The sequence below is a fragment of the Sphaerospermopsis sp. LEGE 08334 genome (genome assembly GCF_015207205.1).
Classification (GTDB): domain Bacteria; phylum Cyanobacteriota; class Cyanobacteriia; order Cyanobacteriales; family Nostocaceae; genus Sphaerospermopsis.
In genome coordinates, this window is sequence record NZ_JADEXH010000013.1 from 57,672 (window position 1) to 114,417 (window position 56,746).

Below are 56,746 nucleotides of genomic sequence, written 5' to 3' on the forward strand. Positions count from 1 at the left end.
ATTGCTCAATTGCGTGCTTTAGGTGTTGAACCGGAGTAAACTAGATAAGCCAGTGGTTGTTTGAAAGTTTCTGTTCTGACATCACAACTCGCTGTAATAATCGTCAATGAATTGGGTAACAGCAGATACCGAACCTCTTTAAGAAGTCCGGTATCTTTAGCTGATTAACGATAATCCTGACTTTGAACACTCCGCAATTTCGCCGCATCTCTCATACCATAATCAGCACGGGTGAAGCGATTCAATTGCATTTCAAAAAACTCCCGATTTGCCTGTAAATGCTTAGGATTAGGATCATCTAAAGGATATAACAACGCAGTTCTTAAAGCCTGAATTACCGCAGATGTGACATTGTACATTGAACGTTGGAAAGTTACACCCAACTGAATCAACATATCATCTTCACCCCGACAATGTTTTTTGTAATAATCAACTAAATATTGGGGAAGAAAATGCAACATATCCTGCATTAATAATGTGGGTGGAATACCCGCAGTACCTACAGGGAATACGTCAGCGTAAAGAATGCCATAATGGAAGTCTTTTTGGTCTTCTGGTACTTGTCCTGCTTGAGCATTATAAGACTTTGTACCTCTAAATGGTGCAGTCCGGTAAAATACAGCTTCTACATAGGGTAAAGCTGCTTCATATAACCAAGTAAAACCTTTAGATTTGGGAATGACTTCATAACATTCACCATCAACATAAACATGATGATAAATAGGACGACCGGCGATCGCAAAAATACCATTCACTAAAAAATTCATGGCATCAGGAACACCTTTAAAACCGCCTTCATCATAAATATCCGACATTTCAAAAAATACCGGTGCCATTACTTCCCAGAAAAGTCCTAAATTGGCATAATAAGACATCATCCGGCACTGTTCCAAAAACATATCAGGGAACAGTTTATAAAGTCCCAACATTAGGGGATTTTTCTTAAAGTAAGCCTTGATAGCTTTATCAGCATTAGCTTTATATTCATCCGAATCTAAATAGGCATCAAATTGATTTACAGGAGCGTACATTTTCCGATGCCATAACATCGCTTGCATACAAGCTTCCGCAAATTCCATGTTAATTCTGTCATGGAATAAATGATGCCAAATCTTCGGCATTTTGCGAGTTTCGCCTTTTTCCATAAATGCCAAAAGTTCAGGATGTGCTGTCGCTTCACCGCGCCAAATTCTTAAATCAGCATCATCCCCTGCATAATGATTATGTAAGTCTAAATATTCTTGAGGTAAGAAATATTTAAAAGCAGGAAGAGGATTTAAAAAGACTCTTTCCCCAATATAAAGCAAGTCGCGCCAGTAAAAATCCATCGGTACTGCGTAAGCTTTATAAATACCGATGATTTGCATTAAGTTTTCTGGTGTATCTGGCAGCATTGAACCACCAGCTTCTAGACGATGAATGACATCGGCAAATTCGTGATTTGATGGTGGTAGTTTAGTGATTGGTTTATCGGGAGTTTGTACCATTTTGATTTCCTATATTTATGAATTTATCACGCAGAGACGCAGAGGCGCAGAGAGATTTAAGAGGTTAATAAACGTACTAGATTATCTATCTTATTCCTTTTCTTCTTCTCATTCTTCTCTTCCTTCGTGTTCTACCCTTCGGGAACACCTTCGGTGAACGTGCCTTCGTGGTTTTTCTCGTTTTTTTCTCGTTCCCATACAGAGTATGGGAATGAATTTTAAAAGGCTCTGCCTTTTAGTTTTTTGACAGCTTAAAAAATTACTTCAATGGCACTTGAGAAATTACGGTTTTTTCAGGAATAGCAGCTACCATTGCTGTAGTTGTGGTTTCACTCCAGCGCACTAACCAGGTAGGTTGTACTCCCAAGAAAATGATCAGGGAAGCTAATATTAATGCGGGAATTTTTTCTGCCCAAACCACTCTGGGATAATAAGCTAAGTCGTTATTTAGTCTACCGAAACAGGTGCGGTTGAGAAGAATAACGAAGTAAACCGCAGTTAAACCAGAGGAAGCTACACACAATAATGTGGGGATGGGGAAGGTGGAAAAACTACCTTGGAAAACGATAAATTCTGCAATAAAACCTGTTAAACCAGGAATACCGGCGCTGGCCATACCACCTAACACTAGTAAAGCACTGACGATAGGTAAACCGCGAATAGGACTCATTAAACCATTGAGTTTATCTAATTCTCTTGTTCCAACTTTGGTTTCTACAAGTCCAACTAAATGGAAGAGAATAGCCAGAATTAAACCATGACTAAACATTTGCGCGACTGCACCAACTAAGGCCAGGTTGGTACTAGAAGCTGCTGCCAATAAAATATAGCCCATGTGTCCGATTGAACTATATGCTACCATGCGTTTGATGTCTTTTTGGGCGATCGCTACAACTGCCCCATAAATGGCACTAATAGCACCCCATATTGCTAAGGTTGGTGCTACTACATTCCAAGCTTGAGGAAATAAACCTAACCCAAATCTTAATAGTCCATAAGTTCCTAACTTGGCTAAAATTCCACCTAATAAAATGGCAATAGGTGCAGAAGCTTCAACGTAAGCATCAGGTAGCCAAGTATGGAAAGGAATTAAAGGAATTTTAATCCCAAAACCTAAAATTATTCCGATTAATAAAATTAACTGCATTCCCGCAGATAGGTTTTGAGTGTTAACAGTATCTAAGGCAAAACTATGAGAACCACTTAACCAAACTATGCCCAGGAATGTTGCTAAAATAAATGCCCCGGAAACTGCTGTGTAAATCAAAAATTTCATCCCAGCATAGGCGCGTTTTTCTCCTCCCCAAATGGAAATTAATAAATAAAATGGTATTAATTCCAATTCATAGAAAAGGAAAAAAAACAGTAAATTCTGTGCTAAGAAAGCACCAGCAACTCCACCGCTAACTAATAAAATCAGCGAATAGAAAAGTTTAGGACGTTGGGTATTTTCGTTACTGCTGTAAATAGCTATCCAAGTTAACAAGCTATTCAATATCAACATTAATATTGATAGCCCATCAACACCTAATTGATAATTTAAACCCAAGGTTTCATTCCAAGGTAAATACTCTTGAAACTGCATTCCTTGACTATTGATATCAAATTTTAGCAAGATGAAACTATTCCATAACAATGCCACAAAAGCAATAGTTAAAGATACCAGTCTGATTCTATTTTTAGGAATAATTGTATCTGGTAAGATACCGATAATTGCCGCGCCGATAATTGGCAACCAAATTAAAACACTCAACATTTTTTTTGGTAATTGGTAATTGGTAATTGGTAATTGGTGATTGGTGATTGGGAAGAATAAACTCTTGGCTTTTTACTGTCACCTGTCACCTGTCACCTACTGATAGCTTTTATTTAAAAAACTAAATCCATGAACTGCACACCCCAAAAAGGCCATGTTACCCAAGCACCTAAAACGCTAACTCCTAACAAAACAGTGAAAGCGTAAAATTGGGTTTGTCCATTGTTGCTATATTTCAAACCTTCCCCACCTAATAAGGAGAATAAACCGACAAAATTAACAATGCCATCAACGACAAATCTATCTACCATGTCAGCTAATTTAGAAAGTTGGGCAACGCCAAAAATGATGGTCATTTTGTAAAGTTTGGGGGTGTAAAAATCGTAAGCAAGTAAATTTTGTAAACCTTGGAAGGGTAAGCGAACTGGTTTAGGAATAATGTTTCCTAAATAAATTACAGCACTAATACTGCAACCAAAAATACTTGACCAAATAAATAACAATGCCACATCTTTATTTAATGTTGCCCAACTAGGTAATAAAGATAAACTTTCCAACACTAAAGGCAGATGTAAAACGAAGCCAAATAAAACCATCATCGGCAATACCATCAACCAAATAGCTTCCGGTGAACGTTCACTCATTTGTTTGGGTTTACCACCAAAGATTAAACCAAATTCTCTGGTTAAACTAAAGGCTGTAAACACATTGACAGCAATTATTATTCCTACTAACCAAGGGTGTGTTCCCCATAAACCATCAGCTAATTTTACTAATGCCCAAAAACTACCTAAAGGTGGAAAACCAATTAAACCCAATGTTCCCACAATAAATGCTAAACCGGAAATAGGACGACGTGACCATAAACCACCGAGTTGGGTAACGTCTTGGGTGACACTATTCCAAACTATTCCTCCGGTACTCATGACTAAAAGTGCCGTGGATAAAGCATGAGTGAGGACTAATAATAATGCGGCTTCATCCTGTTGTGTGCCTACGGCAATAAACACTAAGCCCATGTAAGCACTGACAGAATAAGATAAGCAGCGTTTGATGTCAATTTGGGCGATCGCAATTAATGAACCACCAATAGCTGTAACTACACCAATAGCTACCATTGCAGAGGAAGCTATGGGAGACAAACTAAATACAGGTTGTAATTTAATCAGCACCCATGCACCACTAGCAACTACCACTGAGTTCCGTAAAATGGTACTGGGAACAGGTCCTTCCATTGCTTCATCTAACCACAAATGCAAGGGAAATTGAGCGCATTTACCCATGGGACCGGCAATTAAAGCTAAACAAACTAAAGTAATAATTGTGGGGTCTACTTGGGCAGTTTGCGCCCAAATTGCTAAATCTTTATAATCCCATGTTCCCGCTAAAGTCCACAGTCCTAAAACTCCCATTAACAGGAATAAGTCACCAACCCGCTTAGTTAAAAACGCATCTCGCGCACCAGTCACAACCAAGGGTTGACTAAACCATAAACCTACCAACAGGTAAGTTCCTAAAGTGAGAATTTCTAAAACTACATAACTGAAAAATAGGTTATTACATAAAGCTAAGGCACATAAACCAGCTTCAAATAAACCTAATAAAGAATAAAATCTTCCCCAACCCCAGTCCATTTCCATATAACCCACAGCATAAATTTGGGCAAGGAAATTTAAACCGGTAATAACCATTAATGCCCCTACATTAATTGCAGAGAGTTCTAAATTAATAGTTAGGTTTAAACCTGCTGTGGATAACCAAGGAATAAATACCTCTTTAGCAGGATGATTCCAAGTAGCCAGAAAGGCTATGGCAGAATGTAAAAACGCCAAAAATGTCATTACTAAGTTGACATAACCAGCAGGTCTAGGTCCGGTTTTCCTGATTATTCCCGGCGACCAAGGTAAAGCTAAAACACCACCTAATAAAGCATAGCAAGGGACCAGCCAAACGGTCTCTAGCAGGTACTGAGACATGAACTCACCTCTATATTTGCACTAAATACTTTTGCTTGTTTGTCAACAAGCGTTGATCCCTGATGATGTTAACTAGGAAGAATAAGGCAATTTTATTTTTGCTTAATATTGTTAGATATAGCTTACCGTTATCTCTGCCAAAAGGGAATTACTTAACTAGATAAATCCACGATATTTTATCTAATTTTTTCTTATAGTTCTATGGATTGGTTTATCTGATAGTATCTATCATATATAATCTATGATTATAGAAAGCAACAGGAAATAGGGGGAGCAAGGTCAAAAACATTAATTCTTGCTCCTGACTCCTGTACAGAAACCGCGCCAGAAAGTTTCTACTGACTTCTAGAAATTTGCAATTCTGATATAATTGGTGCTGATGCGTTTATGTAGCTAATAGGGGCGGGTTGCATATCTCGGTAGTCGAGTATTTGAACGACAATTAGGTAAGCTATAGCTAAAAGTATAGAAATTGCACCTGTAATAATGGCGACTATTTTTGAACGGTTCATCAGAATTTCCTAAAAGTTAAAATTTGATAGTTGATAATTGATAGCCTATTCCTGATCTCCTGACTCCTGACTCCTTGAACTCCTGACTCCTTAATGAGAGTTAGCTGTTTTGTATCGGCTGATGGCAAGGAACACCATCAGAAACACTGAGAGAATTATTGCCTGGAGGTGAAGGAGATTCCTCTGGTGTCATGGGTGCAGCTAACTCTCCAGAAACAGAATTTTCTTGATCATCACTCATGATCGGTGGACGAATGGCGCTAATAACCGTCTTGATGACAACAGCACAAGGAACTGCCACAATCACGCCTAAAAGTCCGCCGATTCTTGCCCCAGTCAAAACGGAAATGAGTATCCAAACTGGATTTAAACCTGTAAAACTGCCTAAAATCCGAGGTGCAATGATATTTTCAAGAATTTGTTGCACGATGACTGCTGCGGCCAAGACTCTAGCACCCATCCAAAAATCTTGTAGGGAGACTAATAAAGTTGTGATAGCGATACCCACAGAACCACCAAAGGGGATAAGCGCCATAATGCCTATAGTTAAGCCAAACAACAACCCAAATGGCACTTTCAACCACAAAAAGGTGGGAATCAGAGCCGATGCCATACAAGTAGATAAAATTAATTGAGTGATAAAAAAGTTTTGAAAACTCAGGCGTACTGTTCTGGAAAAAGGCTCACGAAATTTAGTAGGTAGCCATTCTACCAAGCTTTGCCAAAGTTCACCGCCATGTTGCAATAGATAAAAGGTCAAAACCATCGTTAGCAGAAAGTCTAACAAGCTGGTAAAGGTGACGACAGCGAGATTTAATACTTGTCCGGCTATAGCTTGCAGTTGACTCTTGACGCGATCATTAATTTGCACGACGATAGCATCAAGATTGATTGGTAAGCCCATCATCTCGGCTTTCTCGTTTAAAATCATTAACTGCGATCGCCCAGAGTCAATCAACTCTGGTAAACGGGCTACTAACTGCTGGGCTTGAGTTAGGGCTAGAGGAAAGAGGGTGACACCCAGCGCCAATAAAATTGATAAAGCTGATAAAAATACCAAAATGGCGACTTGTTCTCGTCTTGCACCGTGCTTTTCCATCCAACTTACTGGGTAGTTAAGCAGAAATGCCAGCACTGAGGCTCCGACTAAAATTACTATCAAAGAGTGGAAATAATGAAAAATTGCCGATATCGCCCAACCATTGAGAACTAATAGAGGAGCGAATAGCGCGATCGCCCCGATTCGCGCTACTGGTGTAAATGTTTGCCACCAGTCAAGTAGCTTTCTTGTCTGCATTTTTAGCTGATTGGGGATAGAACTAAATACAACTTAAGCTAAATTCTTGTTTACAGACTATTATCTGCTATATAAAACCTAGACAAAGCTAGACTTTACTTTCTACTTCAACGGGAGCATGGGAGCGGTTATCCCTCAGTAGACTTGCACGCTGTAGCCCAACGCGACTTTCTCAGGTTAAGATTTGGAAACAGACTATCACTATCAATGCTTGGTTTTCGCGTCGGTAATAGTCTGATTCAATACTTGATATCTGAGGATTATATATCAAGTTGGCATTTTTCTGAGCTAACTTATGTCCATTTTTGTCAACATAAGTATATTATTGTCTATAAAATGGTCAACTTAGGACAAGCTCTAACTATATGAATCTTATGTCTTCCTCTAGTTTATGATGAGACCCTCCACAATGGAAAATCTACCACCTATTGATAATTACCCACTTCCTCCAGAAACAGCCACTTCTAAAAGATTGCTGCTGTTATACTTGATTCCTGTGATCGGCTTTTTTCCTTCTCTTTGGACTCTCTATCGCCATGAGGGTAGTCGGGAACAACTGGCCGTGAGTCGTCTGTCCATTACCTTGGGCTTTACATGGATGTTAGGGTACTTGCTGTTAGCAACTGGGGCAGCTACTTCAGATTTTTTTACACTCCGTTTGTTAATTCTTAACAGTTTTCTAACATCTGGTTACTTTTTAGTGAGTGTTTGGTTAATTTTTCGTGTCATTCAAGGCAGGTCTTATCGTTTGCCTGGATTCAGTAGTTTTTCCGAGGGAATACTGCGTAAATAGTAAATTTACATTTGTTCATGTTTTTAACAATCTGAGGATTTATACCAGCATTTATAGGTAATCTACCCACCTAATATCATCAAATAATCAAATTCGGTTGATTATTGCCATACTTCGATAAACTACTTCCCTCAACTTCCCGGATGATCAAAAAATCAACAGAAATGCAGGTAAAGGTCTTGTAGTATCTACGATAGGTAAGTAAGTAGTTAATATTAAGAAGTATCTATCATGGTCTGATTTATCTACATATATTATTGTATTGAGTTTGTATTGAGTCAGCAAATTTACGGTATTTTAGCAGTCAGTGTGAGGAAATCTGTGACTAGTCAAAGAACATCAGCAGCAGGTAAAAAATCAGCGAAAGCTAAAGCTAAAGGCAAAAACTCTCGCAAATCAAAATCAGGTCGCTGGCTATGGTTTGCGGTGGGTATGGGCGGGATAGCAATGGTGTCAGGTATGGCAGGGGCTTTGTTGGCTGTTTCTTGGGATAGTACACCTTTGCAGCAAGCTCAGTTAAGTGCTAAGGAGGCAGCAGTTTTTGATAGTGATCGCATTTCTGGTAATGGCTTCCAATTTTCTCAATTAACTCGCCCTGTGAATATCTTGGTGATGGGGATGAGTGTACTGCCTCCAGATGTCCAAAACCCACCTATTGAAACCCAAGGACTTAGATATTTACCGCAAATTAATTCTTTTGACGGTCTTGCCGATGTGATGCTCTTGATCAAATTTGATCCAGAGACTAAAAAAATTGTTATGCTTTCTATTCCTAGAGATACCCGGACAGAGGTTGAAGGGTTTGGGGTGAAAAAAATTAACGCCGCCAATATTGATGGTGGACCTGCTTTAACTGCTAAAACCGTTAGCAATCTCTTGGGTGGTGTGGGAATTGATCGTTATGTCCGCATTAATGTCTTGGGCGTTGGTAAATTAATCGAAGCCCTGGGAGGAGTAACAGTCTACGTTCCCAAAGATATGAAGTATAAGGATGATTCCCAACATTTATATATTGATTTAAAGGCAGGTAAACAGCATCTTGACGGTAATCAAGCACTACAATTACTCCGGTTTCGTCATGATGAACTCGGTGATATTGGCAGGATTCAACGGCAACAAATGGTATTACGTGCCTTAATTGAACAAAGTCTCAATCCAGCAACATTAGCTAGATTACCTGAAATCCTGGAAACTGTTAGAGAAAATATTGATACTAACTTATCTGTTGAGGAACTTGTGGCGTTGGTTGGTTTTGGGGCGCGAACCAATCGTTCTAATATGCAGATGTTAATGCTTCCTGGTCGTTTTAGTGGAAAACAAGAGTATGAAGCTAGTTATTGGATACCCTATAAACGTTCGATTAATAAATTAATGGTGCAAAACTTTGGTTTAGAATCGACATCATTGTACTCGGAAATAATTGATCCAGCTAGATTGCGTGTAGCAATTCAAGATAGTACAGGAGGCGATCGCTCTCAAATTCGTCCCTTAATTACTGCTTTAGAACAAGCCGGATATCGTAATATCTTTATTTCTCAACCCTGGAGTATACCTTTAGAAACTACTCACATTGTCGCTCAACAAGGTGATAGCGATAGTGCTGAATCTATTCGTAATACTTTAGGTTTTGGCGAAGTGCGGGTTGAAAGCACTGGTAATATCGGTTCTGATATTAGTATTCAGGTAGGTAAAGATTGGTTAATACACAAAGCAGTGTTTGAAAATATGGTTAGGTGATAGGGAATAGGGAATAGGTAATAGGGAACAGGGAACAGGGAACAGGGAACAGGTGACAGAGGGAAGAAAAATTAGTTTTTTCTCCTGAAATCCTGAAATCCTGAACTCCTGCCTCCTGAACTCCTGACTCCCGACTTTTGAGAAAAATCTACCAAGATGCAACTTTACGTCTCTTATAGGGAACGCCGGTAAAAGGTTGAAAACCAGTGACAGGATAAGCGTCATCTGTAGGGCTAAAAATTCGCATGAAGGCTTCAGAAATAAATTGGGTCATACTAGCAAGCATTCTGGAGATAAACATAATCTAAGACTCCTTTTTTATGCCCTTTATCTGAGATATCTATTACTTTAATGCTGATATTTGTTGGTTGCTCATATTTGCAATATATTGATATTTTACGCAATGTTTTTTTAGATAGCTTTGCAATACTTTATCTAATTGAAGATTCAAACTTTTCCATTTAATTCTAATTGTAACTTCTTACCGCCGAATAGGGTATTTTAGAGGCATAATTATTCCTATTACCATTAAAAACTGTGAAATAATAGATATATGAAGATTAATTTGCCTTGATTTGCAAGGTTTTCAGGCATCATATTTTCTATACTTGACATTAATTATGGTATGATTTACCATAATAAGAGAAGCACTCTTAGTAGGACGCTTTCAGATGACAGCTTTTGCAAATGTTGATGATGACAAGTACAGCTACCAAAACCCAGAATTGAATCTTTGTTCTGAAAATTATAGTTTGCTGACAGACCTTTACCAGCTAACAATGGCAGCTTGTTACACAGGTGAAGGAATAGAACAAAAACGAGCCAGTTTTGAACTATTTGTGAGACGCTTACCTGAAGGGTTTGGCTATTTAATAGCGATGGGTTTGGCGCAAGCTTTGGAATATTTAGCTAATTTTCGTTTTAATTCCGCCCAAATTGCCGCTTTACAAAAAACGGGTATATTTGATGATGCACCTGAGCGTTTTTGGTCATTATTATCTGAAGGCAGTTTTACTGGGGATGTGTGGGCAGTACCAGAAGGAACTGCTGTATTTGCTAATGAGCCATTATTAAGAATTGAAGCGCCTTTATGGCAAGCACAAATAGTAGAAACTTATCTTTTAAATACACTCAATTATCAAACATTAATCGCTACCAGGGCGGCTAGATTACGTGATATTGCGGGGGAAAAGGCAAAACTTTTAGAATTTGGCACACGCAGGGCTTTTAGTCCTCAAGGCTCTTTATGGGCTGCAAGGGCAGCTTTAGCGGGTGGTTTAGATGCCACTTCCAATGTGTTAGCAGCAATACAGTTAGGTAAAAACCCAAGTGGTACAATGGCTCACGCTTTAGTTATGGCGTTATCAGCTTTAGAAGGAAGTGAACAACAGGCTTTTACAGCTTTTCATCAATATTTTCCAGGTGCGCCTTTATTGATTGATACTTTTGATACTGTTGCTGCTGCTGAAAAGTTAGCTAAAAAGGTAAATAGTGGGGAAATGACATTAACAGGGGTGCGTTTAGATTCTGGTGATTTAGTTAGTTTATCAAAACAAGTGCGATCGCTTTTACCAAAAGTTACGATTTTCGCTAGTGGTGACTTAGATGAATGGGAAATACAAAGATTAAAAAATCAAGGTGCAGAAATTGATGGTTATGGTTTAGGGACAAAATTAGTTACTGGTACTCCTGTAAATGGAGTTTATAAATTAGTAGACATTGATGGTATTCCAGTGATGAAAATGTCTAGCGGTAAGTTTACTTATCCTGGTAAAAAACAAATTTTTAGGTCTTTTGTTGATGGTAAATTACAATCTGATAGATTAGGTTTATTAGATGAAAATTCTGTAAAAGAAAAACCTTTATTAGAGTTAGTGATGAAATCAGGTAAGCAGATAAAACCGACAGAAAGTTTACAAACTATTCGAGAAAGAAGCGCATTTTCTGTGGCAAGTTTACCACAGGAAACAATAAGTTTAGAAAATCCAATTTCTGTAAAAGTAGAAATTTCAGAAATGCTGCAAAATTTAACTAATAAGACGAAATCACAATATGAATTATGAACGCAGATAAACGCAGATGAACACAGATAATAGGAATTATTAATTTATTACTGTCACCTGTCACCTATTTCCTGAACTCCTAAATTATGAACATTGCATTATTCGGAACAAGTGCTGATCCACCAACTGCGGGACATCAAAAAATTATTAAATGGTTATCTCAACATTATGATTGGGTAGCGGTTTGGGCTGCTGATAATCCTTTTAAAGAGCAACAAACTCCTTTACCTCATCGTGCAGCAATGTTGAATTTGTTAATTACAGATATTCAAGCACCATTAGGTAATATTAGTTTGGAACAAGAATTAAGTAGTTGGCGAACTTTGGAAACCTTAGAAAAAGCAAAGTTAAGATGGGGGGATTATATGGAATATACCCTTGTAATTGGCTCAGATTTAGTGAATCAATTACCACGATGGTATCATGTTGAAGATTTGTTAAAACAAGTGCAATTATTAGTGATTCCGCGCCCAGGATATGTCATAGATAATATTAGTTTGGAGAGAATTAGGGAATTAGGAGGACAAATTGCGATCGCTAGTTTAACAGGTTTAGATGTTTCCTCTACCGCTTTTCGTCAACAAAAAGATCATCAAACTCTCACACCCCCTGTTATAGATTATATTTATCGGGAGAAATTGTACGTTTAAATGCCACTACGTAACCATAAGAAAATCTCAAATTCCATACTTCAACAAACTTTGGCTGATTTTAAAGTCGGTGTGGATAATGTCATATTTTCTGTAGATACTACCAAAAATCGGCTGTTAGTTTTATTAGTAATGCGACAGCAAGAACCATTTTTAAATTCTTGGAGTCTTCCCGGTACTTTAGTTAGACAAGGAGAATCTTTAGAAAATGCTGCTTATCGCATTATGGCAGAAAAAATAAAGGTTAATAATCTTTATTTAGAACAACTTTATACTTTTGGTGGTCCAAACCGTGACCCCAGAGAAGAAATTAATAGTTATGGAGTGCGTTATTTATCAGTTAGTTATTTTGCTTTAGTTCGGTTTGAAGAAGCAGAATTAATTGCTGATAAAGTTGCAGGTATTGCATGGTATCCCGTTAAACAAATACCCCAGTTAGCATTTGATCATAATGAAATTATCACCTATGGACACAGAAGACTGAAAAATAAATTAGAATATAGTCCTGTAGCTTTTGAAGTCTTACCAGAAACCTTTACACTCAACGATTTATATCAGTTATACACCACAGTTTTAGGAGAAAACTTTTCTGATTATTCTAATTTTCGAGCGCGTTTATTGAAACTTGGTTTTTTATTAGATACAGGAATTAAAGTATCAAGAGGTGCCGGTCGTCCCGCGAGTTTATATAAATTTGATGCTGAAGCTTTTGCACCGTTTAAAGATAAACCTTTAGTTTTTATTTAAATTAGGTGAAAGGTGACAGTTAATAGAGAATAGATAAAAATTAGTTACCAATCACCAATCACCAATCACCAATTACCAATTCCCTATTCCCTTGATTTATGAAAATCGCCATCGCTCAACTTAACCCTATTATCGGTGACTTAACAGGAAACACTCAAAAAATCCTGGAAGTTGCACAACAAGCAGCAGCAAATAATGTCCGTTTATTATTAACACCAGAACTTTCTTTATGTGGTTATCCACCACGGGATTTATTATTAAATCCTAGTTTTGTGAAATCAATGGATATCACATTAAAAAAACTAGCTCAAGATTTACCACCTAATTTAGCTGTTTTAGTAGGAACTGCTGTTAAAAACAAAGATGCTCATATTACAGGTGGTAAAACTTTATTTAATAGTATTGCTTTGTTAGAAGCAGGAAAAATTAAACAATATTTTCACAAGCGACTATTACCAACTTACGATGTATTTGATGAAAATCGCTATTTTGAACCAGGGTTACAAGCTAATTATTTCGCTCTAGATGATATCAATATTGGTGTGACTATTTGCGAAGATTTATGGAATGATGAGGAATTTTGGGGTAAACGTCATTATGCAGTTAATCCTATTTCTGATTTATCCATTTTAGGTGTAGATTTAATTGTCAATTTATCCGCTTCTCCCTATACAGTTGGTAAGCAAAAATTAAGGGAAGCAATGTTAAAACATAGTGCAGCCAATTTTCAACAATCAATTATTTATACTAATCAAGTTGGCGGAAATGATGATTTAATTTTTGATGGGCGCAGTTTTGCTGTAAATAATCAAGGTGAAATAATTTCTCGTGCTAAAGGTTTTGAAACAGATTTTTTGACTGTTGAATTTGATGAACAACCGCGAGATTTACAGTTAGATTCTATTTCCCCAGTTTATGAATCAGAAGATGAGGAAATTTGGCAAGCTTTGGTTTTGGGTGTGCGAGATTATGTGAAAAAATGCCGTTTCTCTCAAGTGGTTTTAGGTTTAAGCGGTGGAATTGATTCCGCTTTAGTTGCTGCTATTGCTACTGCTGCATTAGGTAAAGAAAATGTTTTGGGTGTATTAATGCCTTCTCCTTATAGTTCTGAACATTCTGTGAGTGATGCTTTAAAATTAGGGGAGAATTTAGGAATTAAAACGCAAATTTTACCCATTGGGGAATTAATGCAAAGTTTTGATCATACATTATCTGAATTATTCACAGGTACAGAATTTGGTATTGCGGAGGAAAATATTCAATCTCGCATTCGTGGTACTTTATTAATGGGGATATCTAATAAATTTGGACATCTGCTTTTATCTACTGGAAATAAATCAGAAATGGCGGTTGGTTATTGTACTCTTTATGGTGATATGAATGGCGGTTTAGCAGTAATTGCAGATGTGCCAAAAACCCGTGTTTATTCTATTTGTAATTGGTTAAATACCCATAATCAAAAAGAAATTATCCCTCAACATATTATCACAAAAGCACCTAGCGCAGAGTTAAAACCTGGTCAAGTTGATCAAGATTCTTTACCAGCTTATGACATTTTAGATGATATTTTAGAACGGTTAATTAATAAACATCAATCAGCAGCAGAAATAGTTAACGCAGGTCATGATCAAGTAATAGTAAATAAGGTGTTAAAACTGGTTTCTATTGCTGAATTTAAACGCCGTCAAGCAGCACCAGGTTTGAAAATTACTGATCGTGCTTTTGGTACTGGTTGGAGAATGCCTATTGCTAGTAAAGTAGTAATTGGTAATGGGTAATTGGTAAATGATGTAAATAATATTGATCTATTACCTGTCACCTGTCACCTGTCACCTATTACACCTTTCCTTTTGAGGTGTAGCAATACCACGTTTAACTAAACTAGCTTCTAATTCTTGAATAAAACGCAAATCTTCCTTTAATAAAGGTTGCTGATAACTTGCTTTTGGTTGCTGTTCTAAAAAACTAAATGCTTGTCGAAATTCTTGAGGAGTAGCTTTAATAGGTGCATCAAAATGACAAGAAATAATTTGTTGAAAATCCCAAGTTGCAATTTTATCAGCCCATTCTATTGCTTCTCTTGCTCCTTGAGGAAGGATGAGAATTTGTAAAATTGGGGCAACAAAAGGACGACCATTACCAGATAATGCTGTAAAGGTATCTTGCCAATTTTCATCCCATTTAAAGGGGAAAAAACCAAAGTATGCTTTATGTGAACGATCAGGTGCTTGTTTGGTATCTTTCCAAATTTCCCCAAGTTGAGAAATTTTGACTGCACTGGGACGAAAATAAATTGCAAATAAAGCTATTCTTTGCCAACCACGATGACGGTTTTCAGCATTATCTGTAATTGTTTCTTGTGCATTTTCCCTAGCATGAAATAGTAAAGGATAGGGATCTATTTGTAAAATTTCTGGTGGTTCTTGAGTGATAGAAAGTATGGTATCTGTTAATAATAAAGTGCGAGATGGTTTATGTAATAATGCAACTTCTTGGAAAGAACCTTTACCTAAATTGATATCTAAAATAGCATATTCAAATTCATTACCAAAGGGGTTATTTTGATGATTTACTGATAAAAATAATGTCCGTTTTTGCGGAAAACCTAACCAACTGAGGGGAAGATTAAAAGGAATACTCCATTGATGGGGAGCAACATAAACTAAAGCCTGGGGAAATTTTCTGGCAAAAGGACCGACAAATATTTTATGTTCTAAACCGGAACTGGTAGGTAAAATTATATATTTTACTTCCCCATGTTTTTGTTCCAATTCCTTTACTAAATTGATACATTCTGGGGTGGGTGCTACAGGTGCATAAACTAAAAGTCCGCCTTCCTGTAGCTTAATTATGGTCATACGAACTGGTACAATTGTGTACAAAATGCCTTGTAATTGATCAAATATCCATAGGGTATCTTTGATAATTTCTCGGCATAAAGTCTTTCTTTTTCCGTAGGGATACAGAGGTAAAATAGGCCAAAAAGACCATGACAAATTTTGCTGATTTTCTATTCCCTGAGTATTCATAATTTTGGTAATTCACCAGAGTCTATTTCTTATTTTTAGCATTGGTTAGAGTTCAGCAATCATTTAATTTGTCAAGGAATTTTTTTCTGCTACCTACTAACATTAACCTCCGATCTCTCTGAGCATATTTTCTACTCTGTTTGCGCCTTCTGCATCATTACTACTGCGATATAAACTAAGAGCTTGTCTTAAAGCATTGCTGGCCTGTTGAGTTTGTCTACGTTGTTTGAACATTGAACCCATCAATTCATAAGTACGTGGATTGTTACGGTTTAATTTAATTGCTTCTTCAAAAGCCCACATCGCTGAAGTATAATCACCTAAAGCAGTTTGTGTGACACCTAAACCTAAATAAGCATTAAAATTGCTACGGTTTAGCTGGATAGCTCGACGATAAGCTTCTTTTGCTCCGTTGGTGTCTCCTAAATTACCTTTGATATAACCTACAGCGTAATAAAAGTCACTATTATTACCATCTAGGGCGATCGCACGACGATAAGCAGTTAAAGCTAACTGAAAATTACCTTGTTGAGCATATAAGAACCCAATTCCAGAATGAATTCTCGCATTTCTGGGAGCTAATTTTGCTGCTTCCTGATAGACAGCGATCGCCCCATTATAATCCCCCGTATCCACCAGTCTCCGCCCTTCTTCCAACAATTGCCTTAACCTAGCATCATTAGCCTGTGCAACTAATACTTCCGCACTTTCAGCCTTTACAGGAACAGCAGTCACGAAACTTCCTAATAATAGAACAGCCACTAAAAATGATGTTTGTTTGTGTAGCATATATTTCCTTAAATTTTAGTGAAGTTTTGTTTGTACATTAAAACAAAAATATTTAGTTTTGAAAACTGTATTTATTCACATTGACAAAATCTTCTAAAATTGGTAATTGTTAGAACCCTGTCCTGTTGCTGTATATAGGAATTCAGGCGAGCATCTATACTCATCTGATAAGTGGCAAGACTATGAACTAGATGCAATTCAATTGGCATTTACAAGTGTGGCAGGATGAAAATATAGGATGAAAATAAGATCCAAAAAGTTCCAGCAATTCTGGCAATCTGTGTCAGAGGCACATAAAAACCCAAACTTTAAACTATTGGCTGTCAATAAGGAAATATTATGCTTTTAAGTACAACCGATGTCATTCAAGGCGCTGTCATTGATTCATATTTGGGCATTGTCACAGCGGAAGTTGTCTATGGCAGCAATTTTTTGCGGGACTTTTTAGCCAGTATTAGGGATATTGTTGGTGGACGTACTGGCAGCTACGAACGTTTATTTGAAGAAGGACAACGGAAAGCACTAGAACAACTAGAACAAAGAGCGCAACGTTTAGGAGCAGATGCTGTAATCGGGATTGAAATTGATACAGGTACAATTAACGTTGACCAATCTGGAGTTTTGTTACTGATTACTGCTACAGGTACGGCTGTCAAGATGCGTTAGAATTTTGTCTTTTTTGAATATATAAAAGTCTGAAAAATTAAACATTTCTGCTATATTTCAAAACTGCATTTCACAACGTTATCTTCTCACTAAAGACATAGTGATTAACTCTTTCCACTGATAGATAATAAAAACACAAAATAGCAATTTAATTGTAAATAAAAGAATAAACCATAAATATACCTGAGCAACTTTACTGAAATAGCAAGGGAGAAAATAAACTATGTCTTATGTAAATAGAGTAGGGGATGAAATTATTGCTCCTGAGTCTGCGGTAGCAACAAGAGTCACAGAATACCGGGATCGGGTACGTTGGGGTCCAATAATTTCTGGTGTTTTAGTTGCTCTAGCTACGCAATTAATATTAAGTTCCTTTTTTGGGGCGTTAGGTGCAGGGAGAATTGCTGACTCTTTAGCACCAAGAAGCATAGCAACAGGTATTATCAGTAATGTAGGAATTTGGTCAACTTTAGCTTTATTACTTTCCCTGTTTCTGGGTGGTTGGATAGCAACCCGTGGCTGTGGACCAATGCACCGAGACACAGCATTACTTAACGGTGCAATTCTTTGGGCGACTACTTTAGCAATTAGCTCTTTTCTATTAGCAAATGGAGTCTGGGGTGCTTTTGGGGTTGCTGCTTACAATGCAGCATCAGTAATTAATCAAATTCAAGGACAAGGTACTACCATACCACAAAATTTACCTGCTTTAACTGCTGAACAAACTCGTGAAATTGCGGCTGCAACTTCTAGAACTTTATGGTGGTTTGTCTTGGGTTCTCTATTGAGTTTAGCAGCAGCATTGATGGGTGCAGTTGCAGGTGCGCGTAGTCCTCGCTCTAATAATTACAATCATTGATATTACCTGTGTTGAATAGTTATCATATCTGTTTGGCTGGTAATGGGTAATGGGTAATTGGTGATTGATTAGATCCCTGATTTCTTATTTATTCAATAAATAAATCGGGGATCTGATGATTATTTTTATTATCAAATAATTTAACCCAGACGTTGATATTTTCCCATTAATTCTGCTTTTGCTAAAACATGACCTGCCATTGCTGTTAAAATTTGATTCTTACTAACACCAGGTTCTAAATTCAACTTTTTATCTAAAGCATAAAGATGGAAAAAATAACGGTGAGTTCCACTAGGAGGACAAAGACCACCATAACCTAATTTGCCAAAATCATTTTTACCCTGTATTCCACCAATAGGAATAGTTTTACCCGCAGGAATTTTTTCAGCTAATTGGTTAACTGATGGGAGAATATCATAAATAACCCAATGCACAAAGGTCATTCTTGGGGCATCTGGATCATCAACAATTAATGCTAAACTTTGAGTATTTGGAGGAATCTCATCCCAGCTTAAAGGTGGTGAAATATCTGCACCATCACAGGTATATTTGGCAGGAATTAAACCATTATCTACAAAAGCACTGCTGGTTAATTTCATGGTTTTTGCTACCTTTGGATTACAACTAATTAGAGATAGTCCTAATAACCCAAAAATAGCAAAAGACTGAGTTATAAAAACTCGCCTTTTAGTAATATATATCAAGATAATGTCCCCTTTTTAATTATTCCCTACCACTTCAAAAATGCTTCTTCTACTCCTTTTTCTCTTCTAATTTTAGCATCAAGTTCAAACCAAGTGATAATTTGTTTTACGGTTAACTCTTCAATGGGTACATCATATTCTGTAGCAATATGTTGTAAAATCCGTAAGGAGGAAATTGTCAATCGCGTTAAAAATTTTTCAGGGGAAGATAACAAAGCTGCGTCAACTTGTGCAGATTCATCAGTGGTTAAAAACTGGGTTGATGATTGATTGGGGGAGATATCCATAGGGTTTAAAGTTCTGTTTAAGTGGGAAGTTGGTTTTATACTATTAAATCATATTATTGTAACCCTTGAGCAATAAACGCAGACCAATAGAGGGGATGTGCAAAGGGTAATTCTGAATCAGATGTTTGGATTTTATGTTTTAGCAATCTATTGATTTTGGTATGAATATTATATTGATGTTCCCATTGTGAATATTCATCTGAATTACGAGTATATTTTTTTCTATCTCCTATCAGTTCTTTCTCCTTTGATTCTATTTGCTTGGATATTTCTTCTAAATCTGCTTTTCTTAATTCCCGCAGTTTAATTTGTGCTGCTTTGAGTGCTTCTGGGCGATTTTTACCATCTTGTCTTTGTTGATAGTAAAAAACAGAAAATAGCGCAGTTGCTAAATCATTAACTTTCCATAAAGAACTAATTACACTTATCGCACCAGCACACAAAAAACCAGTCGAAAGTGTGAGTAGATTATCAGTTATATCTGGGTTATCTAAATTAGTTTCACAACAAGAAAGAAACACATCTATAAGATGAGGTAAACGCCACCCAGGAGACATTAATTGACCTAAAGTTATACTACCATCACCTAAGTTTAACTGAGATTCTAAAGGATTATATAAACAAGATTCAGCATGATGACAACAGTGGATAATTTGTACCTGTTCAGCTAATTTCTGGAAATTTTTAATAGTAGCTTGACTACTACCTATTAATCTATTATCTACTGAAATATTATACATTTGGGCGATTTGTTCACCTTCCCATTTAGCACAAGATAGATCATCTGTTGCATCTTCTACAGTACCATATTTTAAGTATTGAGCATCTAAATTTAAGCGTTTATTGTTGTGGTTTTGATGACAAAAATCTAAAATTTGACAACTAGGAGTATAACGAATCAAAAATCTATCTACTAAATATTCTTGATATTCTCCTGTAGGTAAAGCAGCAAAAGGTATTTGATGTAATAATAAATGAGGTTCTATAATTAATTCTTCTATGTCTTGAAGATATTGATTGATGATTTTTGATAATTGTAATCTCTCAGCAAGTTCATGGATAAAATGTTCCATTTCATTTTCCCATTTTTCAGGATGATTGATATAATTTGATAACCAATTTTGTGCAATCCAGTTTTGTAATATTTCTAAACCTTCACCTATACAGGTATGGAGATAAATTGAGTTTTGAGTAATGATAAAAATATGGGTATCAGAGTTGGTAGTGTAGAAACTGAGAATAGCTGTTTTAGGATTATCAATTAATTGCTGAATTTCTGATAAACTCAGAGGTTTAACTTGAATTTCACCTGCTAAGATGGGATCTTCTTTTCTCAGTTGTTCCCAAATTTCTTGTTTTGCATTTTCTAATGATGCGATTTTTTCATTGTATACTTGCCAAATAGCGCGGGTTTCACTGCGGTTATTTTCTGATTGATAATTCTGGCGTTCTATGTCAATTTGTTGTTGTAATTCTTCGTATTTTTGTAATAATTCTTGGACTTTTGGTGGTATATTTTCACCTTGGGATAAGTGAGAACTCGCCATTAATTCTACCAGACGTTGAGAACGGGAGCGTTCAGAATATTCAAAGGCTTTATCTATTTGTTGGTTATTGATACAGGCTTGTACTATGTTTTGGTAAATGTCTATTGATTCTTCTAAAATCTCTTGACGACGTGATTCTGATTTTATCCAACTGCGGCTAGTTTCTAAGGCTTCAATGGCGATACTATAACCTTCTATTGCTTCTATCCAAAGATTCTTTTTAAATGCTGTTTTACCTAATTGTTCTGCTGTTTTTAAGCACTCAAAAGGAAAATCCTCACTTGTAAATACTTCTAATGCTAGTTGATAAGAAGGTATAGCTTGATCATGTTTTCCCAAGGTAGAATAAGTCATGGCTATATTACTATGATTTTTTGCCCAATAATATGGAAAATTATCACGAGTAAAAACCTGAAAAGCTGCTTGATAAGATTGGATAGCTTTATCCAAATTTTCTGATAAATTACCCTTAATTCTTTGACTGTATATAATTCCTAAATTCTTTTGAGTCATTGCCCAATCTAAAGAATACATAGTTTGACTACAGTTTTGCAAAGCATCCTCAAAATGTATAATTGCTAATTCTTGATATTCTGGAATTTTACGAGATGATAAATATACGTATGCTATACCTAAATTATTTTGCACTCTAGCCCATTCTATTGGAAATACTTCTTTCGTGTAAACTTGTAAAGCATTCTGATATTTTTCAATAGCTGCAATTTTATTTTCTATTGAATTGCCTAAAATTCGATCACGATATACATTAGCTAAGTTGAGGTTAACTTGCGCCCAATCATAGGGATATTTTTCATATTCATAAACTTCTAAGGCTCTTATAAAACAACTAATAGCTCTTTCTATATTTTCTGCATTATCTCCATGAATTACACTATATAATATTACTCCTAATGTGTTTAAACAGTTAGCCCATAACAAAGGATAATTATCTTTCCTGTAAATTTTTAATGCTGATGTAACATAATCTAAAGCAATATCTAAATTTTCTGATCGATTTCCTTTAATTCTGTTAAGGTAAGCATCTCCTAAATTTAGTCGCAACTTTGCCCAGTTAATAGGATATTCTAAAATAGTATGAACAGCTAATGCTGATTTAAAATTATAAATTGCCTCTTCTAAATTATCTTTCTTATCACCCTTAATTCTATAACAATACGCCCTTCCTAAATTACTTTTAATTTCGCCCCATAGATATGGATATTCTTCTTTATTAATAATTTTTAAAGTTTGATTACAAGCTAATATTGCTTTTTCTAAATTTTTTGCTTTATCCCCCCTTATTCTATCAACATAAACAACACTAAGATTAGCTTGTATTTCTGCCCAAGCACTTTTTTTTATACTCTTGATAAAATCTGCATTCATTTCCCAACCAATAATAGCTATTTCTAGGTTTATTTCTCTATTTCCTAAATAAAATTGGGATATTATTTCACTAAATAACGATACTTTTACAGATAATATTAATAATTCTTTAGAAATAGGTTGAGATAATTGCTTTGATAAGTATACAGAATACCAATCAAGAAATTCATCATTTATAATTTCTAACTTTCCTGCTAAAAAATTGTAAACTTTCTCTGTATTTTTAATATTTTTATAACTTGTTTGTAATGCTTCTTTTAGAAAGAAATAAAATTGTGAATTTTTATTTTTTGTACTGTTGTTATCTTTCTTATTTCCAAACCCCTTAGCCATATTTATTGCACCTTAATTAAATAAAAATTACCCTAAAATCTCCCTCAACTTATCCATCAAATCCTCCGCTAACTCCAACAACTCAACCTCATTAATATCACCATTACCAGATGCGTTTCCCCTGCCAGAAACCACAACATCACCAACTAAAAAATCCTTGGCTGCAAAAATTCGATCTTCTTCCTTTAACTGACTCAAACAATATTCTAAACCAGCAATAATTTCATCAAGAGACTTATCCTGTAAACGTTCCCTGACTTTCACCGCAACCACATCATCACTTTCTAAAAAAGTAGTTAATTTCTCAATATTCCCCGGTTCATCGTCATCATACCCCCAAGTTTCCAACCAATCACTATCTATATCTTCAAAATATAAATCTACACAATCAATACCATGATTTATCCAATCTTCCTGTAACCTTTTACCTGCTTCTAAATGTTCTAGGTATTGTGTAAATTTGTCTGTTTTGTTAATTTCTATTTCTTTTACCATGATGACACTCTCTCCTAAAACTTCAAATACAACTAAAAAACTATAAATTAAATTTTAAGTAAACTCCTATTGGCAAATGATCGCTATTTTCTAATGAAACATCAACTATTTGCTTAATAAATCCATCCATACCAGGATTATAACTTAAAAATAACCCTCTTTCTATATCCCAATATTTTAACTGATTTTCCCATTTAGTAAATTTATCTTGAGAATTAACATCAGATAAGCTAGTGAGTTGAACACACAAAGGATTTTGTAATTCATGACTAACAATTATATCAGTTGCCATAGCTGCATCAGCAATGTAAGATTGCCATAAATCCCATCCACGCTGTTTAATTTCCTTAGCTACTGCTGTTAAGATTTTAGTATCACTTTGATCAAAATTTCCAGCCATTAAATTTTTTTTCCAGGTTTCAAAGTTAGGATCTTTTTCTTCCAACCATTTAGGAAAAAGATAACTATACCAATATCTCTGACAAGGGTTCATTTCCTGATAATACTGCTGTCGTTTATCTTCATCAGTTAAACTTTTGATGTCTAAGTAAGTTCTAGCATCAGTAATTATCTGTTGCAGGAAAAAGAGGACAAACCTTTTAGCATTTAAAGAACCATCTTTGACATCTTTAACCCAGCGATTAATTTGTTTTAACCTAATTGCTAAATTAGGATCTATGGTTGATGCTTCCTCAATTAATGATTTGAGTTGTTGCTTAATCTCTTGCGGTTGTAGAGGTTGTGGACGCAAAAATATACACCTGGAAAAATTATTTTATCTTATGTATTTTAACAGTATTTAATAGCTTTGTAAATTTAAAAAGCTCAAAAAGTAAAATTTTTGCAATAAATATTTTACTTTCGACATCCATATCTTACTTCTCCTCATCCGCGTTCATCTGCGTTCAACACCACCTACCTTTTCTGCACCAAATACCCACAACGATGCTCACCATGAATTAACCAATGCGTCCTCTCCACACTACAATCTGGTAAAATCGCTGCAAACATTTCCAACTCATGTCCACACACACTAGGAAACGACTCAGCCACATTAGAAATAGCGCAGGTGTGTTCCATAAATAAAAACCTTTCACCCCCATCAATATCAGATTCTACAGGATGAAACTCAGCCATAAAACCTTCAGCTTTTCGCAACTCCACCAAAGCGGCAACCCGTTCCTTTAAAGAACCATTACCCACCCTTTCCCGATATTCCAGTGCTTTGCGTTCCCACTGCTTTTGTAAAATAGTTTTAAATTGCTCACGTCCTACAGTTTCCGCTAAAGTATCTAACAGCGAAACTGCAAACTCTCCATAACCACCACCGACACTGCTAACACTCTTTTGTAAATGTTCCCTGCCCCGTTGACTTAAACTATATATATGTTGGGGTCTGCCCATACCAGAATTTTCCGGTATAGAATATATCACTAATTCTTCAGCCTCCAAATCCTTTAAATGGCGACGAATCGCTTGGGGGCTAACTTCTAATATTTCCGCAAGTTCAAGAGCCGTAGCTTGTGAGTGTTTTAAAAGATACTCTAGGATATCCTGCTTAGTAGAGGACTGCTGGGTAGTGGCCATGTTAGTCCCAATAAAAATTTCAAAAAAATTCAAAAAATCTCTAAAAAAATTTGACTTAAACAACATTGTTGTTGTTAATCTATCGTACAATAGATTTAGATTAAACAACAGCCGAGTTGTTTTACTGTGTAAACCTATTCTAACAGCCCTGTTAGCGTTGGTGTAGCCCGCCGCAGGCATCGCTAACAAAAAACGGGAATCAGCTTTATAGAACCCGTCGCCTATCCTTTAAAGAGAACACAAGAGAACCGATGAGCGCATCCGTCAAAACCTTAGTTAACCAACCTTACAAGTACGGTTTTGTCACCGACATCGAAACCGACACCATTCCTCGTGGACTAAATGAAGACGTTATTCGCTTAATTTCCGCGAAAAAAGAAGAACCGGAATTTATGCTGGAATTTCGTCTGCGTGCGTACCGTCAATGGTTGAAGATGACAGAACCTACATGGCCTCATGTCAAGTATCCACCTATTAATTATCAGGATATCATTTATTATTCCGCACCGAAACAAAAGAAAGAAAAACTCAACAGTTTAGATGAAGTTGATCCCACTTTATTGGAAACCTTCGAGAAATTAGGTATTCCTTTAAATGAACAGAAAAGATTAACTAATGTCGCTGTTGATGCGATTTTTGATAGTGTTTCTGTAGCGACTACTTATAAAGAAAAACTCGCTAAAGATGGCATTATTTTCTGTTCTATTTCCGAAGCTTTGCGGGAACATCCAGAATTAGTGAAAAAATATCTGGGTAGTGTTGTTCCTATTGCTGATAACTATTTTGCGGCTTTAAATTCCGCAGTATTCAGCGATGGTTCTTTTGTTTATATTCCCAAAGGTGTAAAATCACCAATGGAATTGTCAACTTATTTCCGAATTAATTCCGGTGATACAGGACAGTTTGAAAGAACCTTAATTATCGCCGAAGATGATAGTTATGTTTCCTATTTAGAAGGTTGTACAGCACCCATGTACGACAGCAACCAATTACACGCTGCGGTTGTAGAATTGGTAGCTTTAAATAATGCGGAAATTAAATATTCTACCGTGCAAAACTGGTACGCTGGGGATGAAAATGGTAAAGGTGGAATTTATAATTTCGTAACCAAGCGCGGTTTGTGTCAAGGTGTCAATTCTAAGATTTCTTGGACTCAAGTAGAAACCGGTTCTGCTATTACCTGGAAGTATCCTAGCTGTGTGTTAGTTGGTGATAATTCTGTGGGTGAGTTCTACTCTGTTGCATTAACAAATAATATGCAGCAAGCTGATACTGGAACTAAGATGATTCATATTGGTAAAAACACTCGCAGTACAATTATTTCTAAAGGTATTTCTGCTGGAAAATCTAGTAATAGTTATCGCGGTTTGGTGAAGATTAATCCTACTGCGACGGGTGCAAGAAATTATTCTCAATGTGATTCAATGTTGATTGGGGATAATGCACAGGCTAATACTTTTCCTTATATTCAAGTTCAGAATAATACTGGAAAGGTTGAGCATGAAGCGTCTACTTCTAAGATTGGTGAAGATCAATTATTCTTTTTTGCTCAACGTGGTATTTCGGCGGAAGATGCTATTTCTATGATGATTAGCGGTTTCTGTAAGGATGTTTTTAATCAGTTACCAATGGAGTTTGCTGTTGAGGCTGATAAGTTGTTGAGTTTGAAGTTGGAAGGTAGTGTTGGTTAAATAGCTCACGCAAAGACGCAAAGACGCAAAGAAAGAGAGAAAAGAAAAGAGAGAGAGAACATGATTATTGAGAATAGTGATTTGATTTTGTCTGTTAAGGATTTGAAGGCTGATGTTGATGGTACTCCTATTTTGAAGGGTTTGAATTTGGATGTTCGCGCTGGTGAAATTCACGCGATTATGGGTCCAAATGGTTCTGGTAAGAGTACGTTTTCTAAGGTTTTGGCTGGACATCCTGCTTATTCTGTGACTGGTGGTGAGGTGATTTTCCAAGGTCAGAATTTACTGGAAATGGAAGCGGAGGAAAGAGCTAGAAGTGGTGTGTTTTTGGCTTTTCAATATCCTTTGGAAATTCCTGGTGTGAGCAATTTGGATTTTTTACGGGTTGCTTATAATTCAAAGAGAAAAGCGCAAGGTTTGGAAGAGGTTGACGCTTTCGATTTTGATGATTTGGTTGAGGAAAAGTTGGAAGTTGTGAAAATGAATCCTGCTTTTCTGAATCGCAGTGTGAATGAAGGTTTTTCTGGTGGTGAGAAAAAGCGGAATGAAATTCTGCAAATGGCTATTTTAGAACCTAAGTTAGCTATTTTGGATGAAACTGATTCTGGTTTAGATATTGATGCTTTGAAAATTGTTGCTAATGGGGTGAATCAGTTAACTAATGCTGAAAATGCCACAATTATGATTACTCACTATCAGCGTCTTCTTGATTATATTGTCCCTGATTTTGTTCATGTCATGGCACAAGGACGGATTATTAGAAGCGGTGGTAAGGAGTTAGCTTTAGAGTTAGAATCTCGCGGTTATGATTGGGTATTGGAAGAAGCTTTAGGTGTAGGTGTGTAATCATGACTATTGAAGTTTCTCCTAGTTCTATTTCTGATTCTTTGTTAGACAGAGATGCTTTTTTAACTGGTTTATTAAATCAGGTTTCTGCATCTGAAAAAACAGGTTGGGTACAACAACTGCGTGACGCTGCTGTTAAATGGGTGCGTCATTCTGTTATTCCCAACACCCGTGATGAAGAATGGCGTTTTACTGATTTATCTCCACTGAAAGAGGTAAGTTTTAATTTAGCTACTTTTCAGGAAATTTCTGTTGAGGGTTTAGCTTTACCTGAAGTTGCTCACCGTTTGGTTTTTGTAAATGGTGTTTTTGCAGCGAATTTATCTCATACTGAAAATTTACCTGCTGGTTTAAAGGTTGGTAATTTGGATGTTTTAGGTGATGATGTTGCTCAGGAATATTTAGCACAGTCTGAGGGAACAAGGGATGTTTTTACTGCTCTGAATACTGCTGGTTTAAATGATGTTGCAGTGGTTTGGGTGGGTAAAAATGTGGTGATTGAAAATCCCATTCATCTGTTATTTATTTCTGTTGCTGCTGAAGGTGCTATTATTTCTCAACCTCGTTGTTTAGTGGTTGCTGAAAGTAACTCTCAGTTGAGTTTAATTGAAGAGTTTATCACAAGTAAGATGCCTGTTACACAAGAGCAGCAAGTTTACTTTAATAATAGTGTGACAGAAATCTGGGTAAATGAAAATGCTCAGGTTAATCACAATAGAATTGTGTTAGAAAGTAATGCTGCTTTTCACATTGGCAAAACTGCGGTAACACAAGCGCGGTATAGTCGTTATACTTGTAATGCTGTGACAGTTGGTGGTAAAATTTCCCGTCATAATTTGGAGATTTTACAAACAGGAGAACAAACAGAAACCACCCTCAATGGTTTAACAGTAATTGCTGAAAAACAATTAGCTGATACTCACAGTGCTATATCCTTAAATCATCCTCACGGTGTAAGTAAACAAATACATAAGTGCATTATAGGCGATCGCGCTCATGGAGTTTTCAACGGTAAAATTTTCGTACCCAAACCCGCACAATTAACCGACGCAGCACAATTAAACCGCAACTTATTGTTATCATCAAAAGCCAGAATTGACACCAAACCCCAACTAGAAATTACCGCAGATAACGTCAAATGCGCTCATGGTGCAACAGTCAGTCAACTAGAAGACGATGAAATCTTCTATTTGCAAAGTCGCGGAATAGATGAAACCGACGCACGCAAACTATTAGTTAACGCCTTCGCAGCAGAAATTATCAACCTAATTCCTGTTTCATCCTTGCGAGAAAAACTAATAAAAACCGTCATCACCATCACCAACAAATAACCAAAAACCCCACCTTCAAAAAGTGGGGAAACACCACCAAAAAACCCTCAAAAACCTCTTACCTTTGCGTACTTTGCGTACTTTGCGGTTCATTCCTCTTAAAATAGGGAAACTCACCAACAATCTCTCTAAAATCTCTTACCTTCGTTCCTTCGTACCTTCGTGGTTCATTATTCTTAAATTCTTAAAAATATGACATTCACATCCACCAAAACCCTAGCCGAAAAAGTTCGTAAAGACTTCCCAATTCTTAACGAAAAAGTCCACGACAAACCCCTTATTTACCTCGACAACGCCGCCACATCCCAAAAACCAACAGCAGTATTAAACGCATGGCGTGAATATTACGAAAAATACAACTCAAACGTTCATCGCGGCGCACATTATTTAAGTGCCAAAGCTACCGACGCTTACGAAGCAGCAAGAGACAAAGTAGCTAATTTTATTAACGCCAAATCTCGCCAAGAAATAGTTTACACCCGCAACGCCAGCGAAGCAATAAACCTAGTCGCTTACAGTTGGGGAATGAACAACTTACAACCGGGAGACGAAATAATTCTCTCAGTAATGGAACACCATAGCAATATAGTTCCTTGGCAATTTGTCGCTCAAAAAACAGGTGCAGTTTTAAAATTTGTCGAACTCACACCAGAAGAAACATTTGATTTTGAACAGTTTAAAAAACTGATTTCTGAAAAAACAAAACTTGTTTCTATAGTTCATATTTCTAATACATTAGGCTGCATAAATCCTGTTAAAGAAATTGCCGAAATTACTCACAAATACGGCGCGAAATTCTTAATGGATGCTTGTCAAAGTGTCCCCCATACTCCTATTAATGTCCAAGAAATTGACTGTGATTGGTTGGTAGCTTCTGGACATAAAATGTTAGCGCCCACTGGTATTGGTTTCTTATATGGGAAATTAGAATTACTAGAAGCAATGCCGCCATTTTTTGGTGGTGGAGAAATGATTGCTGAAGTCTATTTAGACCATTCCACCTATGCAGAATTACCCCATAAATTTGAAGCCGGTACACCTGCTATTGGTGAGGCGATCGCCCTGGGTGCAGCCATAGATTATTTAACTAATATAGGTATGGATAAAATTCATGCCTACGAAGCCGAATTAACAGCCTATTTATTTGAGCAATTAGCCCAAATACCTCAAATTAGAATCTACGGACCCAAACCCGATGTTAATGGCGAAGGTAGAGCCGCTTTAGCAGCTTTTACAGCTTCCGAAGTTCACGCCAATGATTTAGCAACTTTGTTAGATCAAGAAGGTGTAGCAATTCGTTCTGGACATCATTGTACACAACCTTTACACCGTCATTTAGGTTTAGCGGGAACAGCAAGAGTGAGTTTATCTTTTTACAATACCCGTGAAGAAATTGATGTTTTTATTAAGGCTTTGAAGGAAACTTTAGATTTCTTTGCAAGTGTGTTTGGAGAATAGGTAAATAACATTTTCAATATTTTAGGTGGGTAATTTCCCACCTTTTTTATCTACATATATATGGGTAATAAAAATCACAAAAAATCAATTAGATCATTAAATACACGCATTGCTGAACATCAAGAAAAGATTAGGCTAGAATATGAAAAGGATTTTCCAGACCAAGGTTTAATTAGACATTGGGAAAATGAGATTAAAGCCTTTGAAAAAGCAATTCAGCAAGCCCTTAAAAGATTGGGTAAATCTTAGGTAAATAATTATTATGCAAATTATCAATCGTTCTCTTCCTATTGCTAATTCTACTTTAAGAACATTAATTAATGAATTAGGTATAGAATGTCAAAATATTACCGCTTTAATTCATCAACTGCAATCACCGCATTTAAGTGATAGACAACAAGCGGAAATTTTGGCAGAATTACTCACTGCTACAATTCATTTGAATGTTCATTGTGGAGAAGATTTTCAGGAATTAATTGCAGAAGAAATGGAAAAATTACCAGATGATGATGAATTATAAATTTTGGTTGCATAATTTAATTTATAGGAATAAATCAAATGTCCTACAGTGATTTTACTTTAGAGAAAGTGAGAAAGTCATTTAATTTAACCATATCAGATAAAATTGATATTTTTGCTTCTATTCCAGAAATTGAATGTCCAGCTTTATTAGCAGAGTTATTACAAGAAAATGTCCCTTTAGCTCTGGCTAGTAATACGGAAAAATCCCGTTCTGAAATGATAATTGCACCGATTTTAATAGCCGCTAGAAAATATTTAAACAATCAAATCAGCTTATTTTCAGGGATTGATTTTACTGTAGATACCGCACAAGGATTAAACGGTAATTGTGATTTTATTATTAGTCGTTCCCCAGAGTTATTAATTGTTAATGCTCCCGTGGTGACAATTGTAGAAGCAAAAAAAGAAAATATTAATGCAGGTTTGGGACAATGTGTAGCGGAAATGATTGCTGCTAGAATATTTAATGAACGGGAGGGTAATAATATTCAAACAATTTACGGAACTGTGACTACTGGAACTAACTGGAAATTTTTAAAACTTATTAATCAAGTGGTAGAAATTGACTTGAGCGAATATTATATTAATAATATCGGTAAAATTTTAGGTATTTTATCTAGTATCGTGACAGAATAGGTATTGTATATGCTACTCCAATCAACACCCGCAGAACAAAGAACAGTTTTATATGACGTTAGTTGGGATACCTTTGAATCCTTGCTCAAAGATACAGGTGAAAATAGAGGTTCTCGTTTTGCTTATGACTGCGGTACTTTAGAAATTATGACTCCACTATTTGAACACGAAAACCCGAAAGGCAATTTTAGTAATTTTATCGTTGCTTTAGCTGAAGAATTAGATATAGAACTTAGAAGTGCTGGTTCTACAACATTAAAACGCAAAATAATTAAAAAAGGCATTGAACCAGATACTTGTTATTATATCCAAAATGAACCAGCAATTAGAGGTAAAGAAACTTTAAATTTAGAAACAGATCCACCACCAGATTTAGCAATTGAAATTGATATTACTAGCAGTTCTGTAAATAAATTAAATATTTACGCTGCTTTAGGTGTATTTGAACTTTGGAGATATGACGGTGAGGTTTTGCAGTTTTATCAATTATTAGAAGGTAATTATATTGAAATTAATTTTAGTGTTGCTTTTCCTGTAATTTCTGTTAGTGATATGACTAGATTCATTCAGCAGAGTAAAAATATGGGTGAAATTGCTTTGTTAAAATCTTTCCGTGCTTGGGTGAGGGGGAAGATAGGTTAGCTCTTAATCCAAAAAACCGAGAAAAAGATTGATTTTATCTGTATCAATAATACTCTACCTCTTGTATTAACCAAAAGGCATAATAGAAATTCTCCCATCTGACACATGAATTCCCTTCAAAAACCACTTATTGTCAATTAATAAAGGGGACACAACCCTTAACTAAATCAATAACGTAAGTGAGGTAAATTTCAATGTTTAATTTACTGGAAGAACTATCCACAAATGCACAAGAGTTGTTAGTTGGAGGACAAGGACAAGAACAACAAATGCCACAAATACCACAAATACCAGGACAACAAGGACAAAGTAGTCCTCCTAGACCCCCTCAGACATCAGGAGGAGCAACTGGGTTTATAGTTCCTGATAACAACCCAGAGAGCTACTTCACCTGGAGACTAGACAAAGCACCACAAATGTCCGGTCAGTAAATCTACTCCATACTAAACTAAGGTAAACGACATTTTTGATCACAAATCCCCCGCATCTTGCGGGGGTAATTATGTGTCAATTTCCTGCACCCCTGCTGTCATAAAAATTAGATATTTTTTGATTTGGAAATCCCTTATCTCCCCAACCTGCCAGATTATCTTATAATTGCCAAGGGGCGATCGCTCTCTACAGGTAAGTTCAAGGGGGATAGATGTCACTTAAACGGTTGCTGTTAACTGCGCTAACATTGTTAGCGATTATGTTGTCCGGCTTGTCTTTATTTGCTAGTTGGCAAAAACCTCAGTTTCAAAGTCGTTTGGAACTGTACCAAACTAATATTGTCTTGCAAGCCCAAGCATGGCAACCAGAAGATAGCAACGACGAGAGTTTGCAAGCTCTTCGGGCGGCAATAGTAGGTGATAAACCCCTAGAAAGTGCAGCCAAGCAATATCTAGAGGCCCGTGAGTCTGTAAAAACAAACTTGGACAAAGCCGAAAACAAACTTGCAAAACTTCGCGCTCAAGATATCACCGCTGTCACACCTGCCAAACCCCTACCAAATGAACCCCTGGAAACCAAAACCTCTCCCCAACAACAACAAAAAGAGCTAGAGAAGTCTATCAGCAAACTGCAAAAATTGCGGCATGAATTAGACTTACGCTTAGGAATATTACAAGCACAGCAAGGGGAAACAAATAAAGCCCAAAAAACTTGGAGTCAAGTACAAGAACCCTCTGAAACCGAATTTACCGCCACCGCTAACGTCCTCAGTGGACTATGGAGCAACCCGCCGCGTCTACTCCCAAATGCTCAACCACTGATACAAAAAAATTTAGAAGGTTGGTTTCGCTACACAGCCTTAACTCAGCTTTACCAAATTCAACAGCGTCAAACTGCTTTATCAGATGTTCAAGCTGCACAACAAGCATCCGCTACCGATGCAGTATTAAAATTAGCCTTAATTGCCACTATTCCCAGCTTAACAGCCTTTATAGGTCTAATCTTACTAATAGCTTTAATTATTCAGCTTTTACTCAAGGGCAGAGAGTCTATCTTAGCTACAAATGCCCAAAAGCCTTGGTCAACTCCTTGGAATGTGGAAACAATTTTACAGGTTTTTGTCCTGGGATTTTTCTTGATGGGACAATTATTTATACCTGAATTGTTAACCCTCCTCCCTATCTCCCGTTCCTCGGATAATGTGCGAGTTCAGGCTTTTTCTGTCTTGGTGAGTTATGTACTGGTTGCCCTGGGTGCGTTCTCAGTGCTTTATTTTTCTATTAAACGTTATTTTCCCTTACCAGAAGATTGGTTTCGCTTCCGTTTTTTCAGTAATTGGTTTTTCTGGGGACTAGGTGGTTACTGCACAGCTTTACCCATAGTCGTCATAGTATCATTAATCAATCAACAACTATGGAACGGACAAGGCGGAAGTAACCCCCTGTTACAACTGGCGCTAGAAAGCAGAGATGATGTAGCATTGGGGATATTTTTCTTTACTGCGGCCATAGCAGCACCATTTTTTGAGGAATTTCTATTTCGTGGGTTTTTATTACCCTCTCTCACTCGTTATTTACCTGTTTGGGGTGCAATTTTTTTGAGTAGTTTAATATTTGCTGCTGCTCACCTCAGCTTATCCGAAGTTCTGCCATTGACAGCATTAGGCATGGTTTTAGGAATAGTATACACGCGATCGCGCAATCTTCTCGCTCCCATGCTCCTCCACGGACTCTGGAATAGTGGTACTTTGCTCAGTTTATTTCTTTTGGGCAGCAATAATTAAAACCGACAATTACAGTTGAAAAAATCAAAAATATTTGATTATATCGACATATAAATCTGAAATTCTCAAATTTCCAGCAGCGCAACATCACCGCTATAGCAGGTAATAGGTGACAGTTGATAGGGAAACCCAACTTATACCATACCTTGAGGTTTTGGGTTTCTTACCCCCACCTACATCTGTAAAATTAATTTTGCAGATGGGTATAAATCAAAAAAATTCCCGGACATAATAACTATCAACCCGTAAACACTAAAGTAGTATCAGAGATGCTGCCGATTATTCAGGTTAATGATATTCAACTTTGCTGAAGTTGAACATATAAATCTGTAAACAATCTGCACCGAAATTTATCAACTAAATCACTAAATTTTAGAGTGGAAATTTGGGATTTTTGCTTTGAAATTCAAGATTCAAAATCAAATTTGTTTATCTAACCTTCAGAATTCTCTTCTGTGGGTAAATTTCTCATTTACTTAAAATAGAAATACTCTGATAATTACATACATATACAGGAGCTTAACTAAATATGACTAATCTTAACCCATCTCATGCTACCAAACAACTTTTATCTGGGTACTGTGGCATTATTTTGGGGGGATTTGGAATACATAAATTTATTCTGGGTTATGCCCCAGAAGGCTTTATCATGCTAGTTATTTCTGTAGTTGGTGGTTCTCTCACTTACGGATTTACACTCATAATTATGCAGCTTGTAGGGTTAATTGAAGGCATGATTTACTTGAACAAAAACCATGAAGATTTTGTTAATACCTACTTTGTTAATAAACAGGGTTGGTTCTAAAAAGTTTCAGGAGTCAGGAGTCAGGAGTTTTTTATTTTGGATTTTGGATTTTGGATTTTGGATTTTGGATTGTTTTTGTCAACTCCAATCTAAAATCTAAAATCTAAAATTTTTCTCCCCTATTCCCTATTCCCTATTCCCTATTTTCTGAAAATATGCCAACACTCAAATCTAAGCATCTAACTTCCCTAATCTTATTAACACTATCTATGGTGTATTTCACCACTACATCCCATTGGGAAATTAACTATTTCTACAAAAGTATAATTTTCATGTTGCCTATACAACTTGTATCTGTGATATATTTGACCTATGGGCGCTGGATTCGTTGACAGTCTGTGACAAATCTCACTAAATATTTTAAGTAAGCATTCAGCCATCATTTTCCATCGGTTTCCGTCAGTACCTGAAATATTGAAATACCAAGAGTAAAAAGAAACAGATGCAGATAACATTCCTGAAATTAAAATTTCTGAATCTTTGTTATTACTGCTATTAGCTGATTACTGATTACTGATAGCTGAATGCTTACTATTTTAATTTCTTAAATAAATACTATCACAGTTGGTCATAGTTCCAGATTTCGCCTACTCTCAAAGTAGAACTGCCTTTTTTTAGGCATTGCATTTTTGTAGCGAATCTCATAACTTGTCATGCAACTTGTTCCTGAAACTAAACTTACCCCAGAAACCGCCCTCTCCAATAGAGATACCAACTCAGAGAAAATTATTTTAGATGTAGGGGGTATGAAGTGCGCTGGCTGTGTGAAAGCAGTAGAAAGACAGCTAACCCAACATCCAGACGTTAAAAATGTCTGCGTCAACCTAGCTACAGAAGTGGCAGTTATAGAAGCAGAAGTTGGTGCTGTAGATGCCGATGCACTGGCACAAGCATTAGCACAAACATTAACAGCTACAGGTTTTCCTTCTCAACCCCGCACAGCGAAAACTCAAGCAGGGAAGGAAAAATCTGATCCAGACGCAAAACAGCGTCAGGAAATGCAAGCGGCTTTCCAACAATTAGTAGTTGCTTTTGTATTATTGTTATTTTCAGGCATAGGACATTTTGGTGGTTTTATTTTCCCAATATTGAATAACATCTGGTTTCACTGTGGACTAGCAACAGTAGCATTACTCATTCCTGGTCGTCCCATTATTATAGATGGCTGGCAAGGTTGGCGACGGGGAGCGCCAAATATGAATACCTTGATCGGTTTGGGAAGTCTCACAGCTTATATTGCTAGTTTGGTGGCGCTGTTGTTTCCCCAAATGGGTTGGGAATGCTTTTTTGATGAACCAGTGATGATGCTGGGTTTTATTTTGCTGGGAAGAACTTTAGAAAAACAAGCTAGAGGACGCGCTGCATCTGCATTTCGGCAATTATTAGCACTTCAACCTCAGATAGCTAGATTAATTGTTAACCCAGACTCAGAGAAATTAGTAGCAGGGGCAAATATTATTGAAATACCAGCCGAACAAGTGCGAGTTGGTGAATGGTTACAGGTGTTACCAGGTGATAAAATACCTGTTGATGGCGAGGTGCGCTTTGGACAAACAACGGTAGATGAGTCAATGTTAACTGGTGAAGCAGTACCAGTGATGAAGCAACCAGGAGATGCTGTTGCAGCGGGAACTATTAACCAGTCTGGTGCGATCGCTATTCAAGCAACCAGAACCGGCGATGATACTACTTTGGCGCACATTGTCGCTTTGGTAGAAACTGCCCAAACTCGCAAAGCACCTGTTCAGAAATTAGCAGATACGGTTGCTGGTTATTTTACTTATGGCGTTTTAACAGCTTCTTTACTAACTTTTCTGTTTTGGTACTTTTTTGGTACTCACATTTGGCCAGAGGTGAATATTATTTCCAATGGCATGGAAATGATGAGTCATGCAGCACATCATCAAGCCGTCAAAATTCAACATTCTTCACTTTTAATCAGTTTAAAATTAGCGATCGCTGTAATGGTCGTTGCTTGTCCCTGTGCTTTAGGACTCGCTACCCCCACAGCTATTCTTGTCGGTACTGGGATGGGTGCAGAACGCGGTTTATTAATCAAAGGTGGTGACGTTTTAGAAAAAGTCCACCAGCTAAATACCGTAGTTTTTGATAAAACTGGCACACTCACCACAGGCAATCCCACAGTTACAGACTGTTTACCATTTACAGACTTAGAACCATCCTCACTTCTGCAACTAGCAGCAGCAGTAGAAAGCGGGACCTATCACCCCCTAGCTAAAGCCATTGATCAAGAAGCAAAGCGGCTAAATTTATCCATTCCCCATGCTTTAGACTTTCATACTGAACCAGGAATGGGTGTATCCGCTGTAGTAGAAGGGAAAAACGTACTCTTAGGTAACTGGGAATGGTTAAACTGGCAGGGAATTACTATCAGTGAAACTGCCCAAGAACACGCACAAAGACTAGCGGAACAGGGGAAAACAGTTATTAGTGTTGCAGTTGGTGATAATTTAGTTGGATTAATTGCCGTCAGTGATACCCTCAGACCAGATGCAAAAGCAACAGTAGACAAATTGCGTCAGATGGGTTTGCGAGTAATTATGCTGAGTGGTGATAGATTAGAAGCTGCGAATGCGATCGCTCAACAACTCGGACTCAACAGCACCGATGTCATGGCAGGTATTCCCCCAGCGAAAAAAGCCAGCACCATCCAAGCTCTTCAAACTGGGGAGATAAGTAAAACCACTAGCGTTGCTATGGTAGGAGATGGCATTAATGACGCTCCCGCATTATCTCAGGCAGATGTCGGCATTGCTTTACATTCTGGAACAGATGTAGCTATGGAAACAGCCGAAATTATATTAATGCGTGATAGTCTTTCTGATGTTGTGGAATCAATACAACTCAGCCGTGCCACTTTCAACAAAATACGTCAAAACTTGTTTTGGGCTTTTGCATATAATACAATTGGTATTCCCTTAGCAGCCGGTGTTTTACTACCCCATTTTGGTTTTGTTCTTAGCCCCTCCAGCGCCGCTGCCCTCATGGCTTTTAGTTCAGTTAGTGTTGTCACCAACTCCATTTTATTACGACGCTTTACCCATTGACTGTAAAATTAGCACTGGGAGGTAGTATGTCAGGACAAAATCTAAGTAGGGTTTGCTGAATAAACTGAAAACCACGATGAATAAAGAGTTTGAGGGTGATAACAAAGAAAATAGGTGGAAGGTTTTGGAAACTATGAGTAGGAAAACCTTGCACTTTGTTGGTTTTTACCTCGTTTCCAAATACAAAAAACTCCTTGATATCCTTAAACTCCTGACTCCTTGATAGCGACTTGTACTGAGCCTGTCGAAGTAAGCGTGGCGTTAGCCTCCTAGTTATGCAAGAAAGACTCTCAAATTAGAATAACAAGATAGTCCGCAAAAGTCCTAGATAATAATTAGGAACTTGGGTTAATAGATAAAAGCCGACTCTATCAGACTTGAAGATCCGACTTTTCCGACTAGACAAACTCCTATGAAGAATTATAAAAATTCAGTAGTTGTGAAACAATAAACACAAAAAGCTTTTTTGTATGAAGAAACCGACTCTTGACTCCTATTCCTAATTAGCAACTTGGGTTATTATTATAATCAATAAAATCACTAAGTTCGGATTTTTCTCAATTTACCGTTGTTAAAACTCAAAACAATAAAATTCTTTTTTACTCATCAAAGTGTGATAATATGCTTTTATAAAATAGCCTTACATTAATATATTTAAGTGAATATACGGATACCAAATCAAAGAAAAAACCGTATTATTATGTAAACATTGATGTTTAAAATATTCCTCAAATTTTACCTTAACTTAAAGAACAGGATTATGATGATTGGAGATAAAGCTCAAATACTAAAAAATAACCATAGTGTAAAATTTATATCTGACTTTGGATTTTTTACGCAAGCATCTACCATCAAATCTATATGATACTCAATACCAGTAGCTGGGATGATGATTTACCTCCAGATCCCGAAGAAATATATCAAGATTTACTCTGCGCTCTGGATAGAAAATTAGGATTTGGGTTATATTTTATACAATGCACTCCTGTGGAATCAGATTGTTTTATACATAAAATTCCCCAGGATCTTCCGCATAAAAATATTGCTGTATTACGCTTGCTAGAACCAGTGGATAAGCTATATCAGCAAGTAGCGAATTATATTCAAGGTCAAACAGTTGACATCTTATTAGTTAAAGGTTTGGAATATTCCTTGTATAAATATGAAAAAAGAAACTTTGGCGAAATAACTGAAGGTCAGTTTAACAATTTAACTAAAGTACCACCAATACTAAATCATCTTAACCAACAAAGAGAAAGATTTAGGGATGATTTTCCCTTTTGCTTTGTATTTTTATTGCGTTCATTTTCACTCAGCTATTTAATCCATCGCGCTCCTGATTTTTTTGATTGGCGTTCTGGAGTATATGAATTACCAACTACACCAGAATTAGTTGAAGAAGAATCACGTCGTCTTTTACTAGAAGGAGACTATGAAAAATATCTACAACTTACTTCAGAAGAAAAAATTGAAAAAGTTCTAGAAATTCAAGAACTTCTGGCAGAAAAGCATCAAACAGATAGTAATAGAGCAAGTTTGCTTTTTGAATTGGGAAATCTACTTTATTCTGCTGGTGAATATGAAACTGCAATTACATTCTATGAACAAGAATTAAAATTTAAACCTGATGATCATTTTGCTTGGTACAACCGTGGTCATGCACTCTTGAATTTAGGATGCAACGAAAAAGCAATCTCATCTTATGAAAAAGCTTTAGAATTTAAGCCTGATGATCCATATTTTTGGTACAACCGAGGTAATGCTCTGCTGAACTTAGGACGTAATGAAGAAGCACTTTCTTCTTATGAAGAAGCTTTAAAATTTAAGGTAGACTACCCATATTTTTGGTATAATAAAGGTAATGCATTACGAAATTTAGGACGCAATGAAGAAGCAATTTCATCTTATGACCAATCTCTCAATTTAAGACCCAATGATTGTTTTACTTGGAATAATCGTGGTATCGCATTTCGGAATTTAAACAGATATGAAGAAGCAATTTTTTCTTATAAACAAGCTTTAAAAATTAAACCTGATGACCACTATGCTTGGTACAATTTGGGTATCGCACTCCGCAAGATAGGATGTAATGAAGAAGCTGTTTTCTCTTATGATCAAGCTTTAAAAATTAAACCTGATGATCATTATGCTTGGAACAATCGAGGTAATGCACTGGATGATTTGGGACGTATGGACGAAGCTCTGTTCTCTTATGATCAAGCATTAAGAATAAAACCTGATGATAAATATGCTTGGTACAATAAAGCTTGTTGTTATGCTATTCAAGGTAGTATTGAGCAAGCACTAGAAAACTTGGAGCAAGCAATTAATCTCAGACCTGAAGAGTTTGCAACAATGGCCAACGCTGATCCTGATTTTCATTGTATTCGAGAAGATGCACGTTTTCAAGATTTAATACGTAGGGGTATGATGAATTAAATTTGATTACTTTAAAATTAAAATCTTTTGGTGAATTTATTATGAAAATATTTTTTGATCAGGTACTTGCATTTGTCGTCCATATATGTGTATACATTTTTGCTAAAATTTTCACTGTGGAGATTTTAAATATCTGACATTGTTAGCTTCTAACATTAAAATTATATCGCTTGCTTTTTATTGCTGACTTCATCTAACTTTTTAGCATCATCAGAACTGCATCAACTAAGTTGTTTACCTATGTCCAACAATACTGAATTACTCAAAAACCTCTATAATGCTTTTAACCCATTCCAACCCTTACCCGCAGGTGATCCTAACTATGTAGACTGTCAAGATGTGCGAGGAGAAGCAGATATTTTAGAAGAATTGGGAAATCGTATTCAGTTAGCAAATCAAAATACTTGTCAATTATATTCTGGACATAGAGGAGCAGGTAAATCTACGGAATTACTCAGACTCAAGGAATATTTGGAAGCAAGACAATGTTATGTAGTTTATTTTGCTGCGGATGAAGAAGATATAGATTCAGAAGATGCTCAATATACAGATATTCTCTTGGCTTGTACTCGGAGATTACTAAAAGATTTACGCGCAATTGGTAATCCTCAACCTGTGCTTAATTGGCTCAAAGATCGTTGGCAAGATTTGAAAGATTTGGCGCTAACTGAAATTCACATCGAGGATATGAATGTAGAAATGCAAATTAGTCAGTTTTCCAAATTAACAGCAAATTTAAGAGCAGTGCCGGCACTAAGGCAGCAAATACGAGAAAAAGTTAATCCCCATACGGTGACTTTGATTAAGGTTTTAAATGAGTTTATCGCCGATGTGAAAAAGCGCCTACCTGCTCACTGCACCCAACTGGCAGTAATTATTGATAACTTAGATAGAATGGTGTTAGTTCAAGATGGCGATCGCACCAATTATGAAGAAGTTTTTTTAGACCGCTGTGAACAACTGAAAGCCTTAGATTGCCATTTAATCTATACTGTACCCATTGCTATGGTCTATTCTGCCAGGGCTACAGACCTGCGTGATATATATGGTGATCCGCAAATTTTACCAATGCTAATGGTACGCACTCCTAGAGGAGAAATATATCAACCAGGGCTAAAAAAAGTTAAAGAGGTCATTTCCCGGCGTATCAGGCAGTTTGCACCAGATAAACCACTAGAAACGGAAATATTTGACAGTTCTCAAACCCTAGAACGACTTTGTTTGATGAGTGGAGGTCACGTCAGAAATTTGCTATTGTTGACTCAGGATGCCATTGGACGCACTCAAGATTTGCCAATTTCCGAAAGAGCAGTTCGACGCGCCATTACTCAAGCTGGAGATACTTACCGCCGCGCTGTGGAAAACCATCAATGGAGTTTATTAGCAGAAGTCTCCCTTTCTAAGCGTATCATCAACGATGATCAATATCGGAGTTTGATGTTTAATCGCTGCCTGTTAGAGTACCGCTATTTGGATGAAGAAGGGGAGATGCAGCGTTGGTATGATATTCACCCACTGATTCAAGGTATTCAGGAATTTAAAGAAGCTGTAGAAAATCTCCCATGAATTTAGATTTTAGTGACTGGGATCAAGACGTACCCCCAGAAGGATACGAAGAATATCAAACTTTGATCAACGCTCTGAAACGCAAAAATAACAATGAGTTTGGCTTATTGTTTGTTGAGTGTAAACCCCTGGAGGCTGAGAAAATTTTTTCTCGGATTCTCCATGATATACCAGAGAAAAAACTAGAAATTTTACGTCTAGTTGAGCCAGTTAATACTTTATATGAGCGAGTTTTGAATCTCTACATCCATCAGCAGTTTGATATTTTATTTATCAAAGGTTTAGAATATTCGATCTATAAGTATGAAAAAGAAAAGTTTGGCGAAATCACAGAAACCCATGCTCATGATTTAAGCAGTGTTCCCCCAATTTTAGATCACTTAAATAAACTGCGAGAGAGTTTTAGAGATAATATCCCCATTACCTTTATTTTTTTGGGACGACCTTTTTTAATTGATTATTTTATTCATCGCGCCCAGGATTTTTTTGATTGGAAATCATCAAATGTCTTGAAGTTAACAACAGTACCAGATTTAGACTTAGAAGCATCAGCTAGTAGTTCTGGGTGGAAGTCACAAGTCCCTGTTTCCGACCAGTATTTCCGTAGCTTATGGTGAACTACAGACTGACACCGTTTTTGTTAAAATAAAAATATAAAATAAATCGGGGGGGCCAGTTTACTGGTCATAAGCGCCTATAGAGACTATCTTCGGAAATCTCCAAGGTTTAAAGTCCAGCCAGCTCAAGCAACTACAGCGGCTGTACCACCAGCGTATATCGGGCGATCGCATGACAACACCGGAGTTCGCCCAAAGGCTGGCAGCAATTAGTACGGAAATAAATCAACCTGTATGTGCCTACCTCAACCGTCGCGGACAAGTGATCCGGGTAGGGGTAGGCAATCCACGTCAAACCCAAATCCCACCCCTAGAACTGCCCCGTTATGGTGCAGAACGGTTGAGCGGTATTCGTTGTATAGCCACCCATCTCAAAGCAGAACCACCGAATGAGGCGGTACTGACAGCAATGGCGCTACAACGCTTAGATGCTCTAGTAATGCTGAATATTACCGGCACAGGATTTACCCGTCGGGGTGGGGGAGCGACTGGGTACGTAAAAGAAGCTTATTTGGCTCATTTGGTAGCCAATAGCAGACAGTTAGTTTTAACTCAGTCATCAGGAATGAGTATTCCAGATTCCGCCTTATATTCCAGCGTATCGCCACCTCTGAGTTTAGATGCGATCGCCGAACAGGATTTTCTGGACTTGGTAGAAAGTCTAGAAGAAGAATTTCAGAGAGAATATATCGCTCAGGAAGTAGACGCAGACCATGATCGGGTGGTCATTGTTGGGGTACAAACCAATGATATGACACCCCAACAATTTCAAGACACCATCGCCGAACTAGCAAGGTTAGTAGATACGGCTGGGGGTGATGTCTTGCAGACCCTACAACAAAAGCGATCGCGCATTCATCCCCAAACAGTAATAGGTGAAGGTAAAGTCCAAGAAGTAGCTTTAACTGCCCAAACCTTGGGAGCAAATCTTGTGGTTTTTGATCGTGACCTTTCACCCGCTCAAGTCCGCAATCTAGAAGCGCAAATTGGTGTCAGAGTTGTTGATCGCACAGAAGTAATATTAGATATCTTTGCCCAACGCGCCCAATCAGGTGCTGGTAAATTACAAGTAGAACTAGCGCAGCTAGAATATATGCTGCCACGACTCACAGGACGAGGCAGAGCCATGTCCCGACTAGGGGGTGGGATCGGGACTCGTGGACCCGGTGAAACCAAACTAGAAACAGAACGGCGAGCTATTCAAAGGCGAATTTCCCGACTACAACAAGAAGTTAACCAACTGCAAGCTCATCGTTGTCGGTTACGTCAGCGGCGACAACATCGGGAAGTTCCTTCTGTGGCCTTGGTGGGTTATACCAACGCGGGCAAGTCTACCTTGCTCAACGCCCTCACTAACGCCGAAGTTTATACAGCCGACCAACTGTTTGCCACCCTTGATCCCACCACCCGCCGTCTGATTATTGCTCATGCGGATACAAATGAACCCCAGGAAACCTTAATTACAGATACTGTAGGGTTTATTCATGAATTACCAGCTTCTTTAATGGATGCTTTCCGCGCCACTTTGGAGGAAGTTACCGAAGCAGATGCCCTACTACATTTAGTAGATTTGTCTCATCCTGCTTGTTTGAGTCATATTCGGTCAGTTCGGGATATTCTTGCCCAAATGCCCATCACTCCTGGTCCAGCATTAGTTGTATTTAACAAGATCGATCAAGTCGATACTGAAACTCTGGCTTTAGCGCGAGAAGAATTTCCTTTAGCTGTGTTTATATCAGCCAGTCAACGTTTAGGTTTAGAAACACTACGTCTGCGCCTATCCCAGTTGATTCAATATGCAGTAGACGGCGGTTGAGCTTGAAAATTTTAGATGTTGGATTTTGGATGATTTGCTGGTAGCTCTTGCATCGTTCTGGCCAAGGATGAGACAGAAGCTACCTTTTATAATTGAAAAGTATTTGCTCAACTTGAGGATGTTATGACTGCCAAAGTAGAAATTTACACTTGGAGTACCTGCCCATTTTGTAACCGTGCCAAAAACCTACTATTAAATAAAGGCGTTGATTTCATCGAATACAACATTGATGGAGATGAGGTAGCAAGAAATGAAATGGCTCAAAGAGCAAATGGAAAGCGTTCTCTGCCTCAAATTTTTATCAATGATGATCACATAGGTGGTTGTGATGATATCTACGCTTTAGACCGCAAAGGCCAACTGGATGCTCTTCTTGCCGGTTCTAAGGTTTAGGTCAAGCGTCTTGAGACTCCCCCACCAACCTAATGGTGTAGCGGGAGATTCAAGTTTTTTCATAAACCTGCTTTTTGGAACTATAAGTACCAACGAGTATGAAAGTATCCCCGGCAGCGTGTACAGGCATTTATTTGAATACTGGCATCCTTAAATCAGCTTTGCCCGCACTTCATCACCCGTTAAACCCTGGGTTGTAACGTGATTTTTAGATCCATAACAATTAAATTTTTTTTGATAATTGAGGTATAAAGGGTGAAACTGGTTTTTATTATTGATCCCATCCATCAGCTTGACCCTTGCCATGATACGAGTGTTGCGCTCATGGAAGCGGCGCAAATTCTGGGTCATGAAGTTTGGATAACCCAAGCTAATTTGTTGAATGTTGTGGATAGCAAAGCTTGGGCTGTTTTACAGCAAGTAGAACTTGTACCAGTGGAATTAATAGAGGGACGTTGGGTAGCCGCAAATCCTTGGTATAAGTTAGGTTCTAGCGTCTTCACTGCTTTGGAGTCAATGGACGCTGTATTTATGCGGACAGATCCACCAGTAAACGATTCCTACCTCTATGCTACTTATATTTTGGATTACATTGACCAAAATAAAACCCTGGTAATTAACAACCCCAATGGTATCAGAGCCGCAAATGAAAAAATGTATGCCTTGCAATTTACTCAAGCCATCCCTGAAACCATTGTGAGTGCTGATAAAAAGGTGATCCGCCAATTTGTAGAAGCTAAGGGTGCAACAGTTCTCAAACCATTGGGTAACAAAGCTGGGGAAGGGATTTTATTTTTACAATCAGGCGATCGCAATTTTAACTCAATAGTCGAACTCAGCACCCTCCAAGGTCGATTACCAGTAATGGTACAAAACTATTTACCCGCAGCTAAGGACGGAGACAAGCGAATTATCTTGCTCAATGGCGAACCCATTGGGGCGCTCAATCGCCTTTCTAGTGGCAGTGATTTTCGCAATAATATGGCCACGGGTGGTACTGTTGCTAAAACAGAAATTACCGCAAGAGAACAGGAAATTTGCACCTTATTAGCCGACAAACTGCGTCAAGACGGCTTGATTTTTGTCGGTATTGACGTGATTGGTGGCTACCTCACAGAAGTCAACGTTACCAGCCCCACCGGAATTCGAGAAATTGATCGCCTCGATGGGACTCACCTTGCTCATCAGGTTATTCAATGGCTAGAGCAGGTGACAGGTGACTGGGGAAGAAAATTTTAGATTTTAGATTTTAGATTTTAGATTGGAATTGACAAAAACAATCCAAAATCCAAAATCCAAAATCCAAAATTGAATTACCAATTAATAGAAAAAAACTCCAATAAAATATGGGGTAGGCAACTAAATTGCGGACCCCTATCCTGGTGATAAACCTAAAACTAAGAAATTGTATAAAGCACAAACGCCAGAACTGAGACTGCAAACTTAATCTAAAATCTCAAATCTACAATTACTTAATTTTTGGGTGGTGTGCGTCGTCGTTGGAGAAAATCAGGAATATCTAAAATCGGTTTTTCTTTAGGTTCAGGAGTTGAGGTTGGTTGATTAACAGTTGGTTGATTAACTGTCGGTTGTACTCCTGGCTTCCTGGGAGATGGAGTCACTACTCTGGGAGTGGTAACAGTTTGTTGTGGCGCAGCTTGAATTTCTCCGGTAAACCCAGTCGCAATCACGGTAATTCTGACTTCTCCTTGCAGTCTGTCATCAATCACTGCGCCGAAAATAATATTGGCATTGGGATCAACCACCTCATAAATTGTTTCCGCAGCCGCATTCACTTCATGCAGGGTGAGATCACTACCACCAGTGATGTTGAAGACAACTCCTCTAGCACCTTCAATAGAACATTCTAATAATGGTGAGGAAATCGCGGCGATCGCTGCTTCTCTAGCTCTAGATTTACCAGAACTCACACCAATTCCCATTAACGCTGATCCTGCATCTGCCATGACTGCCCGCACATCGGCAAAGTCCACATTCACCAACCCAGGAATCGTAATAATATCAGAAATACCCTGTACCCCTTGACGCAACACATCATCAGCATAACGAAAGGCTTCTTGTACAGGTGTTTGTTCAGGAATCACCTCCAACAACTTATTGTTAGGGATAATAATCAGAGTATCAACCCGACTTTTTAATCCTTCAATACCCTGCTCGGCTTGGCTAGTGCGTCGCCGTCCTTCAAATACAAACGGACGGGTCACTACACCCACAGTCAAAGCGCCCATTTCCTTGGCCACTTCCGCCACAATTGGCGCAGCACCCGTACCCGTACCTCCACCCATACCAGCGGTGATAAATACTAAATCAGCACCTTCTAAAGCGGTAGCAATTTCATCACGAGATTCTTCCGCTGCCTTTTGACCAATAGCGGGATTACCCCCCGCACCTAAACCCCTGGTCAGTTTTTGCCCAATTTGCAAACGACTGGGAGCGCCAGCCAAAGTCAAGGCTTGGGCATCGGTGTTAATTGACCAAAATTCCACCCCAGAAACATCAGATTCAATCATGCGGTTAACAGCATTGCCACCGCCTCCACCAACACCAATAACTTTAATATTGGCGACTCGTCCCGGAACAATTTCACCAATGCGGCTATTTTCCGTAATTTTTTTACTGTCGTTACCTTGGGCAAAGTTTAGCCCAGAACTACCAAAGGGATTATTAGAGTTAACTGGCAAAGATAACCCTGTTTGTCCCACAGATTGGGCATTTTTATAAGTAAGCTCTTGGTTATTATCAAATGTCATTGGCTTGATGAAGGTAGATAAACGACTTGTTTTGGTGTTATTCACCTAAGATTCAACTATAGTTGAGTTGGAGACTGTCACCGTCTATGACAATCAATGTTTTTTATTGTTTTGCTGTGTAAAATCTAGACAAATCTAGACTTTTACTTCTTACTCAAGGGAAGCATGGGAGCGGTTATCCCTCTGTAAGTCTCTGTAAGTTTTGGCGCTGTCTGCGAGACGTGATCATAATTAGTTATGGGATCATTTGGCAACTTAGGCGATCGCCTATGGCTTAGAGCAAACTGGGCTGTCAGCACTGCGCTCCTCGCAATCGCATAACTAATTCTAGAAAAGTATACCTACATTGTCCGAAAATCGGTTTATATAACTTGATCTAGACATTAAGATTTTCTATACTATGTTGCTAAATTTTCCCAGTATTGCTCTGTGAATTTGATGCTCAATATCCGATACAAAAAAGCTAACTAGGGGTTGCTGAGAAAGTCTTGTCGTGATGACAGGTGCTACGCCACGGTGCTACGCCACGGTGACAGTTTCAAGAGTTGGATAGGAACGATTTTTCCTTTGAGTAGCAATTAAATGCAAGGTTTTTAAGTTTCCACCCCGTAAAAGCTTGCACTTTTTTAACTTCCAGCAGGCTAAGACCCTTTACCTGTAATCTTTTCATGTTTATTCAGCAAGCCCTAACTAATGCTAAAAAAAGTCGGCTTTTTCTTCCTGTTTCACCCTAGCAGTGTCGGCACTATCTAGTCCACAGGCTAACACGATCAATCTGACCGCTTCTTTTTTTAAATTAATCGCAGCGTTTAAATCTCTGTCACATTCAAAACTACAAGCGTGTCTGGCTACTCCTGCGTGTTGCGCCAGTAGTAGTTGTTGTTGCTTGTTAACTTTGAGTTGGGTTTTGAATCCTAGTAGCATACAGTGATTTTACTGTAATTCTGTCACAAAGCGAAAAGATGACAGGAAATGTTCAGCAAATGTGAGTATTTATTAGTATTAGTTAAGAAAACAGTAGACTGCTACTAACCCTTGATTTTTTATCGACCTGCATAAAGATGATCTCCAAGAAGTTTCTATTATTTATCCTGCCATTTTAATCAAAAGTTCATGCCAATTTTTATTTCAATGGTGCGAACCGTAAAACTAACTAATATTTTTATCATTTTTATCCTCAAAAACTGGTTTCTGTACTCAAACAGGCTCAAGCTTGTTAGGTATCTGGGAAGTTAATTTGTTATTTTTGGTTCATTTGTACTAAAGGTCGGTCAGGATTTTTAATATCAATATAGGCTAATTGTTTGGGCTTGAATTTGGCTGGTAAATGCCGCATTTGCACAAGTAACTGGATTTTTTCCGGTAATTGAGCATTAGGAACACCAAGATGGACATTTCCTAATTCTGTTTTCAAAATTAAATTTGTGGGATCTTGGCAATCAATTTCCATCACTTTAACAGAACTCTGACTGACAGCTTGATAAAGTTCAGTCCAATAGGGGCAATATTTTTCTGGTGAACCAAGAACTTTGAGGGTAGGCAATTTACCTGTGGGGTTAAGTGCAGTGTATTTTGCTAGAGGAATCAAAGCGCCACTAGCATCTAGTAAACTGACATCATCCTGTTTGCTTCCAGCAGAAGTATTTTGCAAACATGAAGATGTTGCTTGTTTGCCAGAGTTTGCCGAAGATTGAGGCTGAGTATTGCAACTGGTTGTGCTTTGTTTTGGTAGGGTGTGAATCACTGCCACTGGTAATCTCTCTTGAATTTCAATCATTAAACCAGGAGGAAACAGACGACGGCTGACAGTGGCTTGTGCAATAGCGGGTTGTGCTTCTAAAGTTTCGGCAATTGCAGAAGGTTCTATTCGCCACAAAGATTGGGGATAGGACAGCGCCAACAGCGACTGAATGGTTTCCTTGGATAATAATTGATTGCCTGATTTCAGGACTATTTGTGCAGGTGTTTTTAACACCCACATTGGTTGGAGTGTTACCCAGAGCAATCCACCTGCTAGACTACTGGCAGCGAGTGTTCGCCAAATAGTGTGGATGATTTTTATTTGCTGCTGCCTACGTAATTTTTTACGGCGTTGAGCTAAATTCTTACGGGAAACTGATACTATACCGGACATGAAAACCCCTTTCTGGTTTGAGTCTAATTCCTGAAAACCACGGTGCTTGGTGATTGGTAAACTCTTGAGCTTACCATTCTAACCAGTTATCAGTATCACAGGAGTCGTTAGTGTTGTGGATAACAGGAGTTTTTTCATTACTTTCTACTGGTAAATTCACTAGAAATTCTTGTAATCGCATACGTTCAATATAAGGCCAACCTCCCTCAGACTCAATATCTCTGAGCAGTGCGTAGAGTCTTTGGCGGTTATCGGGCAAACTATCTTGAAAAATTCCATCACGAATCTCTTTATGTAACTTTTCCAATTGTCTCAGCAAAGATAATAATGCTGTAACATTGCCTTGACAAGCGTGGGCTGCATCTTGTACCGCAGATGCGATCGCTTGCAACTTAGCAGATAAATTCCCCGATGGCAAATTTTGGTCATTGTTCATGTAATTTTCTGCTGCTGTTCTATAAAAGTAATACAATACCCGAAACACCCGAAAAAAGGGAGGATGGGCAGGGGTAAGAGCGAAATCACAAAAAGCCAGCGAAAATCAAGCGAAGAACTACTAATGACGAGGCGCTAATTGTCAATTGATTGATGCCAATGTGAATGGTAGTTTGAATATTGTACGTAAATTAATCCCCACAGATTTGATGTGAGGGCTTAGTTACGTTTTAGTAAATTTTGGAAATTCATTTCCGACCAACCAATAGCATCAGAGAAATCTTATGCTTGTTGGCACTATAACTTGGCTGATTTCCCTATCAAACCAGAAATTGTATGTACTAACAATACATATATAATACAGGATAATTGGGGTCATGCCGCTTTTACCTGATGTAAGAGCAAAGCGCGAAGTATAGCCTACTTCGCATTAATAACAGATGCCTTGAGGCGTTTCTGTGTTGTGGTCTACTCATCCATTTAGCCAAACCCTGCCAAATGCCACTCAGTAGACTGTTGGTTTGAAGCTAAGGAAAAAAAGCAACTTCCATCTAACTCTGATGAAAGAAACTGCTGCTTCTGAAGCTAAACCTGAAAACTCAAAACGGAATGCGTTTTATTACGTTTAGTAGAGCCGTTTTACAACTTAAATATTAATGACATTGAGGTTGACCATGAGGTATCGCGCTTTAATAGTTGCATTCTTAGCTTTATGCTTGGGGCTGATAACGGCTTGTAGTGATGCGCCTTCATCTAGCAGCAGAGACTTGCTGACTTACGAACAAATTCGAGGTACTGGCTTGGCTAACAAATGCCCTCAGTTGGCAGAAACAAGCCGTGGTTCTATTGCTTTGGATAACGGTCAGTTCTACACCATCAAAGAACTGTGCTTAGAACCTACCAATTACTTTGTCAAGGAAGAACCTGCTAACAAACGGCAAGAAGCTGAATTTGTAGCTGGTAAATTGGTGACTCGTAACACATCCACTATTGATCAAGTACAAGGTGATTTAAAAATCAACCCAGATAACAGTCTGACCTTTGTAGAAAAAGATGGTCTTGATTTCCAAGCTATCACAGTCAAACTTCCTGGTGGTGAACTGGTACCTTTCTTATTCACTGTCAAAAACTTGATTGCACAAACACAGCCTAATTTGACCAGCATTAATACTTCTACTGATTTTGAAGGTAAGTTTAAAGTTCCTTCTTATCGTGGTGCTTCTTTCCTAGATCCCAAAGGTCGTGGTGTGGTCAGTGGTTATGATAATGCTGTGGCATTACCAGCCCAAGCCGACGATGATGATTTGACACGAGCTAATGTGAAGCGTACAGAAATCCTCAATGGCAAGATTTCTTTACAAGTAGCTAAAGTAGACAGTTCTACTGGCGAAATAGCTGGTACTTTTGAAAGTATACAGCCCTCTGATACAGATTTGGGTGCTGGCGAACCTAAAGAAGTTAAGATTCGTGGTTTATTCTACGGTCGCGTAGAAACAAATCGCGGTTAAATTCCTGTTGTTATAGCAGGAGTCAGGAGTAAAACCCTTTTTTAGTAGGAGTTTCATGATTAATTGATGTCCTAACTACTCTGTCTACAGCTATAAAAAAATTCATCCAACTGCCCTGCTTTTTGAGAGGGTAGTTGGTTTTTTTTAGACTGGTAAACTTTTGGCTGATTTCTCATCACCTGTGATTTTTCCGTAAAAAAACAGTTGTCAAATTCATGTTTTGGGAAATTAGATGAATTTATTAAAATTAAATACGTACTATTACTAATCAATAATTTTTATTAATTTAGAAAAATAATAGATAGAATTTTTGGCTATTTATCAGTACATTTCATATTGCATTTATTAAGTTACGTACTATCCCGGTTTGACATTAGGGAAAGAATTGTATATTTTGATTCTATGCAAGTTGTTTAATAAGCTACAACAGACCAAATTGACTTCGATCACTAAAAAGCAACTCTGCTGAAAATCGCCCTAGATTTTCAACCCATGCTCAAAATCTTTTCTAGCCAAAAATTTTAGTCTGCCTGATGGCTTTATGAGTTGTTCAAGAACGTGCATATCTGCCTATAGCGCGTCTAAAAATTAAGTTTAGGAGCGATTAATAAACACTCTATTTGCTAAATCCTGAATGTGCTATGCCTACTACAGCCACGAACGAACTAAAACATGAAATTTCACAGTTGTTGCGAGAATATGAGCAATGTCCCTCAGAACGCCTTCGTAATCAACTGGTGAAACTAAATTTTGGGCTGGTGAGAAAAGAAGCTCACTACTGGATAAATCAATGTCATGAAAGCTATGAAGATTTGATCCAAGTCGGCTGTTTGGGTTTAATTAGAGCTATTGAGAAATTTGAACTTTCTAAAGGACACGCCTTTAGTTCTTACGCTATTCCTTACATTCGTGGGGAAATTCAACATTACCTCCGGGACAAAGGCGTAACCATGCGGATACCCCGGCGCTGGTTAGCACTGCAACAGCAAGCCATAAGTGTTTCCCGTTCTTGGCGGGAAAAATACAACCGCCAACCGACTGATGCAGAAATAGCTGCTGCATTGGAAATTTCTCAAAGTGAATGGCAGGAAATTAAATTAGCATGGGTGAATCGCTCTCCCCTGAGTTTGGATGTACCCATACAGGATGGAGAAGAAGGATCTACCAGTTTGGGGGAATTGGTTCCCGATTCCAATTACCGCAGCTTTCAATTAGCGCAAGAAGACCAAATCAGATTACAACAAGCATTAGTACAGTTGGAAAACCGCACCCGAGAAGTTTTAGAATGCGTGTTTTTACATGATTTGACACAGAAGCAAGTTGCAGAACATTTAGGAATTAGTGTAGTTACTGTTTCTCGTAAAGTCAAAAAAGGACTGGATATGCTGAAAAAAATCATGGTAGCGCCTGAAAATTAATAGCCAATCCTCTGAAACCATGATTTGCTGGAGTGTTAAAAATAACTCTCGAAATGTACAATTTAGGTTATAAAGGAAACAGACTTGGCCTGTAATCACAATTTCAGGCGTGTTGATTTCCATAAGTAAACTTTCCTATAGCTTTCGAGAACAGCTAATGGGTATAAATTCACAAATTAATTCACAGATTATAGCTGCGGCTATTTTAACTTTGGCGATCGCTGGATGTACAGTTAATGATACGCCAGAAGCTACTAACACTCCTCCAGCATCACAAATTCCCCAAACAGCAGCAAAAAAACCAGAAGAAAAGATACCCTTTGCTGATCCTGTGGTGTCTTCTCAAAAAGATCAAGCAGTAAAAGCAAATAATCCCGGCTTGATTGAATCCACTAAAGGCGATTTGCGCGTGGATTTGGCACAAAAAGGGCGGACTGATCCATTTGCGGAAATTATTAAACCGATAGGAGTACCAATTGCTGCCAATTCTGAGCAAAAAGAAGTTCCTAAACTACCTCCTTTGCCAACTCCGCAACAAACAGGAACAAATCAAGCTCAGGGGAGACAAAATGGCCAGCCTGGTGTACAACTTACTACTCCGCCTCAACCAAAACCTCCTTTGACTCCAGTTTTGCCCACGGTTTTACCTCAAGTTGTGGCTAAAGAGCCTGTTAAGCCTGTGTTACCACCTGCTCCCAAGCCTGAAGATGCTCAAGCGGTTTTGGTCAGTGGTATAGTTGTGATTGGTAAAGAACCCCAGGCAATTATTAAAGTGCCGGAAGAACTTACCAGCCGCTATGTACAAGCTGGGCAAAGATTGGGTAATGGGGTTTTGATTAAACGAATTGAGATGAACAGAGGTTCTAATCCTGTGGTTGTGTTTGAACAGTTCGGAATTGAAGTTGCTAAAGCAGTGGGAGAAAAACCCTCTGCCGAACCTGCAAAGTCTGAACCTGCAAAGTCTGAACCTGCAAAGTCTGAACCTGCAAAGTCTGAACCTGCACAACCCGCCGCTGGGGTTTCCATTTCAATGGGTTTGTAAGAGTTGGTTAGCTATCTGGTTACAGCAGAATATGGCTTGCGCCACGCTTACTTCGACTGCGCTCAGTACAAGTCGCTATCAAGAGTCAGGAGTCAGCAGTCATTTTGTTGTGCAGTTTGTACTTCATTTATTGACAATCTGCTGTAAGTTTATAGATATAACATCAATTCTGGCAATTAAATTTGTTGCATAACCGGAAATGTCCGGTTTTATATTATAGTGATGATTTTATACTTTTTATGAAACCGACTCAACAAAAAATAGAATTTCCTAATTTTCCTTTGGCTGTATATCGAGAAATAGCGGCACATTTGCGGCAGGTGGAAGGGGTTGAAGTGGATTTAATTCCCCAAACTTCTTCAGATTTTGATTATTATCAAAGTCAAATTGCTGGTTTGTCTATTTCTTGCCAACCAAATACTAATGAGGAACAGGTGAAGCAGATTTTAGATTATTATAACAGTCTAAAAAACTTATTCTATAGCTGTTAACCCTTATGGAAATATCCCTGGTTTTCCTACCTGGAAAGTTACGCTTATTTGTTGTTTAATCACCGTAGGTTAAACTAGATGATAGTGAACCAACAGGTATCAGATATGAATCAAAAAGACGATAAAGCTTTATTTCAAAAAAAGGCGTTAAAAAATGCTTCAGGTGCTTTTAAATTTCCTGAAGATTTAACAGCACGTCATCAAATAATTAGCAAATGGGTTGAAGCTTTAAATTCAGGTACACTGGATAAAATCAGCGAAGTTTCTTTACAGGGAAATTTCTTAAAAGAGATATTTCAAGATGTGTTAGGTTATCAATCTGTAATTGATGGAGGTGGTAAAAAATGGGAACTTTACCCAGAGAAAAATATTGCTGATGGTGGGGGTTTTGCTGATGCTGCTTTAGGATATTTTACCGCGACGGAAAATAAAAAAGGTCAGGTAAAATTACAAGGTCAAGTAGTAGCACCTATTGAATTAAAAGGAACTAAAAATAATTTAGATCGTGCTGCATCAGGAAGGGATAAGTCAGCAGTTGATCAAGGATGGCATTATGCTAATTATACCCCTGATTGTCGTTGGATTATTATTTCTAATTACCGAGAATTACGACTATATCATATTAACAAGACTCCTGCTTATTATGAAAGGTTTTTATTATCAGACTTAGCAGATTTTCAGGAGTTTAAAAAATTCTATTTTCTTTTGTGTCGGGAAAATTTCTTACCTATTAAAAATGTCTCTGTAATTGATAGATTATTAACTGCTTCTGATCAAGCACAGGAAGATATTACCAAACAATTATATGAGGAATATAAACAAGTCAGATTAAACATAGTTAAACATTTTCGGTTTATTGATAAATTAGCTATTGTTAACCGTGATGGGGTATTAATTGAAAAAGCACAAAAGACATTAGACAGAATTTTATTCATTGCGTTTTGTGAGGATAGGGGATTATTACCAGAACAGACAATTACTAAAGCTCATGATAGCAGAAATGCTTATAATAATCGTCCGATTTGGGAAATTTATAAAGACGTTTTTCGCTGGGTTGATCAAGGTAATGATGATCCACCAATTCCCGGTTATAATGGTGGTTTGTTTCAACATGATCCGCTATTAGATGAACAGTTGAATATTCCCGATCCTCTATGTAATCAACTGAAAAACCTAACCCGGTTTGATTTTGATTCAGAAGTTTCTGTAGATATTTTGGGGAGAATTTTTGAACAGTCAATTACCGATTTAGAAGAATTAAAAGCAGATGTTTCTCAACAGCAATTCGATAAAAAACAAGGGAAGCGGAAAAAATTAGGGGTGTTTTATACTCCTGCTTATATTACTCAATATATTGTGGAAATTGCGATTGGTGGATATTTACAAAAACGGGAAACCGAGTTAAGACAGCGTTTACAGTTAGCAGAATTTACAGATCCAGAAAAACAACGAGAAAAAGAAATTGAATTTTGGTTAAATTACCGAGATGAGATATTAGTAAAAACGCGAGTTGTTGATCCTGCTTGCGGTTCAGGTGCGTTTTTAATTGCTGCTTTTGATTATTTGCAAAGTCAGTATCAAAGAGTGCATGATAATTTGCGATTTTTGCAATATCAAGATTCAGAAAATCTGGAATTAGATAAAACTATCCTCAGTAATAATTTGTTTGGGGTTGACTTATCTCCTGAGTCGGTAGAAATTACTAAATTATCTTTGTGGTTAAAAACTGCAACTCAGGGTAAAACTTTAACTTATTTGGATGATAATATCAAAGTTGGTAATTCTATTATTGCAGATGCACAATTTACAGATTTACCTTTTATTTGGGAAAGTGAATTTCCTCAAGTTTTTGCTGAAGGTGGGTTTGATGTAGTGATTGGAAATCCTCCTTATATTCGTCAGGAATTGTTATCACCTTTTAAACCTTATTTACAGTCAAATTATCAAACTTATGATGGTGTAGCGGATATCTATATTTATTTTTATGAGAAAGGTTTGAATTTATTGAAACCAGAGGGAATACTTTCTTATATTGTGACTAATAAATGGTTACGTTCTGGTTATGGGGAAGCGTTGAGAAGGTTCTTTTCTCAGTCAAGTGTATTTGAACAAATTATTGATTTTGGACACGCACCAATTTTTGAAGATGCTGATACTTTTCCCTGTATTGTTGCAGTGAAGAAAAACACCCCACCCCAACCC

The 56,746-nt window shown here is 37.6% G+C and carries 50 protein-coding genes (1 of these 50 running past the window's edge); 32 read left to right on the top strand and 18 right to left on the bottom strand.

All coding sequences use genetic code 11. The features are described from left to right. A protein-coding gene (locus IQ237_RS09565; protein WP_194054462.1) for a Uma2 family endonuclease crosses the window boundary here: on the top strand, positions 1-39 show its final stretch. The gene continues 744 nt to the left of window position 1, outside the view; the window shows 39 of its 783 coding nt (coding positions 745-783); its start codon lies off the left edge, out of view; its stop codon occupies positions 37-39. A 125-nt stretch (positions 40-164) separates the two neighbouring features. Here IQ237_RS09565 and IQ237_RS09570 read toward each other — a convergent pair whose 3' ends face one another. The 5 genes from IQ237_RS09570 to IQ237_RS09590 form a co-directional block, all read right to left on the bottom strand. Then, entirely contained in the window at positions 165-1,487 is a 1,323-nt protein-coding gene (locus IQ237_RS09570; RefSeq protein ID WP_194054464.1) for a CO2 hydration protein, read from the bottom strand. A 259-nt stretch (positions 1,488-1,746) separates the two neighbouring features. Beyond that, positions 1,747-3,243: an NADH-quinone oxidoreductase subunit M gene (locus IQ237_RS09575; protein WP_194054466.1), complete on the bottom strand. Its 1,497-nt coding sequence runs from the start codon at positions 3,241-3,243 to the stop codon at positions 1,747-1,749. A gap of 113 nt (positions 3,244-3,356) precedes the next feature. Next, positions 3,357-5,219 carry an NAD(P)H-quinone oxidoreductase subunit F gene (locus IQ237_RS09580; protein WP_194054468.1) on the bottom strand — a complete coding sequence of 621 codons (1,863 nt, stop codon included), beginning with the start codon at positions 5,217-5,219 and terminating at the stop codon, positions 3,357-3,359. A 335-nt stretch (positions 5,220-5,554) separates the two neighbouring features. After that, positions 5,555-5,731 carry a hypothetical protein gene (locus IQ237_RS09585; protein WP_194054470.1) on the bottom strand — a complete coding sequence of 59 codons (177 nt, stop codon included), beginning with the start codon at positions 5,729-5,731 and terminating at the stop codon, positions 5,555-5,557. Between the two features lie 100 nt (positions 5,732-5,831). Beyond that, positions 5,832-7,028, bottom strand: a complete 1,197-nt coding sequence (locus tag IQ237_RS09590) for an AI-2E family transporter (RefSeq protein WP_194054472.1) — start codon at positions 7,026-7,028, stop codon at positions 5,832-5,834. 409 nt (positions 7,029-7,437) lie between these two features. On the opposite strand from IQ237_RS09590, the gene IQ237_RS09595 reads away from it, so the two are divergent. Continuing rightward, positions 7,438-7,821, top strand: coding sequence for a hypothetical protein (locus IQ237_RS09595; RefSeq protein WP_194054554.1), 384 nt, complete (start codon positions 7,438-7,440; stop codon positions 7,819-7,821). Between the two features lie 321 nt (positions 7,822-8,142). Continuing rightward, positions 8,143-9,558: an LCP family protein gene (locus IQ237_RS09600; protein ID WP_194054473.1), complete on the top strand. Its 1,416-nt coding sequence runs from the start codon at positions 8,143-8,145 to the stop codon at positions 9,556-9,558. A gap of 148 nt (positions 9,559-9,706) precedes the next feature. On the opposite strand, the gene IQ237_RS09605 is transcribed toward IQ237_RS09600, so the two are convergent. Next, positions 9,707-9,859, bottom strand: a complete 153-nt coding sequence (locus IQ237_RS09605; RefSeq protein WP_194054475.1) for a nicotinate phosphoribosyltransferase — start codon at positions 9,857-9,859, stop codon at positions 9,707-9,709. 370 nt (positions 9,860-10,229) lie between these two features. Between IQ237_RS09605 and IQ237_RS09610 the strand changes: the two genes are divergently transcribed. The 4 genes from IQ237_RS09610 (at position 10,230) to IQ237_RS09625 (ending at position 14,796) form a co-directional block, all read left to right on the top strand. Continuing rightward, positions 10,230-11,621, top strand: a complete 1,392-nt coding sequence (locus IQ237_RS09610; RefSeq protein WP_194054477.1) for a nicotinate phosphoribosyltransferase — start codon at positions 10,230-10,232, stop codon at positions 11,619-11,621. A gap of 86 nt (positions 11,622-11,707) precedes the next feature. Continuing rightward, entirely contained in the window at positions 11,708-12,271 is a 564-nt protein-coding gene (locus tag IQ237_RS09615; RefSeq protein WP_194054479.1) for a nicotinate-nucleotide adenylyltransferase, read from the top strand. Beyond that, complete coding sequence (locus tag IQ237_RS09620) at positions 12,272-13,018, top strand: NUDIX domain-containing protein (protein WP_194054481.1); 747 nt, start codon at positions 12,272-12,274, stop codon at positions 13,016-13,018. 98 nt (positions 13,019-13,116) lie between these two features. Further along, complete coding sequence (locus tag IQ237_RS09625) at positions 13,117-14,796, top strand: NAD+ synthase (RefSeq protein WP_194054483.1); 1,680 nt, start codon at positions 13,117-13,119, stop codon at positions 14,794-14,796. Between the two features lie 51 nt (positions 14,797-14,847). Here the strand turns inward: IQ237_RS09625 and IQ237_RS09630 are convergent, their stop codons facing one another. Continuing rightward, a complete protein-coding gene (locus IQ237_RS09630; RefSeq protein WP_194054485.1) occupies positions 14,848-16,047 on the bottom strand; it encodes a DUF4336 domain-containing protein in 1,200 nt (399 codons plus the stop codon). 102 nt (positions 16,048-16,149) lie between these two features. Further along, on the bottom strand, positions 16,150-16,836 hold the full coding sequence (locus tag IQ237_RS09635; RefSeq protein ID WP_194054487.1) for a tetratricopeptide repeat protein: 687 nt from the start codon (positions 16,834-16,836) through the stop codon (positions 16,150-16,152). 339 nt (positions 16,837-17,175) lie between these two features. On the opposite strand from IQ237_RS09635, the gene IQ237_RS09640 reads away from it, so the two are divergent. Together IQ237_RS09640 and IQ237_RS09645 are read left to right on the top strand one after the other, a co-directional pair. Next, complete coding sequence (locus tag IQ237_RS09640) at positions 17,176-17,502, top strand: YbjQ family protein (protein ID WP_194054489.1); 327 nt, start codon at positions 17,176-17,178, stop codon at positions 17,500-17,502. A 223-nt stretch (positions 17,503-17,725) separates the two neighbouring features. Further along, positions 17,726-18,361: a hypothetical protein gene (locus IQ237_RS09645; protein WP_194054491.1), complete on the top strand. Its 636-nt coding sequence runs from the start codon at positions 17,726-17,728 to the stop codon at positions 18,359-18,361. Between the two features lie 140 nt (positions 18,362-18,501). Here the strand turns inward: IQ237_RS09645 and IQ237_RS09650 are convergent, their stop codons facing one another. From IQ237_RS09650 to sufR, 6 genes are all read right to left on the bottom strand, one after another. Next, complete coding sequence (locus IQ237_RS09650) at positions 18,502-18,960, bottom strand: YbhB/YbcL family Raf kinase inhibitor-like protein (protein ID WP_228019943.1); 459 nt, start codon at positions 18,958-18,960, stop codon at positions 18,502-18,504. Positions 18,961-19,091: 131 nt separating this feature from the next. After that, positions 19,092-19,352 carry a hypothetical protein gene (locus tag IQ237_RS09655; RefSeq protein WP_194054493.1) on the bottom strand — a complete coding sequence of 87 codons (261 nt, stop codon included), beginning with the start codon at positions 19,350-19,352 and terminating at the stop codon, positions 19,092-19,094. 53 nt (positions 19,353-19,405) lie between these two features. Further along, entirely contained in the window at positions 19,406-22,618 is a 3,213-nt protein-coding gene (locus tag IQ237_RS09660) for a CHAT domain-containing protein (RefSeq protein WP_194054495.1), read from the bottom strand. A gap of 27 nt (positions 22,619-22,645) precedes the next feature. After that, complete coding sequence (locus IQ237_RS09665; RefSeq protein ID WP_194054497.1) at positions 22,646-23,113, bottom strand: hypothetical protein; 468 nt, start codon at positions 23,111-23,113, stop codon at positions 22,646-22,648. Between the two features lie 40 nt (positions 23,114-23,153). Then, on the bottom strand, positions 23,154-23,864 hold the full coding sequence (locus IQ237_RS09670) for a hypothetical protein (protein WP_194054499.1): 711 nt from the start codon (positions 23,862-23,864) through the stop codon (positions 23,154-23,156). Positions 23,865-24,028: 164 nt separating this feature from the next. Next, positions 24,029-24,700 carry an iron-sulfur cluster biosynthesis transcriptional regulator SufR gene (gene sufR, locus IQ237_RS09675; protein ID WP_194054501.1) on the bottom strand — a complete coding sequence of 224 codons (672 nt, stop codon included), beginning with the start codon at positions 24,698-24,700 and terminating at the stop codon, positions 24,029-24,031. Between the two features lie 251 nt (positions 24,701-24,951). Here sufR and sufB point away from each other — a divergent pair, with 251 nt between their 5' ends. The 18 genes from sufB to gshB all read left to right on the top strand — a co-directional run bounded on the left by sufB (position 24,952) and on the right by gshB (position 45,984). Then, positions 24,952-26,391: a Fe-S cluster assembly protein SufB gene (gene sufB, locus IQ237_RS09680; RefSeq protein ID WP_194054504.1), complete on the top strand. Its 1,440-nt coding sequence runs from the start codon at positions 24,952-24,954 to the stop codon at positions 26,389-26,391. A gap of 60 nt (positions 26,392-26,451) precedes the next feature. Then, positions 26,452-27,237 carry a Fe-S cluster assembly ATPase SufC gene (gene sufC, locus IQ237_RS09685; RefSeq protein WP_194054506.1) on the top strand — a complete coding sequence of 262 codons (786 nt, stop codon included), beginning with the start codon at positions 26,452-26,454 and terminating at the stop codon, positions 27,235-27,237. 2 nt (positions 27,238-27,239) lie between these two features. Beyond that, positions 27,240-28,568: a Fe-S cluster assembly protein SufD gene (gene sufD / locus IQ237_RS09690; RefSeq protein ID WP_194054508.1), complete on the top strand. Its 1,329-nt coding sequence runs from the start codon at positions 27,240-27,242 to the stop codon at positions 28,566-28,568. Between the two features lie 192 nt (positions 28,569-28,760). Then, on the top strand, positions 28,761-30,026 hold the full coding sequence (locus tag IQ237_RS09695; RefSeq protein WP_194054510.1) for a SufS family cysteine desulfurase: 1,266 nt from the start codon (positions 28,761-28,763) through the stop codon (positions 30,024-30,026). Positions 30,027-30,086: 60 nt separating this feature from the next. Continuing rightward, on the top strand, positions 30,087-30,275 hold the full coding sequence (locus tag IQ237_RS09700; protein ID WP_194054513.1) for a hypothetical protein: 189 nt from the start codon (positions 30,087-30,089) through the stop codon (positions 30,273-30,275). Positions 30,276-30,288: 13 nt separating this feature from the next. After that, entirely contained in the window at positions 30,289-30,546 is a 258-nt protein-coding gene (locus tag IQ237_RS09705) for a hypothetical protein (protein WP_194054515.1), read from the top strand. 38 nt (positions 30,547-30,584) lie between these two features. Next, positions 30,585-31,184 (top strand): hypothetical protein, encoded by a 600-nt coding sequence (locus tag IQ237_RS09710; RefSeq protein ID WP_194054516.1) that lies wholly within the window; start codon positions 30,585-30,587, stop codon positions 31,182-31,184. A gap of 9 nt (positions 31,185-31,193) precedes the next feature. Next, a complete protein-coding gene (locus tag IQ237_RS09715; RefSeq protein ID WP_194054517.1) occupies positions 31,194-31,826 on the top strand; it encodes a Uma2 family endonuclease in 633 nt (210 codons plus the stop codon). Positions 31,827-32,020: 194 nt separating this feature from the next. Continuing rightward, a complete protein-coding gene (locus IQ237_RS09720; RefSeq protein ID WP_194054518.1) occupies positions 32,021-32,257 on the top strand; it encodes a hypothetical protein in 237 nt (78 codons plus the stop codon). Between the two features lie 212 nt (positions 32,258-32,469). Next, on the top strand, positions 32,470-34,041 hold the full coding sequence (locus IQ237_RS09725; protein ID WP_194054519.1) for a type II CAAX prenyl endopeptidase Rce1 family protein: 1,572 nt from the start codon (positions 32,470-32,472) through the stop codon (positions 34,039-34,041). A 529-nt stretch (positions 34,042-34,570) separates the two neighbouring features. Then, positions 34,571-34,846: a TM2 domain-containing protein gene (locus IQ237_RS09730; RefSeq protein ID WP_194054520.1), complete on the top strand. Its 276-nt coding sequence runs from the start codon at positions 34,571-34,573 to the stop codon at positions 34,844-34,846. A gap of 653 nt (positions 34,847-35,499) precedes the next feature. Beyond that, positions 35,500-37,914 (top strand): cation-translocating P-type ATPase, encoded by a 2,415-nt coding sequence (locus tag IQ237_RS09735; RefSeq protein ID WP_194054521.1) that lies wholly within the window; start codon positions 35,500-35,502, stop codon positions 37,912-37,914. Between the two features lie 861 nt (positions 37,915-38,775). Further along, positions 38,776-40,353, top strand: a complete 1,578-nt coding sequence (locus tag IQ237_RS09740; RefSeq protein WP_194054523.1) for a tetratricopeptide repeat protein — start codon at positions 38,776-38,778, stop codon at positions 40,351-40,353. Positions 40,354-40,593: 240 nt separating this feature from the next. Continuing rightward, a complete protein-coding gene (locus IQ237_RS09745) occupies positions 40,594-41,919 on the top strand; it encodes an AAA family ATPase (protein WP_194054525.1) in 1,326 nt (441 codons plus the stop codon). Continuing rightward, positions 41,916-42,536: a hypothetical protein gene (locus IQ237_RS09750; protein ID WP_194054527.1), complete on the top strand. Its 621-nt coding sequence runs from the start codon at positions 41,916-41,918 to the stop codon at positions 42,534-42,536. Before IQ237_RS09745 ends, IQ237_RS09750 begins: the two co-directional genes overlap by 4 nt. 79 nt (positions 42,537-42,615) lie before the next feature. After that, a complete protein-coding gene (gene hflX / locus IQ237_RS09755; protein WP_194054558.1) occupies positions 42,616-44,352 on the top strand; it encodes a GTPase HflX in 1,737 nt (578 codons plus the stop codon). Between the two features lie 123 nt (positions 44,353-44,475). Continuing rightward, positions 44,476-44,745 (top strand): glutaredoxin 3, encoded by a 270-nt coding sequence (gene grxC / locus IQ237_RS09760; RefSeq protein WP_194054529.1) that lies wholly within the window; start codon positions 44,476-44,478, stop codon positions 44,743-44,745. A gap of 255 nt (positions 44,746-45,000) precedes the next feature. After that, positions 45,001-45,984, top strand: coding sequence for a glutathione synthase (gene gshB, locus IQ237_RS09765; RefSeq protein WP_194054531.1), 984 nt, complete (start codon positions 45,001-45,003; stop codon positions 45,982-45,984). 233 nt (positions 45,985-46,217) lie between these two features. On the opposite strand, the gene ftsZ is transcribed toward gshB, so the two are convergent. The 4 genes from ftsZ to IQ237_RS09785 all read right to left on the bottom strand — a co-directional run bounded on the left by ftsZ (position 46,218) and on the right by IQ237_RS09785 (position 50,086). Then, positions 46,218-47,516, bottom strand: a complete 1,299-nt coding sequence (ftsZ, locus tag IQ237_RS09770; RefSeq protein ID WP_194054560.1) for a cell division protein FtsZ — start codon at positions 47,514-47,516, stop codon at positions 46,218-46,220. A gap of 696 nt (positions 47,517-48,212) precedes the next feature. Beyond that, the gene (locus IQ237_RS26235) at positions 48,213-48,440 is read right to left on the bottom strand and encodes a helix-turn-helix domain-containing protein (protein ID WP_228019951.1); all 228 of its coding nucleotides are present in this window, start codon (positions 48,438-48,440) and stop codon (positions 48,213-48,215) included. Between the two features lie 316 nt (positions 48,441-48,756). After that, positions 48,757-49,650 (bottom strand): cell division protein FtsQ/DivIB, encoded by an 894-nt coding sequence (locus IQ237_RS09780; RefSeq protein ID WP_194054533.1) that lies wholly within the window; start codon positions 49,648-49,650, stop codon positions 48,757-48,759. 70 nt (positions 49,651-49,720) lie between these two features. After that, on the bottom strand, positions 49,721-50,086 hold the full coding sequence (locus tag IQ237_RS09785) for a hypothetical protein (protein WP_194054535.1): 366 nt from the start codon (positions 50,084-50,086) through the stop codon (positions 49,721-49,723). A gap of 673 nt (positions 50,087-50,759) precedes the next feature. On the opposite strand from IQ237_RS09785, the gene IQ237_RS09790 reads away from it, so the two are divergent. The 5 genes from IQ237_RS09790 to IQ237_RS09810 all read left to right on the top strand — a co-directional run. Next, positions 50,760-51,593: a photosystem II manganese-stabilizing polypeptide gene (locus tag IQ237_RS09790; protein WP_194054537.1), complete on the top strand. Its 834-nt coding sequence runs from the start codon at positions 50,760-50,762 to the stop codon at positions 51,591-51,593. Between the two features lie 641 nt (positions 51,594-52,234). Next, positions 52,235-53,011, top strand: a complete 777-nt coding sequence (locus IQ237_RS09795) for an RNA polymerase sigma factor SigF (RefSeq protein ID WP_194054539.1) — start codon at positions 52,235-52,237, stop codon at positions 53,009-53,011. Between the two features lie 157 nt (positions 53,012-53,168). After that, complete coding sequence (locus IQ237_RS09800; protein WP_194054541.1) at positions 53,169-54,053, top strand: hypothetical protein; 885 nt, start codon at positions 53,169-53,171, stop codon at positions 54,051-54,053. A 239-nt stretch (positions 54,054-54,292) separates the two neighbouring features. Then, positions 54,293-54,544, top strand: coding sequence for a hypothetical protein (locus IQ237_RS09805; RefSeq protein WP_194054543.1), 252 nt, complete (start codon positions 54,293-54,295; stop codon positions 54,542-54,544). Positions 54,545-54,649: 105 nt separating this feature from the next. After that, positions 54,650-56,746: Eco57I restriction-modification methylase domain-containing protein (locus IQ237_RS09810; protein WP_194054545.1), on the top strand; the 2,097-nt coding region annotated here is incomplete at its 3' end.

Coding starts and splice junctions, on each gene's coding strand:
- IQ237_RS09570 (WP_194054464.1), bottom strand. CDS start 1,487: ATGGTACAAACTCCCGATAAACCAATCACTAAACTACCACCATCAAAT.
- IQ237_RS09575 (WP_194054466.1), bottom strand. CDS start 3,243: ATGTTGAGTGTTTTAATTTGGTTGCCAATTATCGGCGCGGCAATTATC.
- IQ237_RS09580 (WP_194054468.1), bottom strand. CDS start 5,219: ATGTCTCAGTACCTGCTAGAGACCGTTTGGCTGGTCCCTTGCTATGCT.
- IQ237_RS09585 (WP_194054470.1), bottom strand. CDS start 5,731: ATGAACCGTTCAAAAATAGTCGCCATTATTACAGGTGCAATTTCTATA.
- IQ237_RS09590 (WP_194054472.1), bottom strand. CDS start 7,028: ATGCAGACAAGAAAGCTACTTGACTGGTGGCAAACATTTACACCAGTA.
- IQ237_RS09595 (WP_194054554.1), top strand. CDS start 7,438: ATGGAAAATCTACCACCTATTGATAATTACCCACTTCCTCCAGAAACA.
- IQ237_RS09605 (WP_194054475.1), bottom strand. CDS start 9,859: ATGTTTATCTCCAGAATGCTTGCTAGTATGACCCAATTTATTTCTGAA.
- IQ237_RS09610 (WP_194054477.1), top strand. CDS start 10,230: ATGACAGCTTTTGCAAATGTTGATGATGACAAGTACAGCTACCAAAAC.
- IQ237_RS09615 (WP_194054479.1), top strand. CDS start 11,708: ATGAACATTGCATTATTCGGAACAAGTGCTGATCCACCAACTGCGGGA.
- IQ237_RS09620 (WP_194054481.1), top strand. CDS start 12,272: ATGCCACTACGTAACCATAAGAAAATCTCAAATTCCATACTTCAACAA.
- IQ237_RS09625 (WP_194054483.1), top strand. CDS start 13,117: ATGAAAATCGCCATCGCTCAACTTAACCCTATTATCGGTGACTTAACA.
- IQ237_RS09630 (WP_194054485.1), bottom strand. CDS start 16,047: ATGAATACTCAGGGAATAGAAAATCAGCAAAATTTGTCATGGTCTTTT.
- IQ237_RS09635 (WP_194054487.1), bottom strand. CDS start 16,836: ATGCTACACAAACAAACATCATTTTTAGTGGCTGTTCTATTATTAGGA.
- IQ237_RS09640 (WP_194054489.1), top strand. CDS start 17,176: ATGCTTTTAAGTACAACCGATGTCATTCAAGGCGCTGTCATTGATTCA.
- IQ237_RS09645 (WP_194054491.1), top strand. CDS start 17,726: ATGTCTTATGTAAATAGAGTAGGGGATGAAATTATTGCTCCTGAGTCT.
- IQ237_RS09650 (WP_228019943.1), bottom strand. CDS start 18,960: ATGAAATTAACCAGCAGTGCTTTTGTAGATAATGGTTTAATTCCTGCC.
- IQ237_RS09655 (WP_194054493.1), bottom strand. CDS start 19,352: ATGGATATCTCCCCCAATCAATCATCAACCCAGTTTTTAACCACTGAT.
- IQ237_RS09660 (WP_194054495.1), bottom strand. CDS start 22,618: ATGGCTAAGGGGTTTGGAAATAAGAAAGATAACAACAGTACAAAAAAT.
- IQ237_RS09665 (WP_194054497.1), bottom strand. CDS start 23,113: ATGGTAAAAGAAATAGAAATTAACAAAACAGACAAATTTACACAATAC.
- sufR (WP_194054501.1), bottom strand. CDS start 24,700: ATGGCCACTACCCAGCAGTCCTCTACTAAGCAGGATATCCTAGAGTAT.
- sufB (WP_194054504.1), top strand. CDS start 24,952: ATGAGCGCATCCGTCAAAACCTTAGTTAACCAACCTTACAAGTACGGT.
- sufC (WP_194054506.1), top strand. CDS start 26,452: ATGATTATTGAGAATAGTGATTTGATTTTGTCTGTTAAGGATTTGAAG.
- sufD (WP_194054508.1), top strand. CDS start 27,240: ATGACTATTGAAGTTTCTCCTAGTTCTATTTCTGATTCTTTGTTAGAC.
- IQ237_RS09695 (WP_194054510.1), top strand. CDS start 28,761: ATGACATTCACATCCACCAAAACCCTAGCCGAAAAAGTTCGTAAAGAC.
- IQ237_RS09700 (WP_194054513.1), top strand. CDS start 30,087: ATGGGTAATAAAAATCACAAAAAATCAATTAGATCATTAAATACACGC.
- IQ237_RS09705 (WP_194054515.1), top strand. CDS start 30,289: ATGCAAATTATCAATCGTTCTCTTCCTATTGCTAATTCTACTTTAAGA.
- IQ237_RS09710 (WP_194054516.1), top strand. CDS start 30,585: ATGTCCTACAGTGATTTTACTTTAGAGAAAGTGAGAAAGTCATTTAAT.
- IQ237_RS09715 (WP_194054517.1), top strand. CDS start 31,194: ATGCTACTCCAATCAACACCCGCAGAACAAAGAACAGTTTTATATGAC.
- IQ237_RS09720 (WP_194054518.1), top strand. CDS start 32,021: ATGTTTAATTTACTGGAAGAACTATCCACAAATGCACAAGAGTTGTTA.
- IQ237_RS09725 (WP_194054519.1), top strand. CDS start 32,470: ATGTCACTTAAACGGTTGCTGTTAACTGCGCTAACATTGTTAGCGATT.
- IQ237_RS09730 (WP_194054520.1), top strand. CDS start 34,571: ATGACTAATCTTAACCCATCTCATGCTACCAAACAACTTTTATCTGGG.
- IQ237_RS09735 (WP_194054521.1), top strand. CDS start 35,500: ATGCAACTTGTTCCTGAAACTAAACTTACCCCAGAAACCGCCCTCTCC.
- IQ237_RS09740 (WP_194054523.1), top strand. CDS start 38,776: ATGATACTCAATACCAGTAGCTGGGATGATGATTTACCTCCAGATCCC.
- IQ237_RS09745 (WP_194054525.1), top strand. CDS start 40,594: ATGTCCAACAATACTGAATTACTCAAAAACCTCTATAATGCTTTTAAC.
- IQ237_RS09750 (WP_194054527.1), top strand. CDS start 41,916: ATGAATTTAGATTTTAGTGACTGGGATCAAGACGTACCCCCAGAAGGA.
- grxC (WP_194054529.1), top strand. CDS start 44,476: ATGACTGCCAAAGTAGAAATTTACACTTGGAGTACCTGCCCATTTTGT.
- ftsZ (WP_194054560.1), bottom strand. CDS start 47,516: ATGACATTTGATAATAACCAAGAGCTTACTTATAAAAATGCCCAATCT.
- IQ237_RS26235 (WP_228019951.1), bottom strand. CDS start 48,440: ATGCTACTAGGATTCAAAACCCAACTCAAAGTTAACAAGCAACAACAA.
- IQ237_RS09780 (WP_194054533.1), bottom strand. CDS start 49,650: ATGTCCGGTATAGTATCAGTTTCCCGTAAGAATTTAGCTCAACGCCGT.
- IQ237_RS09785 (WP_194054535.1), bottom strand. CDS start 50,086: ATGAACAATGACCAAAATTTGCCATCGGGGAATTTATCTGCTAAGTTG.
- IQ237_RS09790 (WP_194054537.1), top strand. CDS start 50,760: ATGAGGTATCGCGCTTTAATAGTTGCATTCTTAGCTTTATGCTTGGGG.
- IQ237_RS09795 (WP_194054539.1), top strand. CDS start 52,235: ATGCCTACTACAGCCACGAACGAACTAAAACATGAAATTTCACAGTTG.
- IQ237_RS09800 (WP_194054541.1), top strand. CDS start 53,169: ATGGGTATAAATTCACAAATTAATTCACAGATTATAGCTGCGGCTATT.
- IQ237_RS09805 (WP_194054543.1), top strand. CDS start 54,293: ATGAAACCGACTCAACAAAAAATAGAATTTCCTAATTTTCCTTTGGCT.